Source organism: Phenylobacterium aquaticum (genome assembly GCF_022695515.1).
GTDB lineage: Bacteria > Pseudomonadota > Alphaproteobacteria > Caulobacterales > Caulobacteraceae > Phenylobacterium > Phenylobacterium aquaticum.
In genome coordinates, this window is record NZ_JALDPT010000025.1 from 1 (window position 1) to 50,709 (window position 50,709).

Here is a 50,709-nt window from a genome sequence, read left to right on the forward strand (position 1 = left end):
CCGCCCGCCCGGCGCCGGTCCGCCGCCCCGCCCGTGCCCCGGTCGCCGCCCAGCAGGCCCTGGCCCAGGGCTTCGCCCTGGACATGTCCCAGGGCGGCGCCGACCCGGCCGACGACGACTTCACCGACTACTGACGTCCGACCCGTTCAAAGACCGAGAGACTGAGCCATGCGCTTCACGATCAAACTCAAGCTGGGTCTCGCCTTTGGCGCGATCATCGCGCTGCTGGCGATCACGACGGTGATCGGCCTCTCCAGCGCCACCCGCGCCAACCAGGAATATGACGCCACCCTGGATGGGCCGGTGGCCCGCATCCGCCTGGCGCAGAAGCTCCACATCCGCCTGACCAACGTCGCCAACGCCGAGAAGGACATCATCCTCGACGGGTCCGCCGACGCCCGCGCCAAGGCCGAGCGCACCGCCGATCAGGAGCGCGCCGCCTTCGACGCCGATTTCGACAAGGCCCGCAAGCTGGCCACCGGCGACAGCCTGGCCAAGTGGGACGATCTGCACCAAGCCTGGCAGGGCCTGGGCGCGGTGAACGAGAAGATCTCCGAGGCGGTGGACGACGGCCGCCGGGCCGAGGCCCTGAGCCTGGCCTCAGGCGAGGGCCAGCGCCACGTCGCCGCCGCCGCCGCCGCGGTCGAGGCCATCGAGACACTGGAGCAGGCGCAGCTCGACGACACCAATGCGCGCGACGACGCCGATTTCAATCTGACGCGCCTGATCATCATCCTGGTGGCGGTGGTCTCCCTGATCGCCGCCGCCGGCATGGCCGTGTGGCTGTCCCTGACTGTCAGTCGCGGCCTGCGCAAGATCGCCGCCATGGCCGAGGCCGTCGCGATCGGCGACCTGAACGCGACCGTGACCACCAAGGCCAATGACGAGATCAAGGACGTCATCGACACGGTCAATGTGATGACCGCCAACCTGCGGGCCACGGCCCAGGTGGCCGACACCATCTCGACCGGCGACCTGACGGTCCAGCCCAAGCTCCTGTCCGACAAGGACACCCTGGGCATCGCCCTGGAGCGCATGGTCACCAATCTGCGCGCCGCGGTGGAGGTGGCCGACACCATCTCCCTGGGCGACCTTTCGGTGCAGCCCAAGCCCCTATCGGACAAGGACACCCTGGGTCTGGCCCAGGAGCGGATGGTCAAGAACCTTCGCACCACGGCGGCCCTGGCCGACGCGGTGGCCGACGGCGACCTGACCGTCCAGCCCAAGCCCCTGTCGGACAAGGACACGCTGGGCCTGGCCCTGGAACGGATGATCGACCGCCTCAGCGGCGTGGTCGCCGACGCCGTCTCGGCCTCGGAGAACGTGTCCGCCGGCAGCCAGGAGCTTTCGGCCGCCTCGGAACAGGTGAGCCAGGGCGCCACCGAACAGGCCTCCGCCGCCGAGGAGGCTTCGGCCTCGATGGAGCAGATGGCCTCCAACATCAAACAGAACGCCGACAACGCCAGCCAGACCGAGAAGATCGCCCGGCAATCCTCCAAGGACGCCGAGGTCTCGGGCGAAGCGGTCAATCGCGCGGTGGAGGCGATGCGCACCATCGCCGAGAAGATCACCATCGTTCAGGAGATCGCGCGCCAGACCGACCTGCTGGCCCTGAACGCCGCCGTCGAGGCCGCCCGGGCGGGCGAACACGGCAAGGGCTTCGCGGTCGTGGCCTCGGAAGTGCGCAAGCTCGCCGAGCGCAGCCAGACCGCCGCCACCGAGATCGGCGCCGTCTCGTCGGAAACCGTGAAGGCCGCCCAGTCGGCCGGCGAGATGCTGACCGCCCTGGTGCCGAACATCCGCAAGACCGCTGAGCTGGTCTCCGAGATCTCCGCCGCCTGCCGCGAACAGGACATCGGCGCCAGCCAGATCAACGAGGCGATCCAGCAGCTCGACAAGGTCACTCAGCAGAACGCGGCCGCATCCGAACAGATGTCGGCCACTTCCGAGGAATTGGCCGCCCAGGCCGAGGAGCTGCAGACCTCCATCGCCTATTTCAGGACCGCGCCCCAGGGGCGCCGCGCCCCGGCCGCCCGGGCCAAGGCCCGCCCACAGCTGAAGACCGCCCCCGCCACCAGATCGCCCGCCCGACCCGTCGGACGCGGCGCGGTCGCCGCCCAGCAGGCCCTGGCCCAGGGCTTCGCCCTGGACCTGTCCCAGGGCGGCGCGGATCCCGCCGACGACGAATTCACCGACTACTGACTACGCCTATCGCCCCGTCCGCAGCTGAGAGGCATCACACATGCGTCTGACTATCAAACTCAAACTCATCCTGGCCTTCGGGCTTATGCTCTCCCTTATGATCGGCGTCGCGGGGTTCGGTATCCTTCAGGTCTACAAGATGGGCGTCGGGGAGGATGACATCGTGACCGGCCCCGTCGCGAGGCTGGAAAAGGCTGACGCGCTTGAAGTCTCTCTGCTGAAGATCCTGCGCAGCGAGAAGAACCTCGTGCTCTCGCGCGACCCCGAAGCCCACCGCTCGGAGATCGCGAAGCTCGACGAACAGAGGAAGGTGTTCACCGACACCCTGGCGGCGGCGATCCAGACCGCCCCCGCGGAGAGCCGCGCCAAGTGGGACACGTTGAGTGAGGACTGGGCCAAGTTCCAGCCGCTCGACGCCGAGATCCAGCGCCTGGCCACCGCCGGCAAGGCCGACGAGGCGACCGCCATCATGCTGGGCCCGCAGCGCGAGGTGAACAACGCCATCATCAAGGCCGCGGAGGATCTGGTCGAGCTCAGCAAGCAGCAGGTCGCCACCTCCGATGAGGAATATGACGCCACCGCCACCACCACCCGCATGACCTTCGTGGTGCTGACGGTCGTCGCCGTGCTGCTGGCCGCCGCCGCCGCCTTCTGGCTCTCCCTCACCATCAGCCGCGGGCTCGCCCGCGCCGGAACCGCCCTGCGGGGCGTCGCCGACGGGGATCTGACCAGCACCGTCGAGATCACCAGCCGAGACGAGATCGGCGACCTGCTCGGCCTGCTGAACGGCATGATCGAACGTCTGCGCGGCGTGGTCTCGGACGCCCGCTCGGCCTCCGACAATGTCTCCTCCGGGAGCGTGCAGCTGTCCTCGGCCGCCGAGCAGGTGAGCCAGGGCGCGACCGAGCAGGCCGCGGCGGCCGAGGAGGCTTCGGCCTCGATGGAACAGATGGCCTCCAACATCAAACAGAACGCCGACAACGCCAGCCAGACCGAGAAGATCGCGCGGCAATCCTCCAAGGACGCCGAGGTCTCGGGCGAAGCGGTCAATCGCGCGGTGGAGGCGATGCGCACCATCGCCGAGAAGATCACCATCGTTCAGGAGATCGCGCGCCAGACCGACCTGCTGGCCCTGAACGCGGCGGTGGAAGCCGCCGCGCGGGCGAACACGGCAAGGGCTTCGCGGTGGTGGCCTCCGAGGTGCGCAAGCTCGCCGAGCGCAGCCAGACCGCGGCGACGGAAATCGGCGCCGTCTCGTCGGAAACCGTCAAGGCCGCCCAGTCGGCCGGCGAGATGCTGACCGCTCTGGTACCCAACATCCGCAAGACCGCCGAGCTGGTCTCCGAGATCTCCGCCGCCTGTCGCGAGCAGGACATCGGGGCGGCCCAGATCAACGAGGCGATCCAGCAGCTCGACAAGGTCACCCAGCAGAACGCCTCGGCGTCAGAGCAGATGTCCGCCACCTCCGAGGAACTGGCCGCCCAGGCCGAGGAACTGCAGGCCTCCATCTCCTACTTCCGCACCGAGTCGGGCGGGGCCGCGGTCCGCCGCGCCGCGCCCGCCCCGGCCTCCGCCGCCGCCCGTCGTCGTCCGGCGCCCGCCGCCGTCCGAACCGCAACCGCCGCATCCAAGTCCAAACCCGCCGCCCGTACCCCCGTCGCCGCCCAGCAGGCCCGTGTCCAGGGCTTCGCCCTCGACCTCGCCCAGGGCGGTCCGGACGCGGACGACGCCGATTTCCGGGAATACGCCTGATGTCCGCCGCCACGGGAGACGCCCAGTATGTGACCCTCGGCCTCGGGGCCGAGGTATTCGCAGTGCCGGTCGAATATGTCCGCGAGATCCTCGACTACCAGCCGCCCTCGGCCCTGCCCGAGGGGCCGGCCTATCTGCTGGGCCTGACCGACGTCCGCGGGCGGGCCACGCCCACCCTGGACCTTAGGCTCAAGCTCGGCCTGGCCGCCGCCCCGCCGACGCTCAGCACCCGCATCCTGGTGCTCGACGTGCCGGTCGAGGGCCGCCAGCTGTCGCTCGGCCTGGTCGCCGACCGGGTGATCGAGGTCGCCGCCTTCTCCGCCGAACAGGTGGAGCCGGCGCCCGACATCGGCGTCCCCTGGCGCTCCGACTATATGAAAGGCGTGGTGCGCCGCGAGAGCGGCTTTGTGGTGGTCTTCGATCTGGCCCGCCTGCTCACCAGCCAGGAAGCCGCCGCCCTGCCCGTTGACCGCGCCGCCTGAGGACAGCCCATTGTCGATGGAAGCCCTCCAGGCGCCGCCCCCCGGCGCCGACCAGTTGACGCAGCGCAACTTCGCGCGCCTCGCCGAGCTGATCCACAGCTACAGCGGCATCAAGATGCCGTCCAACAAGCGCACCATGCTGGAAGGCCGGCTGCGGCGACGGATGCGTCTCGTCCAGATCGACAGCGTCAACGACTACTGCGCCTATCTGTTCGACGGCGGCGGGATGGATTCCGAGATCGTCCACCTCATCGACGCGGTGACCACCAACAAGACCGAGTTCTTCCGCGAGCCGACCCATTTCCGCTTCCTGCAGACCGAGGCCCTGCCGGCGCTCGCCGCCGCAGGCCGTCGCACCATCAAGGCCTGGAGCGCGGCCTGCTCCATGGGGGCCGAGCCCTATACGCTGGCCATGGTGCTGGAGGAGAACCGCAAGAAGAGCCGCCAGGACTACGCCATCCTCTGCACCGACCTGTGCACCCAGGTCCTGGCCCAGGCGGTCTCCGGCATCTTCACCGAAGCCATGATCGAACCGGTCGAGATGGAGCTGCGTCGCCGCTATGTGATGCGCGCCAAGCAGGCGGGCCGGGGCGAGGTGCGGATCGTGCCGGAGCTGCGCGCCAAGCTCAGCTTCGCCCGGCTCAACCTGATGGACGAGACCTATCCGGTGGAGAGCGACATGGACATGATCTTCTGCCGCAACATCCTGATCTATTTCGACAAGCCGACCCAGTCCAAGGTCCTGAGCCAGCTCTGCCGCCATCTGCGGCCGGGCGGATACCTGTTCCTCGGCCACTCGGAATCCATCGTCGGCATCGACCTGCCGGTGGACCAGATCGCCAACACCGTCTTCCAGCGGCGCTAGACCCATGCCCGCCCCCCGCAAGATCCGCGTCCTGATCGTCGATGACTCGGCCACCGTCCGCCAGACCATGGCGGCGGTGCTGGAGTCCGATCCCGAGATCGAGGTCCTGGGCGTCGCCTCCGACCCCTATGTGGCCGCCCGGCGCATCGCCGAGGAGATCCCCGACGTCATCACCCTCGACGTTGAGATGCCGCGCATGGACGGCATCACCTTCCTGCGCAAGCTGATGAGCCAGCGCCCGATCCCGGTGGTGATGTGCTCCTCCCTGATCGAGGCGGGGTCCGAAACCCTGCTCCAGGCGCTGGAGGCCGGCGCCGTCGACGTGATCCTCAAGCCGAAAATGGGGGTGGCCGAGCATCTGGCGGAATCCCGCATCCGCATCTGCGACGCGGTGAAGGCCGCCGCCAACGCCCGGCTCCGCGGCCGCCGCGAGGGGCCTGCGCCCAGCTTCGTGCGCACCCGCGAGCCGGAAAAGAAGCTGACCGCCGACGCCATGCTGGCCCCGCCCTCCGGCCGGGCCATGGCGCGGACCACCGAGAGCATCGTCTGCATCGGCGCCTCCACCGGCGGGACAGAGTCCCTGCGCGAGGTGCTCGAAGCCCTGCCCGCCGACGCGCCGGGCATCGTCATCGTCCAGCACATGCCCGAGAAGTTCACCGCCTCCTTCGCCAACCGGCTGAACACCCTGTGCGAGGTGGACGTGAAGGAGGCCGCCGACGGCGACGCTGTGCTGCGGGGCCGCGTCCTGATCGCGCCCGGCAACCTGCACACCATGATCGAGCGCTCCGGCGCCAATTACCGGGTCTCGGTCAAGGAGGGCCCGCTGGTCTCCCGCCACCGCCCCTCGGTCGATGTGCTGTTCCGCTCGGCCGCCCGTTCGGCCGGATCGAACGCCGTGGGCGTGATCATGACCGGCATGGGCGACGACGGCGCCCGCGGGCTCGAGGAGATGAAGCAGGCCGGCGCGCGGACCATCGCCCAGGACGAGGCCACCTCGGTGGTGTTCGGCATGCCCAAGGAAGCCATCGCCCGCGGCTGCGTCGACCGCATCGTGCCCCTGTCCCAGATCACCCAGGAACTGCTCCGCGCCGCCGCGCGGTAGAGGCGCCAGGCGCGCTCAGTGGGTTGCTCCCCCAAAGGGATGCTTCAGAACAGCAGGTCGTCGTCCGCCGCCGCGGCGGTCGGGGCTTCGACCACGGCGTTGAGGTCCAGGTGCTGAGTGGCCTGGCGCTGGGTCTCGCGCTCCTGGGCCATGGTGTAGGTCTTGGCGATGCGGTCCAGCAGCGGGCCCAGCACCTCGATCAGGTCGTCGGTCCAGGGCGTCTCGTCCCCGGCCATCTCGTCCAGCGCGTCCGCGGCCTCGTCGAGGGTCGCGCCGATCTCGCGTTGGAAGTCCAGTCGCGACGCGGCCCGACGCAGGGCCTCGACCACGCCCTCGCCCTGCCGGGCCAGGCTGACCAGATCGGCCTCGACGGCGGCGCCGACCTGTTTCAGGCGAACCGCCGCGTCTGACAGCACCTGGCCGGCGCCGGTCTGCGCCTCGCCGCCGGCGTGATCCAGGCCCGAGGCGTCCTCAGCCAGGCCCTGCAGGGCGGTCAGGGCCTGATGGGCGGTGATTTCCAGATGGCCGGCCTGGGTGCGCAGCTCGACGGCGATGACCGCCAGGGGCTTGCCCGTCTCGCCGATCCGGCTGCATTTCAGGGTGGTGTTCAGCGCCATCTGCTGGACATCGGTCTTGATGGCCTGCAGCCCGGCGATCTGGGCCGACAGCTCGCCCACGGCCGCGGCCGCGGCGGCGCCGGTCCGGGCGGCGGTGGCGTCGGCCTGCTCGACCTCGCCGACCAGCTCGAGGGCCTGGGCGACATGGGTCTCCATCTGGCCCAGAAATCCGCCGCCGGCCGCGTCGGACCGGCCGAAGGCCAGGTCGCGCAGGCGCAGGATCTCGCTGGCGTCGGCCGCCATGCCGGCCATGCTGGTTCCGATGCGGGCGACATCGCGGTGGAAATCGGCGCCGGCGGCCCGCAGCTGGTCGGCCATCAGGCCGTGGATGAAGGCTTCCAGCCGGCCGCGGGGCTCGGCCGCCAGGCCGTCAACCTCGGCCAGCATGTCCAGGCCCTGCTGCACATGCTCGATGCGCTGGCGGGTGATGTCGCCGATCTGCAGGGCGGCGAGCGCCTGGCCGACCTTCTTGGAGACGGCGCGGGCCAGCGCCCCCACCTCGGCGGCGGCGCGCGAGACCTGGGCGTGGTGGGCGGTGAGCGCCTCGGCGCTGGCGGCCAGGCCGTCCGGCACCGCCGGCAGCAGGCTGTCGCAATGCTGGGCCAGGCCCTCTTCGTGGGCGAAGGCGGTCTTCAGCTCGCCGCTGAGCGCCCGCAGGTCCTTGTCGAAGGTGGTCAGCTGGGTGCGGCCCAGCTCGATGCAGTCGCAGATCTCCTGGGCGAACAGCCCGAACTCGGTCCCGGCCGCGGCGACGCCGCCGGCGGTGATCTTGATGTTGATCGCGAAGACCCGGAGATAGGCCAGGTTCCGCTTCATGTCGTCGATGCAGCCGGCCAGGTCGTCGCCGCGGCGGGCCAAGCGCGCGACCACGTCGCGGCGGCCGGCATGACGGCCGGGCAGGGTGAGCAGGCTGGCGGCCGCAGACTTCAGCTCCGCCGCCGTGGCCTCGACGGTCACCGGGTCAAGGGTCTTGGTGAGGGTGTCCAGCGAGCTGATGAGCTTGCCGACCCCGTCGACCGCCTGGGCCAGCACCTCGCCGGCCTCCAGGAATCGGCCCTCCACGACCCGACGGGCCGCCTCGAGGCGGCCGGCGACGGGCGAGGTCGCGCTTGCGCGCGCCAGGGCCTGGGATGTTCCAAAACGCATTGAGACGCCAAGGTTTCTGTTGAAAACCACTATGGCGCGGGATGTCCGAAATTCCCGTAAAGATAGTCGCGATCCGCGGCCGGATCGGACAGGGCGGTCTCGATGGCGCCGAACAGGGCCTGGGTCGTGACCGGCTTGCCCAGATGCAGATCGGCGCCGGCGTGGGCGCTCGCCGCCCGGTGTTCCGGCAGGGCGTTGGCGGTCAGCATGATGATCGGGGTGCGGGCCGCGCCCTCGCGGGTTTCCATCCGCCTCAGCTCGCGCACGGCGGTCAGGCCGTCCATCACCGGCATCTGCATGTCCATCAGCACCAGGTCGAAATGGCTGCGGCGAAAGGCCTCGACCGCCTGGGCGCCGTCCTCGACCGCGGTGATCTCGGCGATCCCGCCCAGCATCAGCCCCACCACCTGGCGATTGGTCGGATGGTCGTCGGCCAGCAGGATTCTCAGGCCCGGCTCCACCGGCGCGGCCGGGGCGGGCTCGGTCCTGGCCGGGGCGAGCGCGGTCGCGGGCAGGGGAATCTCGAACCAGAAGCGGGCGCCGGCGCCCGGCTCGCCCTCGCCGTCCAGCACGCCGCCCATCAGGGCGACCAACTCCTGGCAGATGGCCAGGCCCAGGCCCGCGCCGCCGAAGCGGCGGGTGAAGCTGTCGTCGGCCTGCTGGAAGCGCCCGAACAGCCTGGCCTTGGCGGCCGTGTCGAAGCCCACGCCGGTGTCGCTCACCTCGAAGCGGGCGAAGCCCAGGGGCGTGCGGCTGGCCTTCAGGACGATGCGGCCGGTCTCGGTGAACTTCACCGCGTTGCTCAGGAGATTGCTCAGCACCTGGCGCAGGCGGGCGACGTCGCCGGTCACCGGGCCGTCCAGCTCCGGCGCCAGTTCGACCTCCAGGCTCAGGGCCTTCTCGTCGGCGGCCAGTCGGAACAGGTCGGCGGTGGAGCGCAGGGCCTCGCCGGCGTGGAAGGGCTTGGCCTCCACCTCGATCTGGCCGGCCTCCGCCCGGGCGAGGTCCAGGATGTCGGACAACAGCCGCTCCAGGGTCTCGCTGGAGGCGCGGATCATCGAGACGAGCGCCTGGGAACGGGCGGAAAGTTCGCCGCGGGCCAGCATGTCGGCGCCCGCGATGATGCCGTTCAGCGGCGTGCGGATCTCGTGGCTCATATTGGCCAGGAAGGCGCTCTTGGCCTCGCTGGCCTGCTCGGCCGCCTTCAGGGCCGCGCCCAGGGTGCGGGCCGTCGCCCGCTGCTGGGTGACGTCGTCGGCCAGCGAGATCAGGTGGCGGGCGCCCTGGTCGTCATGGGTGGCGAGCAGGCGGATGGCGAACTGGCGGGCGTCGGCGCTGTCCTCCGGCGCGGTGTGATAGTCCATCTGGCCGATGCCGCCGGACTTCAGCACCTGGCCCTCCAGCTCGGCGAAGGGGCGGTTGGCCTCGCCGAACACCTCCTCGGCGCGGCGGCCCAGCACGGCCTCGGCGGGCAGGCCGAACAGGTCCTCGGCGGCGCGGTTGATCAGCACGAAGCGGCGGTCGGCGACGTTCTTGACCGTGAGCGGCGAGGGCAGGAGCTGGATCACCGTGTCGAGGAAGGCGTGGGTCTCGACCTCGGCGGTGACGTCGCGGCCCACGGCCAGCATGTCGCCGGGGCCGCCGTCGGCCGACTGGATCGGCGAGATCACCGTCTCCCAATAGGCGCCGGCCTGGTCGCGGCCGCGGAAGAAGGCGCGGAACTTGAACACCTGGCCCGCGCGGCGGCGGCCACGGCGCGGTCGAGACTGAAGCGGCTCTCCTCGGGCCACAGGGCCCGCAGGGTGGGGCGGGTCTTGGGCGCGGGGTTCAGCAGGGCCCGGGCGCGGGGATTCATGTAGCGGACCTCGCCCTCGGGGCTCAGCACCCACAGGCAGTCCTGGCTCGCTTCGGCCAGGGCCCGGAGCATGGCGCCGTCCCAGGCGGTCTCGTCGCGATCCGGCGCGGAAGGGGTGGGCAAGTTCTGGTCCTCGGGCCCGCGGTTCTGCGAGCGAGGGCCACTATCCCCAATTAGGGTTGAAAGCAGGGTTAAGGCGCCGCGAGATGTGTCAGCCGCCCCGGCATCTGGGCCCTGAAAAGCAAAACGCCGTCCCGAAAGGCGGCAAGACAATGGCGCTCGCGCGAGCACGGAACGGTTGCAATCCGCTCATATCGCTCTCAATCATGGTCCGCCGCTTAATCGCTGGCAGGGGGGCGAGACGATGGCAAGCGTAGTGACCGTGATGAATATGAAGGGCGGTGTTGGAAAGACAACTGTAGCGCTCCACCTGGCGGGCTTGGCGGCTAGAATCAAAGTTGGTGCCGCATCGCCGCTAAAGGTGCTCGCAATCGACTATGATCCCCAGTTTAATCTATCTCAAGCGCTCCTACCCTCCAAAGAATACTTCAAGCGTGAGAGTGAGAGAAAGACGACGTTAGCCATTCTATTGGATGACGACAAAGATTTGGATCCATTTGACATCCAAGTTGCAGGAAACCATAAGCCGCCGAAGGTGCAGGATCTTGCCGTCAATATAACCCATAATAAGGCGTCCGGCGGACGCTTGGATTTGATACCTTCTACATTGGACCTCATGTACGTGGCGCTGGGGCAGACCAATGCGCACATTGGACCAATGGAGGAGCGCTTCGCAAAATTTATAAATGAAGTGCGCACGATCTATGATTTGGTTGTTATCGACTGCCACCCGGCGGGTTCGGTATTCACGCAGACATCACTCAGAAACTCGGATCACGTGATAATCCCTGTTGCACCGCAGCCATATGCGGTGCGAGGCATCGGTCTCATGCTTGAGTTCATTCAGGCGAAAAAGGCAGGTGCTAACGGTCCCACTCCGCACATTCTCTTCAATTTGGCCCCTCGCTGGGGATCGACGCCAGAGGAGCAGGCGATTCGAGGGAACGCGAAGTTTTCACAATACTGCTTGAAAAATAACTTGAAGAAATTCAAGGCGTTTCGCGACCCTGAGGGCGGGAAGGGCTTTGTTTGGACAAGTGATAAACCATACAGTGACGAGGCGTACGACAACTTGTGCAAGGTCACTTCTGAGGTTGTGGGAAAGGTCGGGATCAAATGATGCGGACAAAGTCGCGGCAGCGGATCTTCCGCAGTCTGCTCGCCACAATCTTGGATTCAGACCTTTCTCCCGCCGACATTCGAGATCTCTCCAAGGAGCTTCAAAGCGGCCCCCTGTCGTGGGAACTAGGCCATGCCTTGGAGATGTTGGCTGGCCAGCTCTCTGTCGGCGATACCCACTCGCTTGAGAGTTCCGACCCGACCGATGATCTCCAGGTCGCTCTGCAACTCGTCAAACGACGTCGTATCGCGAAATCTAAGCTAGGTCAGATCGTGAAAAGCCTTGATCACGGAATGCCCCTGCGACGCATCGAGGAGGTAACGATCGAGGAATTCCTGCGAGAATTCTTATCTAGTGCAACCGCGGCAGAACGGAGCCAGCTACTTTCGATCTTGGACACCCCGACAAAGGACGATCCGTATTTGGCCGGCATTATGAAGCGAATTCGGTAGCGTCACGTGCCCGAGAAGAAGCTCGCTGTAGCTCTCCAGGCTGTCGATTGGAACGCCAACATTTCGGATTTCTTGGCAGAAAAGGTAGATGTTCAAGTCGTTGCCGAAATAAACCTCCGTTTGGCGATGTGGGCTCGGCAGATTGAGGGGGCGGACTCAGGAAATCCAGCCCTTAGCTTTATCCGTGAACTGCAGGTAGCGAGTCAGCAGGTAACGGTTCTTCTGGGTCTTGCCCTTTACAAATCGGCAGCCGCGTCAATGCGGACTGTTTTCGAATCGGCGCTATATTATACATATTTTCGAACACATCCTTCGGAACTGGCGACGCTAGTTCGCGATTCTGGATATTTTCTAGGACGTAGAGACATTACTGATTATCATAAGCTGCATACTGCCAATTTCAGCAATCTACAATCGGCGCTCGGTCTTGGGGCGAGGTCCGATAAGTGGTATAGCTATATATCTGCAATCATTCACGGCCAGATACCCGGTTCATGGGTGTCCTCCACTGCTGTCAAGGATATCAGGAAGCACCCGGCAACGCTAGCGGTTGCAATTGAGGCATTCGCGGAGTGTGAAGAGGTGGTCCGTCGCCTATTCCTCTGCACATGTGCCCATCCATTTTGGCACGCCTTCTCAACGACTTCTAAAGAAACGTTCCTAAAAAACTTGACAGGCCAACAAAAGACCGCGCTTGGACTCGATCAAGCCTAGTACCGAATTCGACGAAGGAAGGACGCTCCTTCAGCGAGCCATCCCGTACCCACGCAGTGAGATTTCCACTGAGCGTTTGGGCCAAAAGCCAGAGCCCCTAACGCGCCAACCTTTGGGGCCCTTAGAGCTCCCATTCACCTTGCCATGTCGCTCCGGAGCATTGGACATGGGTAGAAACCGGATTCGCGATGTCAACTTGAGAATATCGAGACGTTTTGCTGTGCCGTGGAGCCCAGCTCGCAACCGAGCAGCAATGACAATCCAATGGCGCGCCTGAGCCCCAAAAGCAAAACGCCGCCCCGAAGGGCGGCGCTGCTGGTCCCGAACTTAATTGGAGCGGGCGAAGAGATTCGAACTCTCGACCCCAACCTTGGCAAGGTTGTGCTCTACCACTGAGCTACGCCCGCACTCCACGAAGCTGACCGTCCGGCCCGCCCCGAAATTCGAGAAGCGGGCTTATGGCAGAGGGTCGGGGTCTTTGCAAGCGGGTCCCGCGCGCAAAATCGCAGCCGCCGTCAGCGGCCCAGGCGCGGGGCCTTCAGACGCCGCTTGTTGACGTGCTCCTTGGGCGGCTCGGCGGCGTCCTCCGGGAACTCGCCCTTGAAGTAGAAGCGCTGCCAGGCGGTCTTCACCGCCTCCGGATCGGCCTGGAAAATCTTCTTGTTGAAGGCCGAGCGGTGCTTCTCCCACAGGCCGTACTGCTCGCGCAGCTCGGGGTTGGAGGCCATGGAGCGGATCACCGGCTGCACGTCGTCCAGCACCCGGTCCTGGACCAGGGTGATGAAGCAGAAGGGCTCGCCCTTCTCGAAGCGCACCTTGCCCGGTCGGGTGAAGATCCAGTTCATGGTGAAGGGGAAGGGCAGCCACTCGGTCTCGACCAGACCGGCCAGGGGCTGGATGCCGTCCTTCACATGGTTGGGGGCCCCCTGGGCCATCATCGACCAGCCCGGCGGGGTGCGAAACAGATAGCCGGCGTGGAAGGTCATCACCCCGTGGCTGAAGTGCGACTTCACCAGATTGTGGAAATCTGGATTGGGCCGGTCGGGGGTGAGCTTGATGTCCTCCTGCATCAGGCCGCCGTTCCATTCGGCGGTGAAGGCGATCGGATTGAGGATCTCCCAGCCGGTGGTGTTGGCCATGGAGAGCGGCAGGCAGCGATAGGCGTGGCGGTCGTGGAAGGCGTCCATCCAGGCGCGCTGCGGGCGGCCCGGCACGATCTCCGGCGGCCGCTCGGCGGTGGGGTAGCACTCAAGCTCCATGGGACGCTCCTTGCGCGACTGATCTCTGCGCAAAGCTGTAGCGACCGTGGCGCGGTCCCGTCCAGTTCCGCTAAGACGGAGTCATGCTGAGCCGCGCCGACCTGATCGCCTTTTTCGACGCCCACGGCGTCGACCATTCGACCACCGAGCATGAGGCCGTGTTCCGGGTGGGGGAGGGCGAGGACGTCAAGTCCGCCATCCCGGGCGCCCACACCAAGAACCTGTTCCTGAAGGACGCCAAGGGCCGGCTGTGGCTGATCTCGGCCAAGGACGACACGGTGATCGACTTGAAGCGCCTTCATACGGTGATCGGCTCGGCCCGGTTGTCCTTCGGGTCGGCGGAGCTGATGGTCGAGACGCTCGGCGTCACGCCGGGATCGGTGACGGCCTTCTCGGTGATCAATGACACCGACCGCCAGGTGACCTTCGTGCTCGACCGGGCGCTCGCCGAGGCCGCCCAGGTGAATTTCCACCCGCTCACCAACACCGCCACCACCACTGTCAGCCAGGCGGGCTTCCGCCGCTTCCTCGCCGCCGTGGGCGTCTCGCCCCTGGTGGTCGACTTTCCGGCCATGGCGGTGGTCGAAGACGGCTTCGCGCGTTGAAGACCGGACCCAAAGGGACCATTTTAGCCGCCAACGCGTTTTGATCCCCGCCGCGGCGGGAACGGGAACCACAGCATGAGCCTGATCGGCGAAACCTCGGCCAAGCCGGCCGGCGACCTCATCAAGGACGGCAGCGACGCCGGCTTCATGGCCGACGTGGTCGAGGCCTCCCAGACCACGCCGGTGATCGTCGACTTCTGGGCGCCCTGGTGCGGCCCCTGCAAGCAGCTCGGCCCCTCGATCGAGAAGGCGGTCCTGGCCGCCAAGGGCAAGGTCAAGCTGGTCAAGATCGACATCGACAAGCACCCGCAATACGCCGGCCAGCTGCGCGTCCAGTCTATCCCGGCGGTGTTCGCCTTTGTCGGCGGCCGGCCGGTGGACGGCTTCATGGGCGCCCTGCCCGACAGCCAGGTGAAGCAGTTCGTCGACCGCATCGCCGGCCAGGCGCCGGCCAATGAGACCGACGAGCTCCTGGCCATGGCCAAGGAATCCCTGGAGCTCGGCGACATCGGCGGCGCGGCCCAGGCCTATGCCCAGATCCTGCAGGGCGACCCGACCCATGTGAAGGCCCTGGGCGGCCTGGCCAAGTGCTACCTGACGGGCGGCGACGCCGAGCGGGCGGCGGAGATCGCCGCCATGGCCCCGGCCGACGCCAAGGATCCGGACCTGGAGAGCGTCCGCGCCGCCCTGGCGCTCGCCGACGAGGCGCCCTCCGAGACCACGGAGTTCGAGCGCCGCCTGGCCGCGAACCCCGACGACCACGAGGCCCGGTTCGAGATCTCCAAGGCCCTGGCCGCCGTCGGCCGCTGGCAGGAGGCCTCGGACCACCTGCTGACCATCATCGAGAAGGACCGGACCTGGAACGACGAGGCGGCCCGCAAGCAGCTGCTCACCGTGTTCGAGGCCGCCGGCGGCGCCTCCGACATCGCCCGCCAGGGCCGCCGCCGCCTCTCCGCCATCCTGTTCTCCTGAGCCCGACGCCGAGCACCGACCCATGAGCAGCTACAGGCGCGCCAGCGATCTGCCCCAGGTGATCCCGGTCTTTCCGCTGGACGGGGCCCTGCTGCTGCCGGGCGGCGACCTGCCGCTGCGCATCTTCGAGCCGCGCTATCTGAACATGGTCGACGACGTCATGGCCGGCGACCGGATGATCGGCATGGTCCAGACCCGGGCCGGCGGCGAACGCGAGCGGCCCAATCTTTGCGCGGTGGGCTGCGCGGGGCGGATCACCAGCTTCAACGAGACCTCGGACGGCGCCTATCTGATCACCCTCACGGGAGTCTGCCGGTTCGCCCTGGGCGACGAGCTGTCCTCGCGCCTGCCCTATCGCCAGGTGCGCGCCGACTTCAGCGCCTTCGCCGCGGATCTGGAGGACGCCGACGACGACATCGGGGCCTTCGACCGCAAGCGCTTCGCCCGGGCGCTGAAGACCTATCTCAACCGCCGCGAACTCGACATCGACTGGGAGACCGCCGAGAGCGCCCCCCTGGAGAGCCTGGTCACCAGCCTGTCCATGGGCCTGCCCTTCGCCACGGTGGAGAAGCAGGCCCTGCTTGAGGCGCCGTCGCTCGAGGCCCGCTGCGAGGCGCTCACCACCCTGCTTGAGATCGACGCCCTCGAGGACGGCGGTGACGAACCCCACAGCATGCAGTAGGTGAGAGCCCATGACCGCCGACCTGCCCGCCCTGACCGCCGAGATCGATCCCCGCCTGCTGGAGATCCTGGTCTGTCCCCTCACCCACGGGCCGCTGGACTATGATCGGGCGGCCGGCGAGCTGATCAGTCGCCAGGCCAAGCTCGCCTATCCCATCCGCGACGGCGTACCGATCATGCTGCCGGAAGAGGCCCGCGCCCTGGAGGGGTGACCCCGCTGCGCGTTGACAGGCCGCGGGTCCCGGCCCACCGTCGGGGTCTGATCCAGCTGGAGGAGGCCTGCATGACTGTCCAATTCCTCTCGCGGACCGCCGCCGCCTGATCTCAGGCGTCCAGGCCGTTCGCCTTCCGTGACCCCGCGGGCCTGCGCCCGGCGGGCGTCTTAGCCTGGACCCCCGCCGGGGCGACGCGATCGCGCCCGGCGTGATGCGAGATGACATGACACCTGAAGACACCCTGGCGCCGAACCGCTACGGCCGGCTCTGTGCGGAGGTCTATGACCTCGACAAGCCCACCGGTTCGCTCTTCGACATCGCCTATTACGCCGCCCGCTTGCGGGACCTTGAGGGCACGATCCTGGAGGCCGCGGTAGGGACGGGCCGCCTGATGATCCCGCTCCTGGAGGCCGGGATTGCGATCGAGGGCTTTGACCATTCCGCCGAGATGCTGGCGATCTGCGCGGCGCGGGCGCAGGGGCGCGGCCTCAGTCCTGTCCTGACCCAGGCCCGGTTCCAGGACCTGGCCTTGGGGCGGCAGTTCGCGGCGATCATCGTCCCGGCCAGCTCCTTCATGCTGCTGGACCGCTTCGACGAGGCTCTGGAGGCCCTGGGGCGACTGTACGATCACCTGGAGCCCGGCGGCCGCCTGCTGGTCGACCTGCCGCCCATGAGCGCCTTCGACGGCCAGCCGCCCGAGCGCAGCTGGACGGCGGCCAATGGCGATCTCCTGACCCTGCGCTCCAGCCGCGCGGAGACCGACGTGATCGGCCAGAGGCGGGTGCATCATGACCGCTATGAGCGCTGGCGCGACGGGCGGCTGGTTGAGACCGAGATCGAGCGCTTCGCCTACCGGCTCTGGGGGATGGAGGAGTTCCGCTTCGCCCTGGCGGCGGCGGGGTTCTCCGACATCACCGTCAGCGCCAACTACCGGCCTGGCCGCCAGCCCAAGCCCGGCGATCAGATCCTCAATTTCGAGGCGGTCCGGTCCGGCTAGAGCGCCTCGCCGCGCAGCAGGCGGGGCAGGTCGCCCAGGGCCCCGCCGGCTTCCTGCATGAACATCTTCCGCGCCGGGGCGATGCGGTTGACCACCGACATGCCGACCCCGCGGGCGAGCCGCAGCAGCGGGTTGTCGTTGGAGAACAGGTGGACGAAGGCGTCCATGCCGGCCGACAGGATCACGGTGTCGAACCTGCGCCACTGGGCGTAGCGCTCCAGCACCACTTCGGAGCCGATGTCCTCGCCCAGCCTGTGGGCGTCGACCAGCACCTGGGCCAGGGCCGCGGAGCCCTTCAGCCCCATGTTCAGCCCCTGGCCGGCGATCGGGTGGTTGCCATGGGCCGCGTCGCCCAGCAGGGCCGCGCGGGGCGCATAGAAGCGTTCGGCCAGCTGCAGGCCGAGCGGATAGGCGAAGACCGGCCCCTCGACGTTCACCTCGCCCAGGAACGATCCGAACCGGCGGACCAGATGGGCGTGGAAGATCTCCGGCCGGGCGGAGGCCAGCGCCTTGGCCCGGTCCGTGGTCTCCGTCCAGACCAGGCTGGCGCGGTTGTCGGTCAGGGGCAGGATGGCGAAGGGGCCTCCCGGCAGGAAATACTCGTGGGCCACGCCCTGGTGAGGGCGCTCCATCCGCACCGTGGCGACGACGCCGGTCTGGCCATAGTCCCAGCCGATGGAGCCGATGCCCGCGGCCTCGCGCACCGGCGAGGTGCGGCCCTCGGCGCCTACCACCAGGGGCGCCTTCAGGGTGCGGCCGTCGGCCAGGGCGACCTGGGCGCCGCCGGCGTCGAGGTTGACCCCGGACACACGCGCGGGCGCCAGCACCCGGATGCCGGCCCGGCCCACGGCGGCGGCCAGGCCCGCCCGCGTGCGGCGGTTCTCCAGCATGTAGCCCAGCGGCTCGCCGTCGCTGCGATCGGCGATCTCGTCGGAATCGAAGCGCAGGAAGAAGGGCAGGGGCGCGCCCGAGGCCGCGCCCGGCGCGGTGGCGTCGGTCACCAGGATCTGTTCGATCCTCTGGGCGTGGGGCTCGATCTCGGGCGCGAGGCCGAGCGCCCGCCACTGGCGGAAATTGGCGTAGGCGATGGCCGAGGCGCGACCGTCGAAACTGGGGGCCAGCTGGTCGTCGAAGATCACCGGATCGACCAGCAGGGGTTCGAGGCCGCCCTGCTTGAGGGCCAGGGCCAGGGTCGCCCCGGCCATGCCGGCCCCGGCGATGATCACGTCCGCGTCTGAGCTCATGGCCGCGATATGCCGACGATCCAGGCCCCGCGTCCAGTGCCCTGCGCGAGCCTGACCATAGGAACGCGCCGCCCCCGCGACCGTTGGAGCCCTAACCCCCAAATCGGAGCCGACCCATGACCGAGACCCCTGACGCCATCGCCCTGTTGAAAGCCGACCACCGCAAGGTCGCGGGCCTGTTCGAGGACTTCCAGGTCGCCAAGGGCGACGGCGCCAAGCGCAAGCTGGCCGACCAGATCTGCCTGGAGCTGACCGTCCACACCAAGATCGAGGAAGACGTCTTCTATCCCGCCTGCGAGGGCGCGGTGGAGGAGGACCTGCTGAAGGAAGCCTATGTCGAGCACGACGGCGCCAAGGTGCTGATCGCCGAGATCGAGGCCGGCGTCCGGACGACGACTTCTATGACGCCAAGGTCAAGGTGCTGTCGGAAATGATCGAGCACCACGTCGAGGAGGAGGAGAAGCGGGTCGAGGGCATGTTCGCCCAGGCGCGCAAGGCCGGCCTGGACATGGACAGCCTGGGCGCCCGTATGGCCGAGGAAAAGACCCGGCTGGTCGCCGAATACAAGAAGACCGGCCTGCCGAAGCCGGAGACCCCGACGCTCACGGGCACGACCCTCGCGTGAGGAACCCCTGGTTCGGCCTGGGTATGAGCGCCTGGGCCCTGGGGTTGGAGGCGACGACGGTGATCGGCCTGCGCACGGCCAAGATCGCCGCCGGCGGCCGGCCGGGCGGCGGAGTCGCGCCTCATGGTGTCGGAAAGCTCGCCGCGGCCTGGGCGCTTCAGCTCAAGGCCGCGACGGGGGCGCTGGGTCCGAGCCCGGCCAGCGCCACGGCGCGGACGCTCGCGCACTATCGGCGGGCGGTCCGCGCCAACCGGCGCCGGCTGCAGAGGGCCTAGGCCTCGTCGTCCTCGGTGAAGCCCATGATGTGGAAGCCTGCGTCGACGTGGACCAGTTCGCCGGTGGTGGACCGGCCCAGGTCGGACAGGAGCCACAGGGCGGCGCCGGCGACGCCCTCCATGGAGGTGTCCTCCTTCATGGCCGAGAGCGAGCGGCCCTTGGCGAGCATGCCGCGGCCGCCGGAGATGCCGGCCAGAGACAGGGTGCGCATGGCGCCCGGCGAGAGCGCATTGACCCTGATCCCCTTGGGGCCGAGGTCGCGCGCCGCATAGCGGGTCGCCGCCTCCAGGGCCGCCTTGGCGACGCCCATGGTGTTGTAGTTCGGGATCGCCCGCTCGGAGCCCATATAGGTCAGGGTGATGATCGAGCCGCCGTTCGGCATCATGGCCGAGGCGCGCCGCGCGCAGTCGACGAAGCTGAAGGCCGAGATGTCCAGGGCCCGCAGGAAGCCCTCGCGGGTGGTGTTGTCGACGAACGAGCCCTTGAGCTCGTCCTTGTTGGCGAAGGCGATGGAGTGGACGAAGAAGTCGAGCGTCCCGAAGGCGGCCTTCACGGTCTCGAAGGCCGCGTCCATCGAGGCGTCGTCGGTGACGTCCACGGCGGCCAGCACCTTCACGCCCAGCTGCTCGGCGAGGGGCTGAACCCGGCGCTCCATGCCCGGCAGGTGCAGGAAGGCGATCTCGGCGCCCTGGGCGGCGAGCTGGCAGGCGATGCCCCAGGCGATGGACTGGTGGTTCGCGACCCCGGTCACGATCCCCTTCTTGCCCTTCATCAGCTCGCCCTTGGGCATCTGATAGTCGTCGGCCACGCGCATCTCCTTGGGCGTTTGTCTGGTGCGGTTTTGGACGGCGCGGGGCGGGGACGCAAGCGTCCTACAGCCGCCGGCGCATCCCAACATGGCTGGGGGCGAAGCCCAGCCGGGCGTAGAAGCGCTGGGCGTCCTTGCGGCTTTCGTGGGTGAAGAGCTCGATCGCCGAGCAGCCGCGGGCCCGCGCCTCGTCCATCGCCCAGGCGATGAAGGCGGCGCCAACCCCTTGTCCGCGCAAGCCTGACGCCACCCGCACGGCCTGGAGCAGGGCGAAGCGGCCGCCGCGATTGGACAGGCCCTGGATCACGGTCATCTGCAGGGTTCCCCGCACCTCGCCCCCAACCTCGGCCACGGCCAGCAGGGTATTGGCGTCGAGCCGGGCGAAGGCGGCGGCGTAGGTTTCGAGGTCTGTCAGGTCCTCACGTCCCGCGCCCAGGGCGTCATCGGCCAGGAGGGCGATTATGGCCGGGAGATCGGCGGCGACGGCGGGGCGGAAGGTCGTTGCGTTCACGTCTTCCGCTGACGCGTCAGGTCACGGAACAGGTTGCGAAGGCTGTCAGCGAGAACATCATTGGCGGCTATCAGCAGGGCGATGCTGACAATGGCGACCCCGTGCATCGTATGCGCTGCGGACGGGCTGACGACATGGGGGATTGTGGGGGCGAACCACATCGCGGCGGCTAGGCAGAAGAAGGTTCGCCGCAGCCAGATCATCCCTACACCCGACCCATCACCAAGCTGCCATTGGTGCCGCCGAAGCCGAAGCTGTTGGACATCACCGTCTCGACCTGGCGGTCCTCGCGTTTGCGCAGGATCGGCATGTCGGCGAAGGCCGGGTCGAGGTTCTCGATGTGGGCGCTCTCGGCCAGGAAGCCATTGTTGAGCATCAGCAGCGAATAGATCGCCTCCTGCGCGCCGGCGGCGCCCAGGCTGTGGCCGGTCAGGGACTTGGTCGAGGAGATGGCCGGGGCCTTGTCCCCGAACACCGCGCGGACCGCCTCCATCTCCTTCAGGTCGCCGACCGGGGTCGAGGTGCCGTGCGGGTTGAGATAGTCGATCTTGCGCCCGCCGAGTCCGGCCATGGCCAGCTTCATGCAGCGCGCCGCGCCCTCGCCGGAGGGGGCGACCATGTCGTGGCCGTCGGAATTGGCGGCGTAGCCGATGATCTCGCCATAGATCTTGGCCCCGCGGGCCTTGGCGTGCTCGTACTCCTCCAGCACCACGATCCCGGCCCCACCGGCGATCACGAAGCCGTCGCGGTCCTGGTCATAGGCGCGGCTGGCCACGGCCGGCCGGTCGTTGAAGTTGGAGCTCATGGCGCCCATGGCGTCGAACAGGTCAGACAGGGTCCAGTCGAGCTCTTCCGTGCCGCCGGCGAAGACGATGTCCTGCTTGCCCATCTGGATCTGCTCATAGCCCACCCCGATGCAGTGGGCCGAGGTGGCGCAGGCCGAGGAGATGGAGAAGTTCAGGCCGCGGATCTTGAACCAGGTGGCGAGCGTGGCCGAGGGGCCCGAGCTCATGGCCTTGGGCACGGCGAACGGGCCGATGCGCTTGGGGCCCTTCTCCCGCGTCGTGGCGGCGGCCTCGACGATGGTGCGGGTGGACGGGCCGCCGGAGCCGACGATCAGGCCGGTGCTTTCGGTGGAGATCTCCGATTCCTCCAGGCCCGAATCGGCGATCGCCTGCTCCATGGCGATGTGGCCATAGGCCGTGCCAGGGGCCAGGAAGCGGGCCGCCCGGCGGTCGACCATGGATTCCCAGTCGATCTGCGGGGCGGCGTGGACCTGGCTGCGAAAGCCGAGCTCGGCGTATTCCGGCGCCCGGATGATCCCCGAACGGGCCTCGCGCAACGCGGCCAGGACCTCGTTGCTGTTATTGCCGATTGAGGAGACGATCCCCATTCCGGTGACGACGACGCGGCGCATCCTGGTTCCCTAACCCTGTTATCGTGGCCGTCCGGCCTAGTTCTTGGCGTAAAGGCCGACCCGAAGGTCCTTGGCCTCGTAGATCACCTTGCCGTCGGCCTCCAGCACCCCGTCGCCGATCCCCATCACGAGGCGGCGCAGAATCACCCGCTTCAGGTCGATTCGATAGACGACTTTCTTGATGTTCGGCGTGACCTCGCCGGAGAACTTCACCTCGCCGACGCCGAGCGCGCGGCCCTTGCCGGGGGCGCCCGACCAGCCGAGGAAGAAGCCGACCAGCTGCCACATGGCGTCCAGGCCCAGGCAGCCGGGCATGACGGGGTCGCCGATGAAGTGGCAGTCGAAGAACCAGAGCGCCGGGTTGATGTCGAGTTCGGCCTCGACATAGCCCTTGCCATGCGCGCCGCCGTCATCGGTGATCTTGGTGATGCGGTCGAACATCAGCATCGGCGGCACCGGAAGCTGGGCGTTGCCGTCGCCGAACATCTCGCCCCGTCCGCAGGCGAGCAGTTCATCGAGGCTGTAATGGTCCTTAGCCTTCGCGCCGGTGATCATGTTCCGCCTCTTCCTGCCTGAAATCTCTTTGGGTGCGGCCTAGCAGAGCCCGCACGCGGGCTCAACGGCCCGCGAGGGCTCCGGCTCCCGCGCAGAGGGGCGCGCTCAGCCGCATTGGGGCTTTTCGTCGGTGCCCCACACTTCCGAGGCGGGGGCCCAGCCATTGGCCCCGTCGACCCGCAATTTGCACCAGCCCTGGCTGTCGCAGCGGACCAGGGTCGCCATGGCCCTGGGATTCAGCATGGCGATGACGTGGGACTCGGCCTTGGGGCTGCGGTGCAGCGGCAGGGGGGCGGCCTGCATGCGGATCACCATGCGCCGGCCGTCGGTGGTGCGCTTGTGCACCCAGGCCATGCCGTGCTCGGGATCGCAGACGCGCCGCCATTCGGAATTCTCCGCCACCACCTGCACCGGCAGGCCGCGCACCCGATAGACCCACAAAAGCTTGTGATCGTCCCCCGGTCCGGACCGGGCGTTCACCTGGTCGAACTTCAGGGAAACATAGCGGGGAACGGGCAGGCCGGAGGGCGTCGGCCGGTCCGCGGGGGCCGCCAGGGCGGTCTGGCTCGTGAAAATGAGCGCCGCCGTCAATTTCATCAGCGCGCTCGCACGTCGCATGTGCGTGTTCGCCTGTCCTTGGCCGTTCATGCCCCCTTTGCTAGAGGGTTGGGAAAGAAGGCGCCATAGGCGCTGATCCCAGGAACGCTCTTTTCGGAAGTCGCCGAACCGCCCATGGCCGCCCGCAAGCCGAAAGTCATCGTCACCCGCAAGCTCCCGGACGCCGTGGAGACGCGGATGCGCGAGCTCTTCGACACCGAACTGAACCTCGACGACGCCCCGATGAGCCGCGCGGCGCTGATCGACGCCGTCGGCCGGTGCGATGTTCTGTCGCCCACCATCACCGACGAGATCGACGCTGAGCTGATCGCCGCGGCCCAGGCCGGCGGGCGTCTCAAGCTGATCGCCAATTTCGGAGCCGGGGTCGATCACATCGACGTGGCCGCCGCCTCCGAGGCCGGGATCGTGGTCACCAACACCCCCGGCGTGCTGACCGAGGACACCGCCGACCTGACGCTGGCCCTGATGATGGCGGTCTCCCGCCGCATCGTGGAGGGCGCCAATCTCGCCCAGGCCGGCGACTTCAAGGGCTGGACCCCCACCTGGATGATGGGCCGGCGAATCACCGGCAAGCGGCTGGGCATCATCGGCATGGGCCGCATCGGCCAGGCCGTGGCCCGCCGGGCCCGCGCCTTCGGCATGTCGATCCACTATCATAACAGGAAGCCGGTCAGCCCCCGCATCGCCGAGGAGCTGGAGGCCACCTATTGGGAGAGCCTCGACCAGATGCTGGCCCGGATGGACATCATCTCGGTCAACTGCCCGCACACGCCCGCCACCTATCACCTGCTCTCGGGCCGCCGGCTGAAGCTGCTCCAGCCCCACGCCATCCTGGTCAACACCGCCCGCGGCGAGATCATCGACGAAAGCGCTCTGGCCGAGGGCCTGGCCAAGGGCGAGATCGGCGGGGCGGGGCTCGACGTGTTCGAGTTCGAGCCGGCGATCAATCCCAAGCTCTTGAAGCTGCCCAACGCCGTGCTCCTGCCCCACCTGGGCTCGGCCACGGTCGAGGGCCGCATCGACATGGGCGAAAAGGTGATCATCAACATCAAGACCTGGATGGACGGCCACCGGCCGCCCGACCGGGTCCTGCCGGCGATGCTTTAGCCCGTCATCACCATCTTCAGCGCCCCGGCCTCGCGGGCGTCGAACATCCGATAGGCCTCGGCGCCCTCCGACAGCGGCATGACGTGGGTGATGTGGCGCTCGGGCTTCAGCTTGCCGGCCTGGATGAGCGGGATCAGCTCCGGCCACCAGCGCGGCACGGAGCAGGTGCCGATCCGGAAGGTGACGTTCTTCATGAACGACACGCCCATGGGGAAGTCGAAGCTGCGGCTCTGATTGACCCCGATCACCGAGACCGTGCCCATGCGGCCGGCGATCTTCAGGGACAGCGTGATGGTGGCGTCGGCGCCGACCGCCTCGACGACGGAGTCGCACATCTCGCCATGGGTCGCCTCGGCGATCTGGGCCTGGGCGTCCTTGGCGTCGAGCGCGATGGCCCCCAGGCTGGCCGCGATGGCCCGGCGCTCGGGCACCAGGTCGATGGCGAACACCCGCGCCGCCCCCAGCACGAAGGCGCCCTCGACAGCCATCAGCCCGATCGGCCCCAGCCCCACCACCGCGACCGTCGAGCCGGGGCGGATGTCGGCGTGGCGCAGGCCGTGCCAGGCGGTCGGCAGGTTGTCGGTCAGCATCAGGGCCTGGTCTTCGGTCAGGCCCTCGGGGATCTTGGCGACATTGAAGTCGGCGGCCGGCACCCGGATCGCCTCGGCCTGGCAGCCCTCCAGCTTGTGGGACAGGCCGTAGCAGGAGGCCGCATGGTTGGCGCAGCGGTTGATCTCGCCGGCCAGACACGAGGCGCAGGCCCCGCAGCCCACGGCCGCCGACAGCATGACCTTGTCGCCGGGCTTCAGCTGCTTGACCCCGCGCCCTACCTCGACCACCTCGCCCACCGCCTCATGGCCGACACAGAAGCCGAAGTCCGGCGAGAAGCCATGGCCCTGATAGATGTGCAGGTCCGAGCCGCAGATGCCGCACTTGCTCATCCGCACGATGGCGTCGCGGTCGTCGGCCAGGGTGGGATCGGGGAAGCTCTCGAAGCGGATGTCCCGCGCCCCCTGGTACAGCAACGCCTTCATGGTCTGGTCTCTCCCCGTTTGACCCCATCGGACGACGCTGACGCCGCGGGCGTCAAGCGGGCTTCAAGTCCTCGCCCCGTTTACGGGGAGAGGGTTTGGGTGAGGGGCGCACCGCGGAGCGGTGCGTCTTGCGGCGAGACGGGTGGGGCTGAGCTTCAGCAAGAGCCCCTCACCCTACCCTCTCCCCGCGAAGCGGGGCGAGGGACGCCAGCCTGGGTCACCCCCCGCACACCGGGCAGTCCGCGTCCGCGCCGATCCGCACCGTGCGGGTCTGGGCGGCGAGCGCGTCATAGATCATCAGCCGTCCGTCGAGCGGCGTCCCCGCCCCGGCGATCAGCTTGATCGCCTCCAGCGCCATCATCGAGCCGATCACCCCGGCCAGAGCCCCGATCACCCCCACCGCCTGGCAGGTCTCGGCGTCCGGCGGGATCTCAGGGACCAGGCAGCGATAGCAGGGCTGGCCGTGGAACACCCCCACCTGGCCGGTCCAGCGGCCAATGGCGCCGGAGACGAGCGGCGTCCCATGGGCGACGCAGGCGGCGTTCACGGCGAAGCGAACCCCGAAATCGTCTGTCCCGTCGAGCACCAGATCGACCCCTGCGACAAAGGCCTTGGCGTTCTCGGCCGCCAGCGCGATCTGGCGGGTCTCGATCCGCACGTGAGGGTTTAAGGCGAGCAAATGCTCACTTGCGGCCTCGACCTTGGGACGCCCCAGATCGGCCTCGGCATAGATCACCTGGCGCTGCAGATTGGAGCGGTCGACCACGTCCGGGTCGGCGAGGATCAGGGTCCCCACCCCCGCGGCGGCCAGATAGAGGGCGGCCGGCGCGCCCAGCCCGCCCAGGCCGACGACCAGCACCTTGGCGGCCTTCAGCCTCTGCTGGCCCGGACCGCCCACCTCGCGCAGCACCAGGTGGCGGGCGTAGCGTTCGACCTCTTCGTCGGAAAACGTCATGCGTCTTGACCTCGCCCCGTCCCCTGCTCACATCGCCGCCATGTCGCAGAACAGTTCAACATTCCCAGACTGGCACGGGACCACCATCCTGGCCGTCCGCAAGAACGGCAAGACCGTGATCGCCGGCGACGGTCAGGTGTCCATGGGCCCAACCATCGTCAAGGGCAACGCCCGCAAGGTCCGCCGCCTGGCCGGCGGCAAGGTCCTGGCCGGCTTCGCCGGGGCCACGGCCGACGCCTTCACCCTGATCGAGCGGCTGGAGGCCAAGCTGGAGCAGTATCCCGACCAGCTGGCCCGGGCCTGCGTCGACCTCGCCAAGGACTGGCGCACCGACCGCTATTTGAGAAAGCTCGAGGCCATGCTGCTGGTCGCCGACAAGGACCAGATCTTCACCGTCACCGGGGTCGGCGACGTGCTGGAGCCGGAATCCGGCTGCGCGGCGATCGGTTCGGGCGGCAATTATGCGCTCGCCGCGGCGCTCGCCCTGCTGGACACCGAGGTCGACGCCGAGGCCCTGGCCCGCAAGGCCATGGGCATCGCCGCGAAGATCTGCGTCTACACCAATGGCGAACTGACGGTTGAGAGCCTCTAGGGCATGACCGAGCCGCTGACGCCCGAGCGCGCGATCTATGGCGGCTACCTGCGCGTGCGCCTGCCGGTGCGGCTCTCGATGATGGCCGTGCTCTGGCTGCCGGTCCTGACCTACGGCATGGGCGCCTTCCGCACCCACATCGCCTTCAGCCTGGCGGCCGTGGCCGCCGCCGCCCTGGCCGGGGCGGTCGCCCGCGCGATCGCCGTTCCCCTCTGGCGGCGCTGGGCCTATGCCCGCGTCGCCGACATCGCCGAGCTGAAGCGCCAGGCGATCACCGGGCGGCTGATCTTTCCCGACGGCCACTGGATCACCCGCCTGGAATGGACGCCGCCGACGCTCGCCGCCGAACTGGCCCGCTTGGAAGCCGCCGAGGCCGGGCGCATGATCGGCGGATGAACCGTTCCGCCGCCCTCGCCCTGACCCTCGCCCTGGCCGCCGCCCCGGCCTTGGCCAAGCCCGCGCCGGCCGATCCGCGCCAGGTGGTCGCCGCCGAGACCGCCTTCGCCGCCGACACCCTGGCCATGGGGATCAAGGGCGGGTTCCTGAAATGGTCGGCGCCCGAGGCCATCCTGTTCGCCCCCGACCCGGTCAAGGCCCACGACCTCTACGGCGCCCGCCCCGACAAGCCGGGCAAGCCGCTCGTCTGGTGGCCGGTCTGGGCCGGGATCTCCCGCTCGGGCGACCTCGGCTTCACCTCCGGCCCGTCCACCTATGACGGCCAGCCCAACGCCTGGTACTTCACCGTCTGGTCGCGCCAGGCCGACGGCGGCTGGAAGTGGATCTATGACGGCGGCGTCGATGCGGACCTCAGCCACGCGCCGCCCCAGGGTTCGACCCCCGTCTATTTCGCCCCGGCGACCGGCCCCTCGCTCTATCCGGAGCACGCCTGGAGCCAGGTGAAGGCCGCCGAGGCCGCCCTGGCGCTCAAGGCCCGCACGGATCTCGCCGCCGCCTACGCCCCGGTGCTGACGCCGCAAACCCGCATGCAGGGCTCTCCCGCCGCCCCGGCGACCACGCCCGCGGCGGTGCAGGCCGAACTGGCCGCCCGCGCCAAGACCATCGACTTCGCCCCGCTCGGCGGCTCGACCTCCGTCGCCGGCGACCTCGCCTGGACCTATGGCGACGCCCGCTGGACCGGCGGCCGCGGCCACTATGTCCGGGTCTGGCGCCACGACCTGGCGGGCTGGCGGCTGGTCTTCGACCAGATTCTCAGCGTTCCCGCGCCTAAGCCCTGAGGCGAGGGGTCTTGATTTCGCCCGGCCACCCTATCTATCGGGCGTCATGACCGAGTTTTCCCCCCGCGAAATCGTCTCCGAGCTCGACCGTTTCATCGTCGGCCACCCCGAGGCCAAGAAGGCCGTCGCCGTGGCCCTGCGCAACCGCTGGCGCCGCCGCCGGGTCGAGGGCCCGCTGCGCGACGAGGTCACGCCCAAGAACATCCTGCTGATCGGCCCGACCGGGGTCGGCAAGACCGAGATCGCGCGCCGCCTGGCCCGGCTCGCCCAGGCGCCGTTCCTGAAGGTTGAGGCCACCAAGTTCACCGAGGTCGGCTATGTCGGCCGCGACGTCGACCAGATCGTCCGCGACCTGGTGGAGACCGCCATCGCCATGGTCCGCGACAAGCGTCGCGCCGGCGTCCGCGCCCGCGCCGAAGGCGCGGCGGAGGAGCGCATCCTCGACGCCCTGACCGGCCCCGGCTCCACCGCCGCCCGCGAGAGCTTCCGCAAGAAGCTCCGGGCCGGCGAGCTGGACGACAAGGAGATCGAGCTGACCCTGGCCGACACCGGCGCCGGCCTGCCGATGTTCGAGGTCCCTGGCCAGCCAGGCGCCCAGATGGGCATGCTCAATCTGTCGGAGATGATGGGCAAGGCCTTCGGGGGCCGCACCAAGGCCCACAAGACCACGGTCAAGGCCGCCTGGACCCCGCTGATCGCCGAGGAGAGCGACAAGCTGGTCGACCAGGAGGCGCTCGCCCAGGAGGCCGTCGAACTGGCCGAGAACAACGGCATCGTCTTCATCGACGAGATCGACAAGGTGGCCAGCCGCTCCGACCGCGGCGGCGGCGGGGCCGACGTCTCCCGCGAGGGGGTGCAGCGCGACCTCCTGCCTCTGATCGAGGGCACGACGGTCTCCACCAAGTACGGGCCGGTGAAGACCGACCACGTGCTGTTCATCGCCTCGGGCGCCTTCCACGTCGCTAAACCCTCGGACCTGCTGCCCGAGCTGCAGGGCCGTCTGCCGATCCGGGTGGAGCTGAAGGCCCTGACCCGCGACGACTTCCGCCGCATCCTCACCGAGCCGGAGGCCAATCTGATCCGCCAGCAGCAGGCCCTGCTGGCCACCGAGGGCGTGACGCTCACCTTCACCGACGAGGCCATCGACGCCCTGGCCGACGCCGCCGTCACCGTGAACGGCGCGGTGGAGAACATCGGCGCGCGCCGTCTGCAGACCGTGATGGAGAAGGTGCTGGAGGAGATCAGCTTCACCGCCTCCGACCGGTCCGGCGAGACGGTGGTCATCGACGCCGACACCGTGAAGCAGCGCGTCGGCGACCTGGCCCAGAACACGGATCTGAGCCGGTTTATTCTGTGAGCGGCGTCTGGCGACGACCCCTCACTCTGACCCCCTCCCCGCAAGCGGGGCGAGGGAACTGATCCTCAGGCCTCGACGCATCGCCCCCTCGCCCCGCTTGCGGGGAGAGGGTGGGGTGAGGGGAGCCTCACCACCGCGCCTTGCGGGCGTCCTGGATGGCGCCCTGCAGGGCCTTGGCGAATTCGGCGCGCTCGCTGGGGCTCAGGGCCGCGGCCACCTGGGCCTCCTTGCCGGAGAGGGCGAGCCGCACGTCCACCGCCCGGTCGTCCTCGGTCAGCACCGAGACCCGGGTGAAGGCGGTGGGGCTTTCCCACACCACCCGCGACCATTTCGGGGTCTCATGGGTCACCCGCACCTGGCTGTCGGTGACCCGCACCCGCTCGATCTGCCGGGCCGAGGCGAAGCTGGCCAGGAAGGCGATCAGCACCGCCAGCACGTCCAATCCTAAGAACATCGGCACCAGGGTCGCGCCCATGGCCAGGAACACCGCCGCCGAGCAGCAGTTCAGGAAGGTGACGATGGAGATCAATATGATGAACCCCCGCTCCGACAGGGATCGGTGCGGGCGGATCTCGGCGTCCATGAAGATCATGTCGTCCATGCCGGCTGCACCATAGCCGGAATCCGCGGCCGGCGGAATCGCCGTGACTTGGCGAAGCGGGGCGATGCGGCCATGGTCCGGCCATGCCGTCCGCCGTCGCCAAACCCGCCCGAAAGTCCGCGCCCAAGCCGCCCGTGAAGCTCAAGGCCAAGCCCGGCGCCCGCCGGCTCAGCCCCGCCGAGCGCGCCCGGATCGAGGAGATCTTCCGCCGCTTCCAGGCCGAGACCGACGATCCGCGCACCGAGCTCGACTATGAAAGCCCCTATACCCTGGTGGTGGCCGTCGCCCTGTCGGCCCAGGCCACCGACGTCCAGGTGAACAAGGCCACCCGCAAGCTGTTCGAGGTCGCCCATACGCCCCAGGACATGCTGGCCCTGGGCGAAGAGGGGCTGATCCCCCTGATCTCCTCGATCGGCCTGTTCCGCACCAAGGCCAAGAACGTGCTGGCCGCGGCGAAGATCATCATGGAGCAGCATGGCGGCGAGGTGCCGCTCACCCGCGAGGCGCTTCAGGCCCTGCCCGGCGTCGGGCGAAAGACCGCCAGCGTGGTGCTGAACGAACTGCGCATCGAGCCGGCCATCGCCGTCGACACCCATGTCTTCCGGGTCTCCCATCGCCTGGGCCTGGCCTTCGGCAAGACCCCGGACCAGGTCGAGGCCGAGCTGATGGCCCTCGTGCCCGAGCCCTATCTGGTCCGCGCCCACCACTGGCTGATCCTGCACGGCCGCTATGTCTGCCTGGCGCGCAGGCCCAAGTGCGAGGCGTGCCTGATCGCCGACCTCTGCCCGTCGCGCGGCAAGGCGGACTGAGCCCATGGCCGAGCGGCTGCCCCTCAACGGCCTGAGGGTCTTCGAGGCCGCCGCCCGGCTGGGCAGCTTCCTGCGCGCCGCCGACGAGCTCGCCATCACGCCGGGCGCGGTCAGCCGCCAGATCAAGACGCTGGAGATCGAGCTCGGCGTCCGCCTGTTCGAGCGGTTCAACCGCGCCGTCCGCCTGACCGAGGCCGGGGCCACCCTGGCCGTCGGCGTGCGCCAGGGCCTGGGCGTCATGGCCCAGGCGGTGGACCAGGCGCGCAGCCGGCGCGACGCCCCCGTGGTGATCTCGGCCACTCCCTCGCTCGCCGCCCGCTGGCTGGCCGCGCGCCTCTATCGGTTCCAGGAGCGGCATCCCGGCATCGACATCCGGGTCTCGGCCAATGACACCCCCGTCGACCTGGCCCGCGACGGGGTGGACATCGCCCTGCGCTACGGCAAGGGCCCCTATGTCGGCCTGCACGCCACCCGCCTGGCCACCGCCCACCTGTTTCCGGTCTGCACCCCGGCCTTCGCCGCCGAGGCCGGGCTGAAGACCCCGGCCGATCTCACCCGGGTCAGCCTGATGCAGGACATCAACGCCTTCGGGGAGGAGCCGGTCTGGTCCGACTGGCTGGCCGCCGCGGGGGTCGAGGGCGCGGCCGACGAACGGGGCGCCCGGTTCTCCAACACCTATCTGACCATCGAGGCGGTGCTGGCCGGGCGCGGCGTGGCCCTCGCCCACCGGGCCCTGGTGCTCGACGACCTGGCGTCGGGCCGGCTGATCCGGCCCTTCGACCTGGAGGTCGCCAGTCCCGCCAGCTACTGGGCCCTCAGCCTGCCCGAGCGCGCGGACCTGCCCCAGCTGCGCCGCTTCCGCGCCTGGCTGGTCGACCAGGCGGAGGCCGACGGCCTGCGGTCTTTCAAGTGATCTGAAGTCAACTGAGCGGCCCCGTTCTCGTTTGTCCGGCCGCCCTGAAGCGCGCTTCCTGCGAGGGTCTTCCACACCCTAAAGGAGCCCTCCCATGTCGAGCCCCGATTGCTTCCACGACACCCGTCCGGCCAAGGGCTGGCCGGAACGGATCGCCGTCTGGACCATCCTCGCCTTCCTGGTCGGCCTGCCCGCCGTCCTGGAAATCGCCATCTCGCTTCGCGACGGTCTGGGATGAGGCCGGCCGCCGCGGGGCTGCGCCAATCCGTCGCGGCAGGGTGTGGGCGGCCCCGTTAACACCCGTCGGCCTAGGCTCGTTCGGTCTGTTGGGAGCGCACCGCCACCATGACCGCCGACCTCGCCGCGGACGCCGAATGGGTCCAGATCTTCCAGGATCGGCGCCGCACCCTGCCTTTCAGGCTCGGTCTCTGCACGGTCGCCGCGGCCTGTATCGGGCCCTTCACCGACCTGCGCATGGTGGCCCTGTGGCTGACCCTGTTCGTCGCGATCCAGCTCACGGAATGGCGTCTGGGGCCGGTGACGCACCAGCGCCGCATCGGCTTCCTGCTGCTCCTGCTCAGCAATACGGTGGTCGCCGCCCCGGCGATCTTCGACGTCACGGCGTTCGGCGCCTGGGGCTCGGCCGTTTCGGTCGCCCTGGTGGCCGGAATCCTGGCGATCGGGGTGGCGGGCGCGCGCAGCGCGCCCCTGGCCTTTGCGGCCTCGGCGATCCCGTCCGCGGCCTATCTCACCGCCATTCCGCTGTTCGCCCTGTCCGTCGGCGCCGCGCCGCGCGACGTCTTCCTGATGGCCATCAACGGGCCGCTGCTGCTGACCGCGGCCTATGTCGGCTGGCGGGCCCAGGCCGGCGCCCTGCTCGGCGAGGCCAAGGCCGCGCGCGGGCCGAGCGCGCCGACGCCGCCAAGTCCGCCTTTGTCGCCATGGTCGGCCATGAACTGCGCACGCCGATCTCCGCCCTGCTGGCCGGTGTGGCGGAGGCCTCGCGCGCCACCACCCTGGACGACGCCGCCGACCATCTGCGGCTGGTGGACCACGCCGGCCGGATGATGCGCACCCTGCTGAACGATCTGCTGGACTTCTCCAAGCTCGAGGCCGGCAAGCTCTCGGTCGTGGCTGAGCCCTTCGACCTCGCCCGGCTGCATTGCGAGACCACGGCCTTCTGGGCGCCCGAGGCGCGCGCCCGGGGCCTCACCTTCACGGTGGAGGGCGGTCCCGCCCAGCCGGTCTGGCTCATGGGCGATGGGGTTCGCGTCCGCCAGGTCCTCAACAACCTGATCTCCAACGCCCTCAAGTTCACCACCGACGGCGGGGTGATCCTGTCCATCCGCGCCCCCGACGCCCAGGGCGGACTCAGCCTGGCGGTGATCGATTCCGGGCCGGGCCTGACGCCGGAACAGGCCGAGGGCCTGTTCAACCCCTTTCACCAGGCCCATGCCGGCGTGGCGCGCACCCACGGCGGCACCGGGCTCGGCCTGTCGATCAGTCGCGACCTCGCCCGGCTGATGGGCGGCGACCTGACCCTCGCGGCGCGGCCGGGCCATGGCTGCGTCTTCACCTTCACCGCCCCCCTGGTGGCGGCGGAGGCGCCGGGGGCCGAACCCGTCGGGGCGCCGGCCGATCCGGCGGAGGCGCGGTCGGGCCTGCGCATCCTGCTGGCCGACGACCACGAGGTGAACCGCCGCGCCTTCGCCCTGATGCTCGGGCCGGTCACCTCGGAACTGGTCTGTGTCGAGGACGGCGAGGCCGCCCTGCGCGCGGCCAATGACGGCGACTTCGACCTGATCCTGCTCGACCTCAACATGCCGAAGATGGGCGGACTGGAGGCCGCGCGGCGCCTGACCGCCCAGGCCGGCGGCCCGCCGATCCTGGCGCTCACCGCCTCCGTGGCGCCGGAGGACATCGACGCCTGCGCGGCGGCCGGCATGTCCGGCTTCGTCGCCAAGCCGGTGGAGCCCGCCGAACTCTACGCCGCCATCGAGGCCGCGCTCGCGGCCTGAGCGGATCGGTCAGATCTGTGCGGAATAGGCTTGACCAAATGCCGTCCCGGGCGCGTGATCACGCTTCCGTGATCGGAGGGCGTCATGTGCTTCAAGGCTCTGCTTGTCGGCCTGGCCCTGCTGCTCGGCGGCTGCAATCGGGTCTATTCGCACCAGCCGCTGTTCCATGACGCGACCGGTCTGCCGGCGATCCGGGCGGGGACTTGGCAATGGGGCGGACCACACTCGATCACCACGCCGGTCCGCTCATCCTTTCGCATTCGCGCCGATGGGCGGATGTTGCTGATCGACAGAGACGGGTCCCCTAGGCGAATGCGGCTGTTTCCCGGCGACCCGCTGATCGTCCAGATGAGTCCGGCGCCCCACGAGACCGGCTACTTCTATTTCGGCGCTCGGGTCCGCACCCGCGACGCTTCGGGGAGGGCGACCGGGCTGAGCGTCTGGCCGGTCGACTGCGGCCCCCCGCCCGGCGACGGCGGTCCAGAACAGTTTGTGTCACCGACGCCCTTCCCGGACCTCCTGGTCGACGGCGACAACTGCCTGGCCTGGACGCCGGAGGCGGTTCGCAACGCCGCTCGCGCCAGCGAGGCCTTGGAACCGGCGATGGATCTCGTCTGGCGGCCGGTCAGGGCGCGGCGCGCACCGGGACGCTGACGTCGCAAATGCTGAAGTCGGCCCCCCGGGCCTTGCGGACCTTGGCGACCAGGGCGGCGAAGGCGGGGCCCTTCTCGTTCAGAACCTCCAGCTTCGGTCGCTCGGCGGGCGGCAGGTCGATGGCGACCCGCACCCGCACCATCTTGTCAGGCTTGGCCGGCGGTTCGCCCACGGCGACGGCGCGGACCACGTCGAGACCCGAAACCACCTGGCCCCAGACCGTATAGTCCCGGTCCAGCCGGCGGCTTGCGTCCCGCATGAAGAAGATCTCGCTGTTGGCGCTGCCGGGCGCCTCCTGGCGGCCCATGCCGGCGGTTCCGGGACAATAGGCGCCCCAGGCGCGAAGCTTGCCGTCCTTGGACCGCGCCAGTTCCGAGGTCGCCACCATCTCCACCGGGCTCGATCCGACGAAGCCCGAGGTCCCGTCGCTGGCCCGGCGCGCCACCGCCAGGTCGCCCGGCGCCAGGCGGAAGGTGAATTCCGGGGGAAGGTCCGGATGGCTGGAGACCCCGCCGTCGTGATTATTGGGATTGCCGGTCTGGTCGACGAAATGGTCGATCACCCGGTGGAACAGGAGGCCGTCATAGACCCCTTCGCGGGCCAGCAGCCTGATCCGCTCGACCGCCAGGGGCGCAAGGTCGGGGCGCATCTCCACCACCATCCGCCCCTGGGTGGTGTCGATCACTAGGGTCTGGGCGGGATCGAGCGGACGCCAGTCGGCGGGCGCCGCGGCGATCAGGGGCAGGGCGGCGAGGGCGGCGAAGAGGGTGCGCATGCGCGCGAGCTTGGCCCAGGCCGGCGCACGCCGCCAGCCGCATATGGATCGCCCTCCCCCCGCGGGGCGGGGAGAGGGCGGGATGAGGGGTGCGAATATTCAGCTGGGGCTCGCCGGATTTCAGCAAAGTTCCCCTCACCCCCACTCCCCCCGCCGTGCAGGGGGAGTGGGAAGCCGGTCTAGGTGATGCGCTTGACGCTCACCGGGTCGCTGCCGGGGAAGCTCTCCTCAAGGCCTTCGTCGAGCAGGGCCTCCTGGCGGTTCTCGGCCTCGGCCTCCTTGTCGGCCAGCTGGTCGTGCTTCTCGTCGTCCTTCAGGGCTTCGGCTGGCCGGGCGTGGGGGACCTCGATGTGGCGGTCCTCCAGCTGGGCGCGGCCCTCGACCGCGGAATCCGCGGCGCTGCCGCCGGAGCCGTGGCTGAAGGCGCGCTTCTCGTCCTTGCGGGTGTTGGGCACAGGCGTGGAGTTCGACATGGATCTCTCCTTGAGGTGGGCGCCGGTCGCACCGGCCGTTCCCTCTCTCAACGCCCCGCCGCGCGAAGCGGTTGCCCCGCGGCGACCCAGCCTTGCGCGTTGCGCAGGCGAATGCCGCTGGCGTGCAGGCTGGAGGACCAGACGTCCTTCAGCGGCAAAAGGCTCTCCATCAATCTCAATTCGACGCCCAGGGCGGCGAGCGCGGCGGGCAGGTCGGTCAGGGTCTCGACCGCGTCGGGCGTCACCGCCTGGCGGCTGACCCACATGCCGGCGTCCCTGAGGCTCTCGAAGCTCTCGGCCGGCAGGGCGTAGCGGTGGATCACCCCGGTCTTCAGCCGCTCGAACCAGGCCCATTCCACATAGGCGACCATGGCGGGACGCCCCGGCCCCATCCAGCGGTCGATATCGGCCTCGGCGGACCCGGGCTCGGCCCAGATGAGGATGCGCGGGCAGTCGCGGGGAAAGCTGTACATCGCCTGGCGGGGGGCGTCGATCGCCCAGACCAGGGGCCCGTTCAGCCAGTCCATGCCGGGCGCCCGCTCGGCCGGGACCTGCACGGGCCGCGGATCGAACCGCGCGATGGTCGGGTCGTCGGAGAAGTGGAACAGCGCCATGGTCGAGCTTAAGCCGCCGGGAAGGGTTTGAAGCGCATAAGCTTAAGTCCCCGCGCGCGTTGCCCGCCAGGGTCTTTGCCTGTAGTCAGCCGCTGCCTGTCCCTCCGGAACCGTTCGCCCTCATGTCCGAACTCTACGACGTCGCCGCCATCGGCAACGCCATCGTCGATGTCATAGCCCCGGCCGATGACGCCTTCCTGACGGAGCTCGCCCTCGACAAGGGGGCCATGATGCTGGTCGATGAGGCCCGCAGCGCCCTGCTGTACGAGCGCATGGCGGCCGGGGTGGAGACCTCCGGCGGCTCGGCCGGCAACACCATCGCCGGGATCGCCAGCCTGGGCGGCCGCGCGGCCTATCTAGGCAAGGTGGCCAACGACCAGCTGGGCGACGTCTTCCGCCATGACATGCGCGCCATCGGCGCCCATTTTGACACCCCGCCCCTGATCGGCGGCCCGTCCACGGCCCGCAGCCTTATCAATGTGACGCCCGACGGCGAGCGGACCATGTGCACCTATCTGGGCGCCTCGACCGAGTTCACCGCCGACGACATCGACCCCGCCGTCATCGAGGCGGCGAAGATCGTCTATCTGGAAGGCTATCTGTTCGACGCCGAGGCCGCGCGCCGCGCCTTCGCCAAGGCGGCGGGTCATGCCCGCGGCGCCGGCCGTCTGCTGGCGCTGACGCTCTCCGACGGCTTCGTGGTCGATCGCCACCGGGCCGGCCTCCTGGGCTTCATCGAGAGCCAGGTCGACCTGGTCTTCGCCAATGACACCGAACTGACCGCCCTGTTCGAGACCGACGATTTCCACGCGGCCCTGGCCCAGCTCCGCCCCCATGTGAAGCTCGCAGCCGTCACCCGCGGCGCCCAGGGCTCGGTGATCATCCAGGGCGACGAAACCGTCGCGGTTCCGGCCTATCCGGTCGAGAAAGTCGTGGACACGACCGGCGCGGGCGACCAATACGCAGCCGGGTTCATGTACGGCCTCGCCAAGGGCCGGTCGCTGGAGATCTGCGGCCGCCTCGGCTCGCTGGCGGCGTCGGAAGTGATCTCGCATTACGGCCCAAGGCCGCAGGTCTCGCTCAAGGACCTGGCGGCCGCGAAAGGACTTTAGGGATGGCCCGCACGGCCGAGGTGGTCCGCGAGACCAAGGAGACCCAGATCACGGTGCGCGTGGATCTGGACGGCTCCGGCGTATCCGATGTCCAGACCGGGATCGGCTTCTTCGATCACATGCTGGACGCCTTCGCCCGCCATGGCGGGATCGACCTCCATGTCCGCGCCACCGGCGACCTGCATATCGACTTCCACCACACGGTGGAGGATGTCGGCATCGTGCTGGGCCAGGCGATTCACAAGGCGCTGGACGGCTTCAAGGGCGTGCGCCGCTTCGGCAACGCCTATATCCCCATGGACGAGACCCTGACGCGCTGCGCCATTGATCTGTCCAACCGGCCCTATCTGGTCTGGAAGGTGGCCTTCAAGACCCCGAAGATCGGCGACTTCGACACCGAGCTGTTCAAGGAGTTCCACCACGCCTTCGCCATGAACTGCGGCGCCTGCGTGCATCTGGAGACCCTCTACGGGGACAACTCCCACCACATCGCCGAGAGCGGCTTCAAGGCCCTGGCCCGCGCCCTGCGCACCGCTGTCGAGCTCGACCCCAAGACCCACGGCCACGCCCCCTCCACCAAGGGCGTGCTCTAGGATTTTCCCATGCAGAGCGTCGCCCTGATCGACTACGGGTCGGGCAACCTTCGCTCGGCCGAAAAGGCCCTGATCCGCGCCGCGGAGGGGTCCGCCGAGATCGTTGTCACCTGTGATCCCGAAACCATCGCCCGCGCCGACCGCATCCTGTTGCCCGGCGTCGGCGCCTTCGCGGCCTGCATGCGGGCCTTCGAGAGCCGCCCCGGCCTGGTCGAGGCGATGGCCGAGGCCGTGCACGTCAAGGGCCGTCCCTTCCTGGGCGTCTGTGTCGGCATGCAGCTGGTGGCGACCCGCGGCCTGGAGTTCGGCGAGACCAAGGGTCTCGGCTGGATCCCCGGCGACGTGCGCCGGATCGAACCGAACGATCCGCACGCCAAGGTTCCGCATATGGGCTGGAACGGGCTCACCCGCCTGTCCGGCCCCCCCTTCCTCGCAGAGATCGGCGAGGGCACCCCCATGTACTTCACCCACTCCTTCGCCATCTTTCCGGATGACGACCGGGACGTCGCGGCCTGGGTCGACCATGGCGGGGAATTCCCCGCCGCGGTCGCCAAGGGCAATGTGGCGGGCGTGCAGTTCCACCCTGAAAAATCCCAAAGCGCCGGGCTCGCCCTGCTGGCGCGGTTCCTGGAGTGGCGACCGTGATCCTCTATCCCGCGATCGATCTGAAGGACGGCGAATGCGTTCGCGTCCTGCACGGCGACCTCGACACCGCCACGGTGTTCAACACCTCCCCCGCCGACCAGGCGCGCCAGTGGGCCGATAGCGGCTTCCACTGGGTGCACGTGGTCGACCTCAACGGCGCGGTCCAGGGCAAGGCGGTCAATGAAAAGGCGGTCGAGGCGATCCTCGAGGCCGTCTCCATCCCGGTCCAGCTGGGCGGCGGCATCCGCTCCATCCGCGACGTCGAGCGCTGGATCGAGGCGGGTGTCTCCCGCGTGATCCTGGGCACGGTGGCGGTCACCAAGCCCGAGATCGTCAAGGAAGCCGCCCGCAAGTGGCCGGAACAGATCGCCGTCAGCGTCGATGTGCGCGGCGGCAAGGTGGCGACCCAGGGCTGGACCGAAAGCTCCGACCTCGACGCGGTCACCGTGGCCAAGCGCTTCGAGGATGTCGGCGTCGGCGCCCTGATCATCACCGACATCGACCGTGACGGCACGGTCATGGGCTTCAATGTCGAGGCCTTTGGGGCCATCGCCGATGCGGTCTCCATCCCCGTCATCGCCGCCGGCGGCCTGGCCACGGTGGACGACATCGCCCGGCTGATCGCCCGCAAGGGCGCGCCCATCGCCGGCGCCGTCCTCGGCCGCGCTCTCTACAATGGCGCGATCGTTCCCGCCGAAGCCCTCAGGATCGCTGGCTGATGCTGAAGGTCCGCGTCATCCCCTGTCTGGACGTCAAGGACGGCCGGGTGGTGAAGGGGGTCAATTTCGTCTCCCTGCGCGACGCCGGCGACCCGGTCGAACAGGCCACCGCCTATGACGCGGCCGGCGCCGACGAGCTGATGTTCCTCGACATCACCGCCAGCCACGAGCGTCGGGGCGCCATCCTGGACGTCATCGCCCGGACGGCCGATGTCTGCTTCATGCCGCTCTCGGTGGGCGGCGGCATCCGCCAGGTGGAGGACGCCAGGCGTCTGCTGCTGGCCGGGGCCGACAAAATCAGCGTCAACACCGCCGCGGTCGAGCGCCGCGAGCTGGTCTCCGACTGCGCCGACGCCTTCGGATCCCAGGCCGTGGTCGTCGCCATCGACGCCAAGCGCACCGGCGACCGCTGGCACGTCTTCACCTATGGCGGGCGCACCGACACCGGCCTCGACGTGGTCGACTACGCCGCCGACGTGGTCCGGCGCGGGGCGGGCGAGATCCTGCTCACCTCCATGGACCGCGACGGCGCCAAGATCGGCTATGACCTCGACCTCCTGAAGGCCATCACCGACGCCGTCTCCGTGCCGGTCATCGCCTCGGGCGGGGCGGGCAACGCCCAGCACATGGTCGACGCCGTGCTGCAGGGCGGAGCCGACGCGGTGCTGGCTGCGTCGATTTTCCACTTCGGGGAAGTTTCCATCGGCGCGGTGAAACGGGCTGTGGCTGAGGCGCACATTCCTGTGCGCCTGACGGAGACCGTCTGATGAGCCGCTTTTCCGAGGTCATGGAGCGCCTGTCGGCGACCATCGAAGCCCGCAAGACCGCGAGCCCGGATAGCTCCTACACGGCCAAGCTGCTGTCGGAGGGCGTCGAACGCGCCGCCAAGAAGCTGGGCGAGGAGGCCGTCGAGGTGGTGATCGCCGCCGTCCAGAAGGACAAGGACGGCCTGGCCAGCGAAAGCGCCGACCTCATGTACCACTTCCTGGTGACGCTGGCCGCCGCCGGCGTCAGCCTCGACGACGTGGCCGGCTGGCTGGAAAGCCGCGAGGGCCGCTCAGGCCTCGAGGAAAAGGCCTGGCGCGGCAAGTCCGAGCGCTAGGAACAGAGCACGCTGCTCCCCCTCTGGGGGAGCTGTCGCGTAGCGACTGAGGGGGCCGGCCCGAAGGGACCGTCACGACCCATCCGCCCCGACCGCCCTCAAGTGAGGGCGGCCCCCTCCGGCCCCTCGGGCCACCTCCCCCAGCGGGGGAGGAGCCACACGCCCCCTACAACCCCGCCACATCGCACCCCCGCGCCTCCAGCACCGGCCGCAAAGCCCAATAGGCCGCCGGCGTCCGCATCAGGGGGATGCGCGGATAGAGGTGGTGGATGATGTGGTACTGCATGCCCATCGAGCCGATGTTTCCGACCACGCTCCTGAAGCTGCGGGTGTCGCGATAGCGCCCGGTCTGCGCCGCCGGATGGTGCGGCGCCCAACTCAGATAGAACTGGATATAGGTCGTGCCGATGTGCTTCGGCAGCCACCAGACAAGCGCCGCGACCAGGGCGTGCCCGCTCCAGGCCATGCCGAACAGCACCCCCAGATAGGTCAGCTGATAGACCACGGCGACCAGACCCGCCCGCTGGGCCTCCGGCGTGCCGAGCCGCGCGAGCGTCGCGCCGTAGGACTTGCCCGCCGCCGAGCCCGGCTGCCGCTGGCCGATCGACTTGACGATCATGTGCCAGGGCCCGCGCGACTTCGTGCCGATATCGGGTCGAGCTCGGGATGGTTGGCGTGCTTGTGGTGCTCGTAGTGGGTCAGCCGCGCGACCCCATAGGGCAACATCATCGGTATGGTCGACAGGTGGCCGACCAACTCGTTCAGCCAGAACAGTGGCTCGCCCTCGCGGGCGATGATCCGGTGCTGGGCCTCGTGGCTCGGCAGGTAGCAGAGCATGACGTTGAGGGTGGCGATCGGGAAGGCCGCCCACAGCGGCAGGACGCCTGAGAGCGTCAGCGGCCACAGGCTGAGCCACACCGCCAGATTGCCCAGGCCCCAGCCGATCGAGCCCCAGGGCAGGCCGCCCATATAGCGCTCGGCGATCTGCTTCTCGAGCTTCATCAGCTCGCCGCTGGACAGGGCGGAAAGGTCGCGACCTTGGGCGGTCGCCGCCGCGCTCATATCCATCGGCCGCTCCAGTTCGCGAACGCGCCCCAGCCGCCGCCGACCACGAGGCCGATGGCGAGCGCCGGAACCCCGAACGGGGCGGGCTGATGCAGGGCCTCAAGGCTCTGGGCGATCAGGGGGGCGAGAAATCCGATCCCGAATAGGAACGGCATGAACCGGAACAGCGGTCCCAGCACCTTCTGCAACATGGCGTCCTCCCGCGCCGAACCTTCCCCGGCCCCTGCGCTCCCACAAAGATGACGCCAGCGTCACTTTTGTGCAAGCGGCGAATCGCCCACCCGCTGCGGCGGATTCGCCCGACCGCCCGCCCCAAGCTCCGCCTTGACAATCGCCTTCTGCGGCTGCTCTCTGAGAAGACAACAATAAGTATAGTTCGGGGAGGCGCGTCGCATGAGCATGGACTCAACCCCGGCGGCCGGCCCGGCCCCGCCGATTGGCCCCGAGCCCCCCGTTATCCAGGCGATGACGGTCATCTATCTGGCGGGCGGCGCCTTCTGTCTCGCCCTGATCATGCTGGTGGCGGTGTTCTACGATCCGCCGACCGAGGCCATGAGCCGTTCCGCCGTGCTGATGGGGGTGTTTGTCTTCGCCATGGCCGGGGCCGGTCGGGTCAGCATGGACGTGGCGCTGAAGTTCCTGACCGACGTCGTCATCAAGAGGATGGTCCCATGACCCGCGAACAGGTCGCCCGGCTGATCGCCTGGGTGCTGATCGCCATGACCGTCGTGGTCGCCGTGATCGCCACGGTCGGCTTCTGGCGCTTGCAGGAGAATATCGTGCGCCTGCGCCAGGAGGCGGCGGCGCTGGAGTCCAACCGGGCGGTCACCTTAACCGGTCTGTCGGACCTTCAGGCGGTTCTGATCCAGAAGGTCGAGACCCCCAACCAGACCTGCGACAAGATCAAGCGGGTGCGCGACATCCTGCAAACCCTGTCCAGCGCCCAGCGCGAGGCCATCCCGACGGAGGTCTATTCCATCCTCGCCAACGCCTGCTCGGTCATGCCCGGCGGCGTCGCCAGTCCGGAGCATCAGGCGACCCGCGAGTTCGTCACCACCTATATCGACGCTCTCGGCGCCCGGCTCCAGGCCGACTATCCGAAGTCCCAGACCCTTTATGAAAAGGCCATGGCCATTCCCCACGCCGACGAGGTCGACGCCCAGTGGCGGATGCGTGCTCTGGAGGGGATCGCCTACGCCCAGATGAAACAGGGCCGTTACGATCCCGCAGTCCAGAGCCTGGCCCGGCTCGAAGCCCTGAGGCTCGCCGAGAACCAGCGCCTGAACACCGACTTCGAGTTCGTCTTCGCCGGCCTCGACCAGATCAAGCTGAACTGCGTTGCCAAGCGGACCCCGGCCGGCCAGATCCGCCAGGACCTCAAGGCCCTGCGCGCCCGCTTCGACCACTACGCCGCCACCCGGCCCGACGCCTGGCACGCCAAATACGCCCGCCTCGACCGCGGTTATATCGAACAGGACGCCGAACTCTTCGAACTCTGCGCCGCGGCCGGCGTCACCCCCAAACCCCTGCCGGCCCCCGCGCCCTGACCGTCAAGCCCGCTCAATCCCGCGCAGGCGGGGACCCCAGAAGTCTCAAGACATCGGCCACGAATGACACGAACCGTGCCACTGACCCTGGATCCCGGTCTTCCCCTGCGGGGAAACCGGCATGACACTGAGGGAATGACCGACCCCCAGCGCCTCGCCCTGGTCCGCAGCCTCCACACGGCGATCTACGCCGTCATGGCCTCGGCCACGCTGATGGTCTTCTACGCCGGCGTCACCGGGGCGCACGGCCCCTGGCTCGCCCCCGCCCTCGTCCTGACCCTGATGGAGGCGGCGGTGTTCGCCGCCAGCGGCATGAAGTGCCCGCTCACCGCTATGGTCGCCCGCTATGACCCCACAGGCGGCGAGGTCTCAGACACCTGGCTCCCCAAACGCCTCACCCGCCACACCCTGACGGTGTTCGGCCCGCTGCTGGCGGTGGGGCTGGTGGGCCTGGCGGCGCGTTGGATGATGGGGCGGTGACGCTCTCCACTCCCCTCAGTGCGCGTCGTCCCAGTTCCCCGCGGCCCGCGCGTCCACCACCAGCGGCACGGAGATCTGGCAGGCCGGCTCGGCGGCCCGTTCCATCACCCGCTTGGCCACCTTGATCAGGGCCTCGGCCTCCGCCTCCGGCGCCTCGAACACCAGTTCGTCGTGCACCTGCAGCAGCATCTTGGCCTCCAGCCCCGCGTCCTTCAGCGCGGCCGGCATGCGGATCATGGCGCGGCGCATGATGTCGGCGGCGGCGCCCTGGATCGGGGCGTTGATCGCCGCGCGGTCGCCAAAGGCGCGCTCGGCGCCGGACTTGGACAGGACCGCCGGGATATTGACCTTGCGGCCGAAGATGGTGGTCACGAAGCCTTGCGCCCGGGCCGCCTGCTTGGTGCGGTCCATATAGGTGCGGATGCCGGGGAAGCGTTCGAAATAGGTCCTGATATAGGCCGCCGCCTCGTCCTGCGGGATCGACAGCTGGTTGGCGAGGCCGAAGGCCGAGATGCCGTAGACGATGCCGAAATTGATCGCCTTGGCGCGGCGGCGCGTCTCGGCCGGCATGCCCTCGATCGGCACGCCGAACATCTCCGAGGCCGTCGAGGCGTGAATGTCGAGCCCCTCGTGGAAAGCCTTCTTCAGCTGCGGGATGTCGCCGATGTGGGCGAGCAGGCGCAGTTCGATCTGGCTGTAGTCGGCGCTGATCAAGAGCTTGCCGGGCTCGGCCACGAAGGCCTTGCGGATTTTGCGGCCCTCCTCGGTGCGCACGGGATGTTCTGCAGATTGGGGTCCGACGAGGACAGCCGCCCGGTGGTGGTCGAGGCCAGAGCGTAGGACGTGTGCACCCGGCCGGTGCGGGGCGAACTCGCCGCCACCAGGGCGTCGGTATAGGTGCCCTTCAGCTTGGAGAGCTGGCGCCAGTCCAGAAGCACCCGGGGCAGGGCATGGCCCTGGGCGGCCAGCTCCTCCAGCATGGAGGCGTCGGTGGACTGGGCGCCCGTGGCGGTCATCTTGCCGCTGGAGAGCCCCATCTCGCCATAGAGCACCTCACCGATCTGCTTGGGCGAGCCCAGGTTGAACGGCCGGCCGGCTAGCTTGTGGGCCTCCAGCTCCAGCTCGCCCATGCGCACCGAGAAGTCGTTGGAGAGCTGGCGCAGCCGTTCGGGATCAACCCGGATGCCTGCGCATTCCATGTCGGCCAGGACGGCGGGCATGGGCCGCTCCAGGGTCTCATAGACGGTCAGAAGACCCTCGGTGACCAGGCGGGGCCGCAGCACCTGATAGAGCCGCAAGGTGACGTCGGCGTCCTCGGCGGCATAGGCCGTCGCCGGCTCCAGCGCCACGTGCTTGAAGCTCTTCTGGGCCTTGCCGGTCCCGGCCACCTGCTTGAACGGGATCGGCTGGTGGTCGAGAAACAGCTTGGAGAGCTCGTCCATGCCGTGGTTGTGCAGCCCCGCCTCCAGCACATAGCTGATCAGCATGGTGTCCTCGATGGGACTGACCCGCACGCCGTAGCGCGACAGCACCGCCATGTCGTACTTGGCGTTCTGGGCGACCTTCAGCACCGCGGGGTCTTCCAGCATGGGTTTGAGCCGCGCGATGGCCTGCTCCAGCGGGATCTGGGTCAGGTCGGCCGGGGCGTCGAAGGCGAGGCCCCCTTCCGTCTCATGGCCCAGCGGGATGTAGCAGGCCTCGCCGGCGGCCGTGGCCAGGGACACGCCAACCAGGCCGGCATTGGCCGAGGAGAGCGAATCCGTCTCGGTGTCGAAGGCCACGATCCCGGCCGCATGGGCCTTGGCGATCCAGGCGTCGAGGTCCTCCAGCGTGCGGACGCAGGCATAGCCGGTCGTGTCGATGGCGCTCTGGACGACCGGGGCGGGCGCGCTGGGCGCCGGGCTCGCGGCGGCGCCATTGCCGCTGGCGCTCGATCCGGAATTACCGATCCGGCGCGCCAGGGTGCGGAGCTCCATCTGTTCCAGGAAGGCCGACAGGATCGCCGGGTCCGGCGGTGCGACGGCCAGGTCGTCGATCGGCGAGGGCAGGGGGGTGTCGCAGTCCAGCTGCACCAGCTGGCGCGACAGCCGGATCTGGTCGGCGAAGTCGATCAGGGTCTGGCGGCGCTTGTCCTGCTTGATCTCGGAGGCGCGGGCCAGGAGGGTGTCGAGGTCGCCATACTCGTTGATCAAGAGGGCCGCGGTCTTGACCCCGATGCCGGGGGCGCCGGGGACATTGTCGACCGAGTCCCCGCATAGGGCCTGAACGTCGACGACCTTGTCGGGAGTCACCCCGAACTTCTCGAACACCTGCTCCGCGCCGATGCGCAGGTTCTTCATGGTGTCGAGCATGGAGACCCGGTCGCCGACCAGCTGCATCAGGTCCTTGTCGGACGAGACGATGGTCACCTCGCCGCCAGCGTCGCGGACCTTGCAGGCATAGGCCGCGATCAGGTCGTCGGCCTCGTAGCCGGGCAGCTCCAGGGCGTGGACCCCGAAGGCGCGGGCGGCCTCGCGGACCAGGGGGAACTGGGGGACCAGGTCTTCGGGCGCCGGCGGGCGGTGGGCCTTGTACTGGTCGTAGAGGCCGTTCCGGAACGTCTTCTCCGAATGGTCGAAGACGCAGGCCAGGTGGGTGGGGGAATCGGCCTGGGCCTTCATCTCCACCAGCAGCTTCCACAGCATGTTGCAGAAGCCCGAGATCGCCCCGATCGGCAGGCCGTCCGACTTGCGGGTGAGCGGCGGCAGGGCGTGGAAGGCCCGGAAAATAAACCCTGACGCATCAATGAGATAGAGGCGCGTTGCCGGCCCGTCCTGGGTGTTGGCGCGGGGCAGGTCGGGCAGGGCGGGGGCGTCGGCGGCGGTCTCGGTCATGGCGCCAAGATAGGGGGCGCGAGCCCCCCGGTCACGCCCCTCTAGCCGAACCGGGCGTTGAAGTTTGGCGCCCCCGTCCCCGCGGCGGCCAGGGGGCCCGGATCACCGCTGGCCAGGTAGGCCTGGGTGGCGCTCTGCAGGGCGGCGAAGGCGGCCTTGAACAGGCCGGTGGCCGAGGACAGCCGCCGGACGCCCAGGGTCTGAAGCTGGGCGGCGGTCGGAACGCCGGCGAAGGACATGATGTTCAGCGGCAGGGGCGCGGCCGCCGCCAGCCGGCCGATCAGGGCGGCCTCATTGGCGAAGGGGATGAAGATCCCGCTGGCCCCGGCGCCGGCGTAGAGCCGGGCCCGGCGGATCGCCTCGGCCTCGGCCAGGTCGGGCGCGACCAGCTGGGCCAGATAGACGTCGGTGCGGGCGTTGATGAACAGGTCCACCCCGGCCTTCGTCGCGGCCTCGCGGACCGCCTCGATCTTGCGGGCGTGCAGGTCCGGGGCGCGCCGGCCGTCCTCCAGATTGATCCCGACCGCCCCGGCCCCGATCACGGCCCGCACGGTGTCGGCGACCGTCCCCGGATCGTCGCTGTAGCCGCCCTCGATGTCGGCGGTCAGTGGCACGGGCAGGATGCGGGCGATCTCTTCCAGCGCCCGGATCAGGGTGGGAACCGGCAGGACGTCGCCGTCGGCGTAGCCGTGCGCCCAGGCGACGGCGGCCGACGAGGTGGCCACGGCCTTGGCCCCGGCGTCGGCCATCAGGGCGGCGCTGGCCGCGTCCCAGGCGTTGGGCAGGACGAGAATGTCCGGTCCGGCGTGCAGGGCGTGGAATGTGGCGGCGTGGCTCATGGGCGTCCTCCTGTCTGACGAGGACGATATAGGCGCCCGATCCGTGACGCGCCCGCGGATATCGGACGCGAACAGCAGGATCGGACGGAGATCCTAGTGGCCGTGCGAGCCTTCATAGACGCCGGGGGCGGCGCGTTCGTCCTCCAGCCCCTCGTCGCCGTGGGCCAGGACGAAGCGGCGGTCGCAATAGGGGCACTCGACGAAGCCGGCCGCGCCCATCTCCAGATAGACCCGCGGATGGCCGAGCGCGCCGCCCACGCCATCGCAGGAGATGCGGTGCGAATGGACGGTGATGGTCTCCGGCGCCGGACCGATCGGTTCGGACGAGGCGGCGGCGGTGGGCTGGGTCGGGGCTTTGGGGGCCATGGAATTCTCCGGCGGCGAGCGCTTGGCTTGAGGCGCCCGCGCGCCTAGGTATGCGAGCACTGCTTTCGGCGTCAATCACGCCTTTGACCTAAAGATATTCCCAAAGATCCTTCATGACCCTTCCCGACTATGCGATCGAAGTCAAAGGCCTGATCAAGACCTATCCGGCCACCAAGACCACGCCCCAGATGCAGGCCCTGAAAGGGATCGACCTGCAGATCCCGCGGGGTTCGATCTTCGGGCTCCTGGGTCCGAACGGGGCGGGCAAGTCGACCCTGATCAACATCCTGGCCGGCCTGACCAAGAAGACCTCGGGGTCGGTGAAGATCTGGGACCGCGACATCGACGAGCGCCCGCGCGACGCCCGCGCCGCGATCGGGGTGGTGCCCCAGGAGATCTCGGTCGATCCGTTCTTCACGCCCCGGGAATCCCTTGAGGTCCAGGCCGGCATGTACGGCGTGCCGGCGGCCGAGCGGCGGACCATGGAGCTGCTCAATGCGCTGGGCCTGGGCGACAAGGCCAACGCCTATGTCCGCCAGCTGTCGGGCGGCATGAAGCGCCGGCTGATGGTCGCCAAGGCCATGACCCACAATCCGCCGGTGCTGATCCTCGACGAGCCGACCGCTGGCGTCGATGTCGAGCTGCGCCGCCAGCTGTGGCGCTATGTGCTGGAGCTGAACGGCCGGGGCGTGACCATCGTGCTCACCACCCACTATCTGGAAGAGGCCCAGGAGCTCTGCGACCAGATCGCCATCATCAACCGCGGCCAGGTGGTGGCCTGCGAGCCGACGACCACCCTGCTGCGCCGCATGGACACCCGCGCGGTGGTGGTGACGCCGGAGACCCCGCTGGAGGCCGCGCCGGCCCTAGCCGGGTTCGACACCAAGCTGCGCGCCGGCGGCGCCTTCCAGGTCACCTATCGCACCGGCCAGTCGAGTGTGGAGCAGGTGCTGGCGGCGGTCCGCGCGGCGGGCCTGCACATCAAGGACATCGCCACCGAGGACCCGGATCTGGAGGACGTCTTCGTTTCCCTGACCACCCAGGCGCCGGCGGCGGAACCTGCGAAGGTCTGACCTTTCGCTCCCCCGATCTTTCCGCTAGAAGCCTCATCCGCTTCAGCATGCACCCGTAGCTCAGCTGGATAGAGCGTTGCCCTCCGAAGGCAAAGGTCACACGTTCGAATCGTGTCGGGTGCGCCAAGCGCTTCAACAGACTGGCTTCAGCTGAACCGCTCGACCCCGGTCGGGGCGTAGTGCGCGGGGGCGCGGACCCCTGCATTGGGCCGCAGGTCCAGCGCGTAGGGCCGCCTGCTCTGCACAAGTCTCGCAGCGGTTGGGTCACAGATTTCGCCGTGTGCGATATAGAGCTTCAATTTTGGCGGGTGGCGTTTAGAGGTTGTCCCTCAGCGGGAAGCAAACTTGTGGGCAGGGGGTAACGGTAATGCGTAGTCAGATAGCAGCCATGGCGGTTTCCGTCTTCGGCCTGGGGTTCGCCGGAGTTGCGAACGCCGCCAACGTCACATCCTTCAATCCGCCCAGCATGATCGCGGCCCTCCAGAATGCTGGCTACAAGGCCGTGCTTTCGAAAACGGACGACGGAGACCCGGTTATTGATACGGGGGTTCAGGGCAACAGCATCCGGATCGTGCTTAGCAACTGCGCCGACCACAAGGACTGCGACACCACGGAATTTCTTGGGGTTTGGAATTGTGCATCGGCGATTCCTATGTGCCAGAAAATTGCCGACGAGATGAACAACGAAGAGAGTCCTGTAAAACTTCTCCCGCTGGAACAAGGCAAGAAGACAGTGACCTACATGTATTTATTCTACGATGAAGTGGGAATTTCGGAGAAATTGTTTGTCCGAAATCTCGAACAATTCGGATTCTACAACACAAAATTCAATGAAGCTGTCGCGAAGGCGAAGTGACTGATCGGGCCTGGAGATTTTCGCCGTCGCGCGTGCCAAGCCCGCCACCCTCGCTGGTGGGCTTGGCTCAACACCGCATCCTGGCCCATCCGTCTCGCCTGAATGTTCCCTCGCCGTCGACTTGAGGCGCCGGTCTGACTAGACTGGCGGGGACGATGTCGTCGCGACCCAGGGGGACCCCATGAACAAGGCCACGTTCAGCGAGGACTATCGCCAGCAGCAGGTCGAGCTGCACAAGAACCCCAACTACGGGATCGCCTCGCTCGGGTTCGGCAAGCTGGTCGCCGACATCATCAGGAAGACCAACGCCAAGTCGCTGTCGGACTACGGCGCCGGCAAGCAGAACCTGTTGCGCGCGCTCGCCGAGGCCGGCGCGCCGCCGGTCGAGTACCGGCCCTATGACCCGGCCTTTCCGGACTATGGCCCGGCGCGGGCGGCCGATCTGGTCTGCTGCATCGACGTGCTGGAGCACATCGAGCCGGAGTTCGTCGACAACGTCATCGCCGAGCTGGCCGGCCTGACCACCGGCCTGGGCTTCTTCTCGATCCATATGGGCCCGGCCGGCAAGGTGCTGTCCGACGGCCGCAACGCCCACCTGATCCAGGAGCCCAGCTCCTGGTGGCTGCGCCGGCTGGCGGTCTATTTCGACGTCCTGGAGCTCAGGACCCACAACAATATGGGCCCCGGATTCTGGGTGCTGGTGCGCCGGATCGTCCCCAAGGCCGCCTAGCCGATCCAGCCCTGGCCGACCCCGTGAATGGTCGGCATGGCCCGCAGTCTGCGTCCCAGATGCTCCGCGACCGCCTGGCCCAGGCCCCGGGCCTCGATGCGCAGGTCCAGGCGGGTCTCGCGGTCGGTCAGATCGAGCCCGGTCACCCGCGCCCCCATCAGGGCGAAGGGGCTCAGCACCCGCAGCAGGGCGTCCGGCCCGGCCTCCATCTCCACCAGGAAGACATGACGCCCGGCCTGGGCGTCGGAATTGGCGGGCCAGCTCATTTGAGCCCCCAGTGATGCTCGACCCGCACGCCCTGGACGCCGAGGCCCTGGGACAGGCGGGTGGCGAGCCTCTGGGCCTCGGCCTCGTCGAGATGG

Annotated in this window: 64 protein-coding genes, 2 tRNA genes and 1 pseudogene (1 of these 67 only partly in view); 41 read left to right on the forward strand and 26 right to left on the reverse strand. The window is 68.8% G+C overall.

The genetic code is table 11. The features are described from left to right. The first annotated feature begins 168 nt into the window (after positions 1–168). The 6 genes from MQH10_RS17225 to MQH10_RS17245 are packed head-to-tail and all read left to right on the forward strand — an operon-like array spanning position 169 to position 6,403. Entirely contained in the window at positions 169–2,202 is a 2,034-nt protein-coding gene (locus tag MQH10_RS17225) for a HAMP domain-containing methyl-accepting chemotaxis protein (protein WP_242565247.1), read from the forward strand. A 40-nt stretch (positions 2,203–2,242) separates the two neighbouring features. Beyond that, positions 2,243–3,502, forward strand: coding sequence for a methyl-accepting chemotaxis protein (locus MQH10_RS17230; protein WP_336605121.1), 1,260 nt, complete (start codon positions 2,243–2,245; stop codon positions 3,500–3,502). After that, the gene (locus MQH10_RS26900) at positions 3,403–3,954 is read left to right on the forward strand and encodes a methyl-accepting chemotaxis protein (RefSeq protein ID WP_336605122.1); all 552 of its coding nucleotides are present in this window, start codon (positions 3,403–3,405) and stop codon (positions 3,952–3,954) included. The genes MQH10_RS17230 and MQH10_RS26900 overlap by 100 nt, the downstream gene beginning before the upstream one ends. Further along, positions 3,954–4,436 carry a chemotaxis protein CheW gene (locus MQH10_RS17235; RefSeq protein ID WP_242565248.1) on the forward strand — a complete coding sequence of 161 codons (483 nt, stop codon included), beginning with the start codon at positions 3,954–3,956 and terminating at the stop codon, positions 4,434–4,436. The genes MQH10_RS26900 and MQH10_RS17235 overlap by 1 nt, the downstream gene beginning before the upstream one ends. Positions 4,437–4,452: 16 nt before the next feature. Further along, on the forward strand, positions 4,453–5,301 hold the full coding sequence (locus MQH10_RS17240) for a CheR family methyltransferase (RefSeq protein ID WP_242565249.1): 849 nt from the start codon (positions 4,453–4,455) through the stop codon (positions 5,299–5,301). Between the two features lie 4 nt (positions 5,302–5,305). Next, positions 5,306–6,403, forward strand: coding sequence for a protein-glutamate methylesterase/protein-glutamine glutaminase (locus MQH10_RS17245; RefSeq protein ID WP_242565250.1), 1,098 nt, complete (start codon positions 5,306–5,308; stop codon positions 6,401–6,403). 44 nt (positions 6,404–6,447) lie between these two features. Here MQH10_RS17245 and MQH10_RS17250 read toward each other — a convergent pair whose 3' ends face one another. From MQH10_RS17250 to MQH10_RS17260, 3 genes are read right to left on the reverse strand one after another with little or no spacing between them, the layout of a single operon-like run. Continuing rightward, positions 6,448–8,166, reverse strand: a complete 1,719-nt coding sequence (locus MQH10_RS17250; RefSeq protein WP_242565251.1) for a hypothetical protein — start codon at positions 8,164–8,166, stop codon at positions 6,448–6,450. 29 nt (positions 8,167–8,195) lie between these two features. Next, complete coding sequence (locus MQH10_RS17255; RefSeq protein ID WP_242565252.1) at positions 8,196–9,896, reverse strand: ATP-binding protein; 1,701 nt, start codon at positions 9,894–9,896, stop codon at positions 8,196–8,198. Beyond that, the gene (locus tag MQH10_RS17260; protein ID WP_242565253.1) at positions 9,833–10,144 is read right to left on the reverse strand and encodes a PAS domain-containing protein; all 312 of its coding nucleotides are present in this window, start codon (positions 10,142–10,144) and stop codon (positions 9,833–9,835) included. Before MQH10_RS17260 ends, MQH10_RS17255 begins: the two co-directional genes overlap by 64 nt. A gap of 175 nt (positions 10,145–10,319) precedes the next feature. Here MQH10_RS17260 and MQH10_RS17265 point away from each other — a divergent pair, with 175 nt between their 5' ends. From MQH10_RS17265 to MQH10_RS17275, 3 genes are read left to right on the forward strand one after another with little or no spacing between them, the layout of a single operon-like run. Beyond that, complete coding sequence (locus tag MQH10_RS17265) at positions 10,320–11,261, forward strand: ParA family protein (protein ID WP_242565254.1); 942 nt, start codon at positions 10,320–10,322, stop codon at positions 11,259–11,261. Then, a complete protein-coding gene (locus MQH10_RS17270) occupies positions 11,261–11,713 on the forward strand; it encodes a hypothetical protein (RefSeq protein WP_242565255.1) in 453 nt (150 codons plus the stop codon). Before MQH10_RS17265 ends, MQH10_RS17270 begins: the two co-directional genes overlap by 1 nt. 6 nt (positions 11,714–11,719) lie before the next feature. Then, the gene (locus MQH10_RS17275; protein WP_242565256.1) at positions 11,720–12,427 is read left to right on the forward strand and encodes a hypothetical protein; all 708 of its coding nucleotides are present in this window, start codon (positions 11,720–11,722) and stop codon (positions 12,425–12,427) included. Positions 12,428–12,759: 332 nt separating this feature from the next. On the opposite strand, the gene MQH10_RS17280 is transcribed toward MQH10_RS17275, so the two are convergent. Further along, positions 12,760–12,834, reverse strand: a tRNA-Gly gene (locus MQH10_RS17280). A gap of 108 nt (positions 12,835–12,942) precedes the next feature. After that, positions 12,943–13,686, reverse strand: coding sequence for a DUF6065 family protein (locus MQH10_RS17285; RefSeq protein ID WP_242565257.1), 744 nt, complete (start codon positions 13,684–13,686; stop codon positions 12,943–12,945). An 83-nt stretch (positions 13,687–13,769) separates the two neighbouring features. Between MQH10_RS17285 and MQH10_RS17290 the strand changes: the two genes are divergently transcribed. The 5 genes from MQH10_RS17290 to MQH10_RS17310 all read left to right on the forward strand — a co-directional run bounded on the left by MQH10_RS17290 (position 13,770) and on the right by MQH10_RS17310 (position 17,156). Next, positions 13,770–14,291: a prolyl-tRNA synthetase associated domain-containing protein gene (locus MQH10_RS17290; RefSeq protein WP_242565258.1), complete on the forward strand. Its 522-nt coding sequence runs from the start codon at positions 13,770–13,772 to the stop codon at positions 14,289–14,291. 75 nt (positions 14,292–14,366) lie between these two features. Next, on the forward strand, positions 14,367–15,263 hold the full coding sequence (locus tag MQH10_RS17295; protein ID WP_242565259.1) for a thioredoxin family protein: 897 nt from the start codon (positions 14,367–14,369) through the stop codon (positions 15,261–15,263). A 22-nt stretch (positions 15,264–15,285) separates the two neighbouring features. Then, a complete protein-coding gene (locus tag MQH10_RS17300; protein ID WP_242565260.1) occupies positions 15,286–15,945 on the forward strand; it encodes an LON peptidase substrate-binding domain-containing protein in 660 nt (219 codons plus the stop codon). A gap of 10 nt (positions 15,946–15,955) precedes the next feature. Beyond that, on the forward strand, positions 15,956–16,156 hold the full coding sequence (locus MQH10_RS17305) for a Trm112 family protein (protein ID WP_242565261.1): 201 nt from the start codon (positions 15,956–15,958) through the stop codon (positions 16,154–16,156). 226 nt (positions 16,157–16,382) lie between these two features. Continuing rightward, positions 16,383–17,156 (forward strand): class I SAM-dependent methyltransferase, encoded by a 774-nt coding sequence (locus MQH10_RS17310; RefSeq protein WP_242565262.1) that lies wholly within the window; start codon positions 16,383–16,385, stop codon positions 17,154–17,156. Here MQH10_RS17310 and MQH10_RS17315 read toward each other — a convergent pair. Further along, a complete protein-coding gene (locus MQH10_RS17315; RefSeq protein ID WP_242565263.1) occupies positions 17,153–18,400 on the reverse strand; it encodes a UbiH/UbiF/VisC/COQ6 family ubiquinone biosynthesis hydroxylase in 1,248 nt (415 codons plus the stop codon). The two genes, MQH10_RS17310 and MQH10_RS17315, sit on opposite strands and share 4 nt — an antisense overlap. 116 nt (positions 18,401–18,516) lie before the next feature. Between MQH10_RS17315 and MQH10_RS17320 the strand changes: the two genes are divergently transcribed. Genes MQH10_RS17320 through MQH10_RS17330 form a run of 3 tightly spaced genes read left to right on the forward strand, consistent with a single transcriptional unit; the run spans position 18,517 to position 19,300 of the window. Next, complete coding sequence (locus MQH10_RS17320; protein WP_242565264.1) at positions 18,517–18,834, forward strand: hemerythrin domain-containing protein; 318 nt, start codon at positions 18,517–18,519, stop codon at positions 18,832–18,834. Beyond that, positions 18,831–19,025, forward strand: coding sequence for a hypothetical protein (locus MQH10_RS17325; protein WP_242565265.1), 195 nt, complete (start codon positions 18,831–18,833; stop codon positions 19,023–19,025). Before MQH10_RS17320 ends, MQH10_RS17325 begins: the two co-directional genes overlap by 4 nt. After that, entirely contained in the window at positions 19,022–19,300 is a 279-nt protein-coding gene (locus MQH10_RS17330) for a hypothetical protein (RefSeq protein WP_242565266.1), read from the forward strand. The genes MQH10_RS17325 and MQH10_RS17330 overlap by 4 nt, the downstream gene beginning before the upstream one ends. Here the strand turns inward: MQH10_RS17330 and MQH10_RS17335 are convergent. From MQH10_RS17335 to MQH10_RS17360, 6 genes are all read right to left on the reverse strand, one after another. After that, positions 19,297–20,109 carry an enoyl-ACP reductase FabI gene (locus MQH10_RS17335; protein ID WP_242565267.1) on the reverse strand — a complete coding sequence of 271 codons (813 nt, stop codon included), beginning with the start codon at positions 20,107–20,109 and terminating at the stop codon, positions 19,297–19,299. The genes MQH10_RS17330 and MQH10_RS17335 overlap by 4 nt on opposite strands. Positions 20,110–20,173: 64 nt before the next feature. Continuing rightward, positions 20,174–20,620 (reverse strand): GNAT family N-acetyltransferase, encoded by a 447-nt coding sequence (locus MQH10_RS17340; protein WP_242565268.1) that lies wholly within the window; start codon positions 20,618–20,620, stop codon positions 20,174–20,176. After that, complete coding sequence (locus MQH10_RS17345) at positions 20,617–20,823, reverse strand: hypothetical protein (protein ID WP_242565269.1); 207 nt, start codon at positions 20,821–20,823, stop codon at positions 20,617–20,619. Before MQH10_RS17345 ends, MQH10_RS17340 begins: the two co-directional genes overlap by 4 nt. Before the next feature lie 2 nt (positions 20,824–20,825). Then, positions 20,826–22,037 carry a beta-ketoacyl-ACP synthase I gene (gene fabB / locus MQH10_RS17350; protein ID WP_242565270.1) on the reverse strand — a complete coding sequence of 404 codons (1,212 nt, stop codon included), beginning with the start codon at positions 22,035–22,037 and terminating at the stop codon, positions 20,826–20,828. Between the two features lie 36 nt (positions 22,038–22,073). After that, positions 22,074–22,592 (reverse strand): 3-hydroxyacyl-[acyl-carrier-protein] dehydratase FabA, encoded by a 519-nt coding sequence (gene fabA, locus MQH10_RS17355; protein WP_242565271.1) that lies wholly within the window; start codon positions 22,590–22,592, stop codon positions 22,074–22,076. 105 nt (positions 22,593–22,697) lie between these two features. Beyond that, the gene (locus tag MQH10_RS17360) at positions 22,698–23,189 is read right to left on the reverse strand and encodes an SH3 domain-containing protein (RefSeq protein WP_242565272.1); all 492 of its coding nucleotides are present in this window, start codon (positions 23,187–23,189) and stop codon (positions 22,698–22,700) included. Positions 23,190–23,324: 135 nt separating this feature from the next. Between MQH10_RS17360 and MQH10_RS17365 the strand changes: the two genes are divergently transcribed. Continuing rightward, positions 23,325–24,317, forward strand: a complete 993-nt coding sequence (locus tag MQH10_RS17365) for a 2-hydroxyacid dehydrogenase (protein ID WP_242565273.1) — start codon at positions 23,325–23,327, stop codon at positions 24,315–24,317. Here MQH10_RS17365 and MQH10_RS17370 read toward each other — a convergent pair. Further along, positions 24,314–25,351, reverse strand: a complete 1,038-nt coding sequence (locus tag MQH10_RS17370) for an alcohol dehydrogenase family protein (protein WP_242565274.1) — start codon at positions 25,349–25,351, stop codon at positions 24,314–24,316. The genes MQH10_RS17365 and MQH10_RS17370 overlap by 4 nt on opposite strands. Before the next feature lie 217 nt (positions 25,352–25,568). Further along, positions 25,569–26,306, reverse strand: coding sequence for a HesA/MoeB/ThiF family protein (locus MQH10_RS17375; protein ID WP_242565275.1), 738 nt, complete (start codon positions 26,304–26,306; stop codon positions 25,569–25,571). On the opposite strand from MQH10_RS17375, the gene hslV reads away from it, so the two are divergent. The 4 genes from hslV to hslU are packed head-to-tail and all read left to right on the forward strand — an operon-like array spanning position 26,305 to position 29,490. Further along, positions 26,305–26,898 carry an ATP-dependent protease subunit HslV gene (gene hslV / locus MQH10_RS17380; protein WP_419720787.1) on the forward strand — a complete coding sequence of 198 codons (594 nt, stop codon included), beginning with the start codon at positions 26,305–26,307 and terminating at the stop codon, positions 26,896–26,898. The genes MQH10_RS17375 and hslV overlap by 2 nt on opposite strands. 3 nt (positions 26,899–26,901) lie before the next feature. Next, positions 26,902–27,294, forward strand: coding sequence for a hypothetical protein (locus tag MQH10_RS17385; protein WP_242565276.1), 393 nt, complete (start codon positions 26,902–26,904; stop codon positions 27,292–27,294). Continuing rightward, positions 27,291–28,133, forward strand: coding sequence for a DUF4440 domain-containing protein (locus tag MQH10_RS17390; protein ID WP_242565277.1), 843 nt, complete (start codon positions 27,291–27,293; stop codon positions 28,131–28,133). The genes MQH10_RS17385 and MQH10_RS17390 overlap by 4 nt, the downstream gene beginning before the upstream one ends. A gap of 46 nt (positions 28,134–28,179) precedes the next feature. Next, positions 28,180–29,490 (forward strand): ATP-dependent protease ATPase subunit HslU, encoded by a 1,311-nt coding sequence (gene hslU / locus MQH10_RS17395; protein ID WP_242565278.1) that lies wholly within the window; start codon positions 28,180–28,182, stop codon positions 29,488–29,490. A 127-nt stretch (positions 29,491–29,617) separates the two neighbouring features. On the opposite strand, the gene MQH10_RS17400 is transcribed toward hslU, so the two are convergent. Continuing rightward, positions 29,618–30,091, reverse strand: coding sequence for a DUF2244 domain-containing protein (locus tag MQH10_RS17400; protein ID WP_242565279.1), 474 nt, complete (start codon positions 30,089–30,091; stop codon positions 29,618–29,620). Between the two features lie 83 nt (positions 30,092–30,174). Here MQH10_RS17400 and nth point away from each other — a divergent pair, with 83 nt between their 5' ends. The 6 genes from nth to MQH10_RS17430 all read left to right on the forward strand — a co-directional run bounded on the left by nth (position 30,175) and on the right by MQH10_RS17430 (position 34,485). Further along, entirely contained in the window at positions 30,175–30,900 is a 726-nt protein-coding gene (gene nth, locus MQH10_RS17405) for an endonuclease III (protein WP_242565280.1), read from the forward strand. Positions 30,901–30,904: 4 nt separating this feature from the next. After that, on the forward strand, positions 30,905–31,813 hold the full coding sequence (gcvA, locus tag MQH10_RS17410; RefSeq protein WP_242565281.1) for a transcriptional regulator GcvA: 909 nt from the start codon (positions 30,905–30,907) through the stop codon (positions 31,811–31,813). Positions 31,814–31,907: 94 nt separating this feature from the next. Then, a complete protein-coding gene (locus MQH10_RS17415; protein ID WP_242565282.1) occupies positions 31,908–32,051 on the forward strand; it encodes a hypothetical protein in 144 nt (47 codons plus the stop codon). A 107-nt stretch (positions 32,052–32,158) separates the two neighbouring features. Continuing rightward, a complete protein-coding gene (locus MQH10_RS17420; protein ID WP_242565283.1) occupies positions 32,159–32,881 on the forward strand; it encodes a hypothetical protein in 723 nt (240 codons plus the stop codon). Continuing rightward, on the forward strand, positions 32,794–33,831 hold the full coding sequence (locus MQH10_RS17425) for an ATP-binding protein (protein WP_242565334.1): 1,038 nt from the start codon (positions 32,794–32,796) through the stop codon (positions 33,829–33,831). Before MQH10_RS17420 ends, MQH10_RS17425 begins: the two co-directional genes overlap by 88 nt. Positions 33,832–33,915: 84 nt before the next feature. Further along, entirely contained in the window at positions 33,916–34,485 is a 570-nt protein-coding gene (locus MQH10_RS17430; RefSeq protein WP_242565284.1) for a hypothetical protein, read from the forward strand. Here MQH10_RS17430 and MQH10_RS17435 read toward each other — a convergent pair. The 3 genes from MQH10_RS17435 to MQH10_RS17445 form a co-directional block, all read right to left on the reverse strand. After that, entirely contained in the window at positions 34,457–35,260 is an 804-nt protein-coding gene (locus MQH10_RS17435; protein ID WP_242565285.1) for a peptidylprolyl isomerase, read from the reverse strand. The genes MQH10_RS17430 and MQH10_RS17435 overlap by 29 nt on opposite strands. 179 nt (positions 35,261–35,439) lie before the next feature. Continuing rightward, positions 35,440–35,733 (reverse strand): hypothetical protein, encoded by a 294-nt coding sequence (locus MQH10_RS17440; protein ID WP_242565286.1) that lies wholly within the window; start codon positions 35,731–35,733, stop codon positions 35,440–35,442. Positions 35,734–35,780: 47 nt separating this feature from the next. Further along, positions 35,781–36,347, reverse strand: coding sequence for a DUF6886 family protein (locus MQH10_RS17445; RefSeq protein WP_242565287.1), 567 nt, complete (start codon positions 36,345–36,347; stop codon positions 35,781–35,783). 122 nt (positions 36,348–36,469) lie between these two features. On the opposite strand from MQH10_RS17445, the gene MQH10_RS17450 reads away from it, so the two are divergent. From MQH10_RS17450 to MQH10_RS17475, 6 genes are read left to right on the forward strand one after another with little or no spacing between them, the layout of a single operon-like run. Further along, complete coding sequence (locus tag MQH10_RS17450) at positions 36,470–37,459, forward strand: adenosine kinase (protein ID WP_242565288.1); 990 nt, start codon at positions 36,470–36,472, stop codon at positions 37,457–37,459. 2 nt (positions 37,460–37,461) lie between these two features. Further along, positions 37,462–38,052 carry an imidazoleglycerol-phosphate dehydratase HisB gene (hisB, locus tag MQH10_RS17455; protein ID WP_242565289.1) on the forward strand — a complete coding sequence of 197 codons (591 nt, stop codon included), beginning with the start codon at positions 37,462–37,464 and terminating at the stop codon, positions 38,050–38,052. A gap of 9 nt (positions 38,053–38,061) precedes the next feature. Then, positions 38,062–38,697, forward strand: a complete 636-nt coding sequence (gene hisH / locus MQH10_RS17460) for an imidazole glycerol phosphate synthase subunit HisH (RefSeq protein WP_242565290.1) — start codon at positions 38,062–38,064, stop codon at positions 38,695–38,697. After that, entirely contained in the window at positions 38,694–39,416 is a 723-nt protein-coding gene (hisA, locus tag MQH10_RS17465) for a 1-(5-phosphoribosyl)-5-[(5-phosphoribosylamino)methylideneamino]imidazole-4-carboxamide isomerase (RefSeq protein WP_242565291.1), read from the forward strand. The genes hisH and hisA overlap by 4 nt, the downstream gene beginning before the upstream one ends. Continuing rightward, entirely contained in the window at positions 39,416–40,183 is a 768-nt protein-coding gene (gene hisF, locus MQH10_RS17470) for an imidazole glycerol phosphate synthase subunit HisF (RefSeq protein ID WP_242565292.1), read from the forward strand. Before hisA ends, hisF begins: the two co-directional genes overlap by 1 nt. Next, positions 40,183–40,518 carry a phosphoribosyl-ATP diphosphatase gene (locus tag MQH10_RS17475; protein ID WP_419720788.1) on the forward strand — a complete coding sequence of 112 codons (336 nt, stop codon included), beginning with the start codon at positions 40,183–40,185 and terminating at the stop codon, positions 40,516–40,518. The genes hisF and MQH10_RS17475 overlap by 1 nt, the downstream gene beginning before the upstream one ends. A gap of 166 nt (positions 40,519–40,684) precedes the next feature. On the opposite strand, the gene MQH10_RS17480 is transcribed toward MQH10_RS17475, so the two are convergent. The 3 genes from MQH10_RS17480 to MQH10_RS17485 are packed head-to-tail and all read right to left on the reverse strand — an operon-like array spanning position 40,685 to position 41,774. Continuing rightward, the gene (locus MQH10_RS17480; RefSeq protein ID WP_272887001.1) at positions 40,685–41,137 is read right to left on the reverse strand and encodes a fatty acid desaturase; all 453 of its coding nucleotides are present in this window, start codon (positions 41,135–41,137) and stop codon (positions 40,685–40,687) included. Next, complete coding sequence (locus MQH10_RS26505) at positions 41,134–41,586, reverse strand: fatty acid desaturase (protein ID WP_272887002.1); 453 nt, start codon at positions 41,584–41,586, stop codon at positions 41,134–41,136. The genes MQH10_RS17480 and MQH10_RS26505 overlap by 4 nt, the downstream gene beginning before the upstream one ends. Beyond that, positions 41,577–41,774 (reverse strand): hypothetical protein, encoded by a 198-nt coding sequence (locus MQH10_RS17485; RefSeq protein ID WP_242565293.1) that lies wholly within the window; start codon positions 41,772–41,774, stop codon positions 41,577–41,579. The genes MQH10_RS26505 and MQH10_RS17485 overlap by 10 nt, the downstream gene beginning before the upstream one ends. A 202-nt stretch (positions 41,775–41,976) precedes the next feature. Between MQH10_RS17485 and MQH10_RS17490 the strand changes: the two genes are divergently transcribed. The 3 genes from MQH10_RS17490 (at position 41,977) to MQH10_RS17500 (ending at position 43,610) form a co-directional block, all read left to right on the forward strand. Then, the gene (locus tag MQH10_RS17490; protein ID WP_242565294.1) at positions 41,977–42,258 is read left to right on the forward strand and encodes a hypothetical protein; all 282 of its coding nucleotides are present in this window, start codon (positions 41,977–41,979) and stop codon (positions 42,256–42,258) included. After that, the gene (locus MQH10_RS17495; RefSeq protein WP_242565295.1) at positions 42,255–43,130 is read left to right on the forward strand and encodes a hypothetical protein; all 876 of its coding nucleotides are present in this window, start codon (positions 42,255–42,257) and stop codon (positions 43,128–43,130) included. Before MQH10_RS17490 ends, MQH10_RS17495 begins: the two co-directional genes overlap by 4 nt. A 135-nt stretch (positions 43,131–43,265) precedes the next feature. Continuing rightward, positions 43,266–43,610, forward strand: a complete 345-nt coding sequence (locus MQH10_RS17500; protein WP_242565296.1) for a hypothetical protein — start codon at positions 43,266–43,268, stop codon at positions 43,608–43,610. A gap of 15 nt (positions 43,611–43,625) precedes the next feature. On the opposite strand, the pseudogene polA reads toward MQH10_RS17500, so the two are convergent. From polA to MQH10_RS17515, 3 genes and pseudogenes are all read right to left on the reverse strand, one after another. After that, a pseudogene (polA, locus tag MQH10_RS17505) lies at positions 43,626–46,483 on the reverse strand (DNA polymerase I). A gap of 41 nt (positions 46,484–46,524) precedes the next feature. Then, positions 46,525–47,322: an isocitrate lyase/PEP mutase family protein gene (locus MQH10_RS17510; protein WP_242565297.1), complete on the reverse strand. Its 798-nt coding sequence runs from the start codon at positions 47,320–47,322 to the stop codon at positions 46,525–46,527. A 93-nt stretch (positions 47,323–47,415) separates the two neighbouring features. Then, entirely contained in the window at positions 47,416–47,688 is a 273-nt protein-coding gene (locus tag MQH10_RS17515; RefSeq protein ID WP_242565298.1) for a zinc-finger domain-containing protein, read from the reverse strand. A gap of 113 nt (positions 47,689–47,801) precedes the next feature. On the opposite strand from MQH10_RS17515, the gene MQH10_RS17520 reads away from it, so the two are divergent. The 4 genes from MQH10_RS17520 (at position 47,802) to MQH10_RS17535 (ending at position 50,347) form a co-directional block, all read left to right on the forward strand. Beyond that, positions 47,802–48,761 (forward strand): ABC transporter ATP-binding protein, encoded by a 960-nt coding sequence (locus MQH10_RS17520; RefSeq protein WP_242565299.1) that lies wholly within the window; start codon positions 47,802–47,804, stop codon positions 48,759–48,761. Between the two features lie 49 nt (positions 48,762–48,810). Next, positions 48,811–48,887, forward strand: a tRNA-Arg gene (locus tag MQH10_RS17525). Positions 48,888–49,149: 262 nt separating this feature from the next. Then, positions 49,150–49,617: a hypothetical protein gene (locus MQH10_RS17530; protein ID WP_242565300.1), complete on the forward strand. Its 468-nt coding sequence runs from the start codon at positions 49,150–49,152 to the stop codon at positions 49,615–49,617. 181 nt (positions 49,618–49,798) lie between these two features. Then, positions 49,799–50,347: a class I SAM-dependent methyltransferase gene (locus MQH10_RS17535; RefSeq protein ID WP_242565301.1), complete on the forward strand. Its 549-nt coding sequence runs from the start codon at positions 49,799–49,801 to the stop codon at positions 50,345–50,347. On the opposite strand, the gene MQH10_RS17540 is transcribed toward MQH10_RS17535, so the two are convergent. Both MQH10_RS17540 and MQH10_RS17545 read right to left on the reverse strand, forming a co-directional pair. Then, entirely contained in the window at positions 50,344–50,613 is a 270-nt protein-coding gene (locus MQH10_RS17540) for a hypothetical protein (RefSeq protein ID WP_242565302.1), read from the reverse strand. The genes MQH10_RS17535 and MQH10_RS17540 overlap by 4 nt on opposite strands. Further along, positions 50,610–50,709: the final stretch of a hypothetical protein gene (locus MQH10_RS17545; RefSeq protein ID WP_242565303.1), read on the reverse strand. 209 nt of this gene lie beyond the right edge of the window; 100 of the gene's 309 nt are visible here — the last part of the coding sequence; the start codon falls outside the window, past its right edge; its stop codon occupies positions 50,610–50,612. Before MQH10_RS17545 ends, MQH10_RS17540 begins: the two co-directional genes overlap by 4 nt.

Excerpts from the sequence above, each read along its gene's own strand:
- MQH10_RS17225 (WP_242565247.1), top strand. The coding sequence starts at position 169 with ATGCGCTTCACGATCAAACTCAAGCTGGGTCTCGCCTTTGGCGCGATC.
- MQH10_RS17230 (WP_336605121.1), top strand. The coding sequence starts at position 2,243 with ATGCGTCTGACTATCAAACTCAAACTCATCCTGGCCTTCGGGCTTATG.
- MQH10_RS17235 (WP_242565248.1), top strand. The coding sequence starts at position 3,954 with ATGTCCGCCGCCACGGGAGACGCCCAGTATGTGACCCTCGGCCTCGGG.
- MQH10_RS17240 (WP_242565249.1), top strand. The coding sequence starts at position 4,453 with ATGGAAGCCCTCCAGGCGCCGCCCCCCGGCGCCGACCAGTTGACGCAG.
- MQH10_RS17245 (WP_242565250.1), top strand. The coding sequence starts at position 5,306 with ATGCCCGCCCCCCGCAAGATCCGCGTCCTGATCGTCGATGACTCGGCC.
- MQH10_RS17250 (WP_242565251.1), bottom strand. The coding sequence starts at position 8,166 with ATGCGTTTTGGAACATCCCAGGCCCTGGCGCGCGCAAGCGCGACCTCG.
- MQH10_RS17270 (WP_242565255.1), top strand. The coding sequence starts at position 11,261 with ATGCGGACAAAGTCGCGGCAGCGGATCTTCCGCAGTCTGCTCGCCACA.
- MQH10_RS17285 (WP_242565257.1), bottom strand. The coding sequence starts at position 13,686 with ATGGAGCTTGAGTGCTACCCCACCGCCGAGCGGCCGCCGGAGATCGTG.
- MQH10_RS17290 (WP_242565258.1), top strand. The coding sequence starts at position 13,770 with ATGCTGAGCCGCGCCGACCTGATCGCCTTTTTCGACGCCCACGGCGTC.
- MQH10_RS17295 (WP_242565259.1), top strand. The coding sequence starts at position 14,367 with ATGAGCCTGATCGGCGAAACCTCGGCCAAGCCGGCCGGCGACCTCATC.
- MQH10_RS17300 (WP_242565260.1), top strand. The coding sequence starts at position 15,286 with ATGAGCAGCTACAGGCGCGCCAGCGATCTGCCCCAGGTGATCCCGGTC.
- MQH10_RS17305 (WP_242565261.1), top strand. The coding sequence starts at position 15,956 with ATGACCGCCGACCTGCCCGCCCTGACCGCCGAGATCGATCCCCGCCTG.
- MQH10_RS17310 (WP_242565262.1), top strand. The coding sequence starts at position 16,383 with ATGACACCTGAAGACACCCTGGCGCCGAACCGCTACGGCCGGCTCTGT.
- MQH10_RS17315 (WP_242565263.1), bottom strand. The coding sequence starts at position 18,400 with ATGAGCTCAGACGCGGACGTGATCATCGCCGGGGCCGGCATGGCCGGG.
- MQH10_RS17320 (WP_242565264.1), top strand. The coding sequence starts at position 18,517 with ATGACCGAGACCCCTGACGCCATCGCCCTGTTGAAAGCCGACCACCGC.
- MQH10_RS17325 (WP_242565265.1), top strand. The coding sequence starts at position 18,831 with ATGATCGAGCACCACGTCGAGGAGGAGGAGAAGCGGGTCGAGGGCATG.
- MQH10_RS17345 (WP_242565269.1), bottom strand. The coding sequence starts at position 20,823 with ATGATCTGGCTGCGGCGAACCTTCTTCTGCCTAGCCGCCGCGATGTGG.
- fabB (WP_242565270.1), bottom strand. The coding sequence starts at position 22,037 with ATGCGCCGCGTCGTCGTCACCGGAATGGGGATCGTCTCCTCAATCGGC.
- fabA (WP_242565271.1), bottom strand. The coding sequence starts at position 22,592 with ATGATCACCGGCGCGAAGGCTAAGGACCATTACAGCCTCGATGAACTG.
- MQH10_RS17360 (WP_242565272.1), bottom strand. The coding sequence starts at position 23,189 with ATGAAATTGACGGCGGCGCTCATTTTCACGAGCCAGACCGCCCTGGCG.
- MQH10_RS17365 (WP_242565273.1), top strand. The coding sequence starts at position 23,325 with ATGGCCGCCCGCAAGCCGAAAGTCATCGTCACCCGCAAGCTCCCGGAC.
- MQH10_RS17370 (WP_242565274.1), bottom strand. The coding sequence starts at position 25,351 with ATGAAGGCGTTGCTGTACCAGGGGGCGCGGGACATCCGCTTCGAGAGC.
- hslV (WP_419720787.1), top strand. The coding sequence starts at position 26,305 with ATGCGTCTTGACCTCGCCCCGTCCCCTGCTCACATCGCCGCCATGTCG.
- MQH10_RS17375 (WP_242565275.1), bottom strand. The coding sequence starts at position 26,306 with ATGACGTTTTCCGACGAAGAGGTCGAACGCTACGCCCGCCACCTGGTG.
- MQH10_RS17385 (WP_242565276.1), top strand. The coding sequence starts at position 26,902 with ATGACCGAGCCGCTGACGCCCGAGCGCGCGATCTATGGCGGCTACCTG.
- MQH10_RS17390 (WP_242565277.1), top strand. The coding sequence starts at position 27,291 with ATGAACCGTTCCGCCGCCCTCGCCCTGACCCTCGCCCTGGCCGCCGCC.
- hslU (WP_242565278.1), top strand. The coding sequence starts at position 28,180 with ATGACCGAGTTTTCCCCCCGCGAAATCGTCTCCGAGCTCGACCGTTTC.
- MQH10_RS17400 (WP_242565279.1), bottom strand. The coding sequence starts at position 30,091 with ATGGACGACATGATCTTCATGGACGCCGAGATCCGCCCGCACCGATCC.
- nth (WP_242565280.1), top strand. The coding sequence starts at position 30,175 with ATGCCGTCCGCCGTCGCCAAACCCGCCCGAAAGTCCGCGCCCAAGCCG.
- gcvA (WP_242565281.1), top strand. The coding sequence starts at position 30,905 with ATGGCCGAGCGGCTGCCCCTCAACGGCCTGAGGGTCTTCGAGGCCGCC.
- MQH10_RS17415 (WP_242565282.1), top strand. The coding sequence starts at position 31,908 with ATGTCGAGCCCCGATTGCTTCCACGACACCCGTCCGGCCAAGGGCTGG.
- MQH10_RS17420 (WP_242565283.1), top strand. The coding sequence starts at position 32,159 with ATGACCGCCGACCTCGCCGCGGACGCCGAATGGGTCCAGATCTTCCAG.
- MQH10_RS17430 (WP_242565284.1), top strand. The coding sequence starts at position 33,916 with ATGTGCTTCAAGGCTCTGCTTGTCGGCCTGGCCCTGCTGCTCGGCGGC.
- MQH10_RS17435 (WP_242565285.1), bottom strand. The coding sequence starts at position 35,260 with ATGCGCACCCTCTTCGCCGCCCTCGCCGCCCTGCCCCTGATCGCCGCG.
- MQH10_RS17440 (WP_242565286.1), bottom strand. The coding sequence starts at position 35,733 with ATGTCGAACTCCACGCCTGTGCCCAACACCCGCAAGGACGAGAAGCGC.
- MQH10_RS17445 (WP_242565287.1), bottom strand. The coding sequence starts at position 36,347 with ATGGCGCTGTTCCACTTCTCCGACGACCCGACCATCGCGCGGTTCGAT.
- MQH10_RS17450 (WP_242565288.1), top strand. The coding sequence starts at position 36,470 with ATGTCCGAACTCTACGACGTCGCCGCCATCGGCAACGCCATCGTCGAT.
- hisB (WP_242565289.1), top strand. The coding sequence starts at position 37,462 with ATGGCCCGCACGGCCGAGGTGGTCCGCGAGACCAAGGAGACCCAGATC.
- hisH (WP_242565290.1), top strand. The coding sequence starts at position 38,062 with ATGCAGAGCGTCGCCCTGATCGACTACGGGTCGGGCAACCTTCGCTCG.
- hisF (WP_242565292.1), top strand. The coding sequence starts at position 39,416 with ATGCTGAAGGTCCGCGTCATCCCCTGTCTGGACGTCAAGGACGGCCGG.
- MQH10_RS17475 (WP_419720788.1), top strand. The coding sequence starts at position 40,183 with ATGAGCCGCTTTTCCGAGGTCATGGAGCGCCTGTCGGCGACCATCGAA.
- MQH10_RS17480 (WP_272887001.1), bottom strand. The coding sequence starts at position 41,137 with ATGATCGTCAAGTCGATCGGCCAGCGGCAGCCGGGCTCGGCGGCGGGC.
- MQH10_RS26505 (WP_272887002.1), bottom strand. The coding sequence starts at position 41,586 with ATGGATATGAGCGCGGCGGCGACCGCCCAAGGTCGCGACCTTTCCGCC.
- MQH10_RS17485 (WP_242565293.1), bottom strand. The coding sequence starts at position 41,774 with ATGTTGCAGAAGGTGCTGGGACCGCTGTTCCGGTTCATGCCGTTCCTA.
- MQH10_RS17490 (WP_242565294.1), top strand. The coding sequence starts at position 41,977 with ATGAGCATGGACTCAACCCCGGCGGCCGGCCCGGCCCCGCCGATTGGC.
- MQH10_RS17495 (WP_242565295.1), top strand. The coding sequence starts at position 42,255 with ATGACCCGCGAACAGGTCGCCCGGCTGATCGCCTGGGTGCTGATCGCC.
- MQH10_RS17500 (WP_242565296.1), top strand. The coding sequence starts at position 43,266 with ATGACCGACCCCCAGCGCCTCGCCCTGGTCCGCAGCCTCCACACGGCG.
- MQH10_RS17510 (WP_242565297.1), bottom strand. The coding sequence starts at position 47,322 with ATGAGCCACGCCGCCACATTCCACGCCCTGCACGCCGGACCGGACATT.
- MQH10_RS17515 (WP_242565298.1), bottom strand. The coding sequence starts at position 47,688 with ATGGCCCCCAAAGCCCCGACCCAGCCCACCGCCGCCGCCTCGTCCGAA.
- MQH10_RS17520 (WP_242565299.1), top strand. The coding sequence starts at position 47,802 with ATGACCCTTCCCGACTATGCGATCGAAGTCAAAGGCCTGATCAAGACC.
- MQH10_RS17530 (WP_242565300.1), top strand. The coding sequence starts at position 49,150 with ATGGCGGTTTCCGTCTTCGGCCTGGGGTTCGCCGGAGTTGCGAACGCC.
- MQH10_RS17535 (WP_242565301.1), top strand. The coding sequence starts at position 49,799 with ATGAACAAGGCCACGTTCAGCGAGGACTATCGCCAGCAGCAGGTCGAG.
- MQH10_RS17540 (WP_242565302.1), bottom strand. The coding sequence starts at position 50,613 with ATGAGCTGGCCCGCCAATTCCGACGCCCAGGCCGGGCGTCATGTCTTC.